Below are 55,692 nucleotides of genomic sequence, written 5' to 3'. Positions count from 1 at the left end.
CCAAAGATCTTAGCCCCCCCCCCCGCACAAACGAACTGAACACACCAACAATCAGGCCGGCCGGCAGGCCGCCTCGCTTTTGATTTGCCCGCCCCTTCGGGAGGCTGAGAGTAGGTATTCATCTGGGGACTGGCGCACAGCGCCGTTCGACGCAGTCGAACACGTCGCATGGAGGTGCAGCGAAGCAAACCGGAGGGCGATGCCCCCAGATGGATACCGGAGCGAAGGAACGCCGAGCCTTAGCGAGGGGCCGGACGCTCGGGGCGAGACTTTTTGGTTCCTTTTGTGGCGTTTGACAAAAGGGACTCGCCGTAAGGGCGAAACCACCAGCCGCCGTAACCGCAGCAACGGATATGTACACCAGCAAAACACAGGCCAGCTATCAGGCCACCTTCGCGAGCAAGCCCGCTCCCACAAAGACCCCAACCGAGCAGACAGCAAAAAGGCGCCAACAGGCGCCTTTCGCTTTACAGCAGGTCAATAACCATCAGGCCATTTCAGCCGTCGTCTCGAAGTCGAAGGTCATCTCGCCGTCCTTGATGTCGATGTGCACCACACCGCCATGGTCGGCCAGTTCGCCAAAAAGAATCTCCTCCGCCAGCGGACGCTTGATCTTGTCCTGGATCAAACGGGCCATGGGTCGAGCACCCATTGCCGTGTCGTAACCTCCCGCCGCCAGCCAACTGCGTGCGGCATCGGTCACTTCCAGTTGCACGCGCTTGTCTTCCAGCTGCGCCTGAAGCTCGGTAAGGAACTTGTCCACCACACTCTTGATAACTTCATGGCTGAGGCGACCAAACTGGATAATGGTGTCCAGGCGGTTGCGGAACTCCGGCGTGAAGCTCTTCTTGATCACTTCCATCGCATCGGACGAGTGATCCTGATAGGTGAAACCGATCGAGGCACGGGCCGCGGTTTCAGCGCCGGCGTTGGTCGTCATGATCACGATCACGTTACGGAAGTCCGCCTTGCGCCCGTTGTTATCGGTGAGCGTACCGTGGTCCATGACCTGCAGCAGCAGGTTGAAGACTTCCGGGTGCGCCTTCTCGATTTCATCGAGCAACAACACGCAATGGGGCTGCTTGGTGATGGCCTCGGTCAACAGGCCACCCTGGTCGAACCCGACATAACCTGGAGGCGCACCGATCAGACGCGATACGGTGTGACGCTCCATGTACTCGGACATGTCGAAGCGAACCAGTTCGATCCCCATCGCCTTGGCCAACTGCCGGGCCGCTTCGGTTTTACCGACGCCCGTAGGACCGGCGAACAGGAACGAACCGACCGGCTTGTCAGGCGACTTGAGGCCAGCACGGGACAGCTTGATCGCGGTAGACAGCGAGTCAATCGCCGCATCCTGACCAAACACCGTCAGCTTCAGATCACGCTCGAGGTTACGCAGCAGTTCTTTGTCGGAACTGGTCACGTGCTTAGGCGGAATTCGCGCGATTTTCGCGACGATGTCCTCGACCTGTGGCACTTCGATGCGTTTCACCCGCTTCTCGACCGGTTGCAAGCGCTGATACGCACCCGCCTCGTCGATCACGTCGATGGCCTTGTCCGGCATATGCCGGTCGTTGATGTAGCGCGAGGCCAGTTCAGCCGCGGCGCGCAGGGCTTCATCACTGTATTCGATATTGTGATGAAGCTCGAAACGCCCTTTCAGGCCGCGCAGGATGCCGATGGTGTCTTCGACCGAAGGCTCCGATACATCGACTTTCTGGAAGCGTCGGGCCAGGGCACGGTCTTTCTCGAAGATTCCGCGAAATTCCTGGAACGTGGTCGAACCGATGCAGCGGATATCGCCCGACGACAGCAGCGGCTTGAGCAGGTTGGACGCGTCCATGACCCCACCGGACGCAGCGCCGGCACCAATGATGGTGTGGATCTCGTCGATGAACAGGATGGCCTGCGGACGTTTTTTCAGCTCATTGAGCAGCGCCTTGAAGCGCTTCTCGAAATCGCCGCGGTACTTGGTACCCGCCAGCAAGGCACCCAGGTCAAGGGAATACACCACGCTATTGGCCAACAGGTCAGGCACCTGATTGTCGACAATGCGCTTGGCCAGGCCTTCGGCAATCGCGGTTTTACCCACGCCAGCCTCGCCCACCAGCAGCGGATTGTTCTTGCGCCGACGCGCCAGAATCTGCGCAACGCGCTCGACTTCCATTTCACGCCCGACCAGCGGGTCGATACGCCCCTGGCGCGCCAGCTCGTTGAGGTTGCTGGCATATGCATCCAGAGGATTGCTTGAAGAAGAAGACTCACCGCCCTCGTCGTCCTGCATATCTTGCTCACCCTCGGAGTGATCGCCATGCCCGGGCACTTTGGAGATGCCATGGGCGATGTAATTGACGACATCGATACGGGCAACGCTCTGCTGTTTAAGCAGGAACACGGCCTGACTCTCTTGCTCACTGAAGATCGCAACCAGCACGTTGGCGCCGGTCACTTCGCGTTTACCCGAGCTCTGTACATGGAAGACAGCACGTTGCAGTACACGCTGGAAGCCCAGGGTTGGCTGGGTTTCGCGATCCTCGTCGTGGACAGGAATCAAAGGCGTGGTGGAGTCGATGAACTCCTGCAGGTCATGCTTGAGTTTGTCGAGGTTTGCGCCGCAGGCACGCAAAACGGTGGCGGCTGCCTCATTATCCAATAGAGCCAACAGGAGGTGTTCGACGGTCATGAACTCATGACGTTTCGAACGCGCCTCCTTGAAGGCGAGATTGAGGGTGACTTCGAGCTCGCGGTTTAACATAGCTTCACCTCATACCCAAGTGGTCGGCGTTAACCGTCCTTCTCGATTTCACAGAGTAGCGGATGCTGGCTTTCCCTGGCGTACTGGTTGACCTGCATGGCCTTGGTCTCGGCGATGTCGCGGGTAAACAATCCACATACTGCCCGTCCTTCTGTATGGACGGCCAGCATTACCTTGGTCGCCAGCTCTCGATTCAGGTTAAAAAACACCTCGAGCACTTCGACGACGAAATCCATCGGTGTGTAGTCATCGTTGAACAAAACCACCTTGTACATCGGCGGTGCCTGCAACGCAGGTTTTGCCTCCTGCACAGCAATGCCTGCGGAATCGTCGTCGTGTAAATCCGGGCGATCCTGATTGAATGTTAGTCGAATCTGGCTGATTGCATGCATGGAAAGAAAGGTTCGTCAGTTGAGCTGAATACAGTGGTGGGGGCGGTGCTAGAGCTTTTCAACTCCGAACACCTGGACGCCTTGACTATCGGTAAAACAGTGTTACAACCAATAGAGCCCACAGTGGGTAAAAAAGGTCCTTGCCGTCGAATCCAATTATGGAGGATTTGACGAGGATTAACTGGATGATACTCCAGTGATGGAGTCTGTTGCAGAGGGATATGAGCATGGCAGTCGGCAAGGTGAAATGGTTCAACAATGCCAAGGGTTACGGTTTTATCAATGAAGAAGGCAAAACGGACGACCTGTTTGCCCACTACTCCGCCATCACGATGGAGGGCTACAAGACCCTGAAGGCAGGCCAACCGGTGATCTTCGAGATCATCCAGGGACCCAAGGGCTTGCATGCCATCAACATCAACACCGCCAAGGAAACTCAAGCCGTCACCCAGGTAGAGCAGACCCACACCGCCACGGCGTAATCCGACAAGCATCCGATCATAAAAAAACCGGCCGACTCAATCACTTGAGCCGGCCGGTTTTTTGTTGGCCGCCGATCCGCTTACATATGCGAGATCAGTGCATCACCAAACGCCGAAGAAGACAGCAAGGTGGCGCCTTCCATCAGACGTTCGAAGTCGTAGGTCACGGTCTTGGCCGAGATAGCGCCGTTGGTGCCCTTGATGATCAGGTCGGCCGCTTCGGTCCAGCCCATGTGGCGCAGCATCATTTCAGCGGACAGGATCAGCGAGCCCGGGTTCACCTGGTCTTTGCCGGCATATTTAGGCGCAGTACCGTGGGTCGCTTCAAACATGGCCACGGTGTCGGACAGGTTGGCACCTGGCGCAATACCGATACCACCGACTTCAGCCGCCAGGGCATCGGACAGGTAGTCGCCGTTCAGGTTCAAGGTGGCAATCACATCGTACTCGGCCGGGCGCAGCAGGATCTGCTGGAGCATGGCGTCGGCGATGGCGTCCTTGACGATGACATTCTTGCCGGTTTTCGGGTTCTTGAACTGCATCCACGGACCGCCGTCGAGCAGGGTGGCGCCGAACTCTTGCGCCGCCACTTCGTAGGCCCATTCCTTGAAGGCACCTTCGGTGAACTTCATGATGTTGCCCTTGTGGACGATGGTCAGCGAATCACGATCATTGTCGACCACATACTGCAGGGCCTTGCGAGCCAGACGCTTGGTACCTTCCAGGGAAACCGGCTTGACGCCGATGCCGCAGTTTTCGTCGAAACGGATCTTGGTGACGCCCATTTCTTCTTTAAGGAACTTGATGACCTTGGTCGCCTCCGGCGAGCCGGCCTTCCACTCGATACCGGCGTAGATGTCTTCCGAGTTCTCGCGGAAGATCGTCATGTCGACGTCGCCCGGCTTCTTGACCGGGCTAGGCACGCCTTCGAACCAGCGCACAGGGCGCAGGCACACATACAGGTCAAGCTGCTGGCGCAAGGCAACGTTGAGGGAGCGGATACCGCCACCGACCGGCGTGGTCAGCGGACCCTTGATGGAAACCACGTAATCCTTGACTGCGTCCAGAGTTTCCTGAGGCAGCCAGGTGTCCTGATCGTAAACCTGAGTCGCTTTTTCCCCGGCATACACTTCCATCCAGGAAATCTTGCGTTCGCCGCCGTAAGCCTTCTTAACAGCAGCATCGACAACCTTGATCATGACCGGGCTGATATCAACGCCAATACCATCCCCTTCAATGAACGGGATGATCGGGTTGTTAGGAACATTGAGAGAATGGTCTGCGTTGACGGTGATTTTGTCGCCGACTGCTGGAACCTGAATCTTCTTGTATCCCATGCTGAACTCCGTTGTGTGGATTGAACATCTGGCTGCGTCCGAGCGTACCCCAGTTGAATCTGGACGGGAACCTCATGTTCCACTCCCAGGTAGCGAAACCGGTGCAGTTCGCGGCCTACAAGCCTGAAAGCAAAGGGAAAAGCGCCAAATTCAAGCACACTGGCCGCCTCTACTCCCCGATGCGGGTGCGACCTTTAGACCAATGGACGAGACGAGTTGCGTATGAACCATCGGCGCTTTGCCAGCTACCTATGTATAATGCCGCCGCTGACCACAGAGTCACGACGGCCGACCGCTCTGCAACAGGAAATGTAGCCGAGACCCGAGGCCCGAAAAGCCGGACTGTTATCGCAGCCCACCCGCTTGACGCTCGACTGATGCACCCAACATCACCGCGAAGAAACCTCGACATTCGGCTCATGGATGACTTTGAACGAACGCGCTTACCCGGCGCCCCTCGAGTTTCTGCGCACGCTCTAGCAAAGAAGAGAGTTAATCCGAATATGCCCACCCGCTCGAAGATCATCTACACCTTCACCGACGAAGCTCCCGCCCTCGCCACCTATTCCCTGCTCCCGATCGTTGAAGCCTTCACCGCTTCAGCCGATATCGCTGTCGAAACCCGCGATATCTCGCTGGCAGGTCGTATTCTGGCCAGCTTCCCCGAGCAACTGGGCGACAAAGCCGTAGCCGACCACCTCGCCGAACTGGGCGCCCTGGCCGTTACGCCTGAAGCCAACATCATCAAGTTGCCAAACATCAGCGCTTCGGTTCCACAACTGCAAGCCGCGATCAAAGAGCTTCAAGCCCAGGGCTATGCCCTGCCGGACTACCCGGAAACCGTGACCAGCGATGCCGACAAGGACGCCAAGGCACGTTACGACAAGATCAAGGGCAGCGCGGTCAACCCGGTTCTGCGCGAAGGCAACTCCGACCGCCGCGCTCCGCTGTCGGTCAAGAACTACGCACGCAAGCACCCGCACAAAATGGGCGCCTGGGCCAAGGACTCCAAGTCCCACGTCGCGCACATGAGCACCGGCGATTTCTACGGCAGCGAAAAAGCCGCCCTGATCGACGCCGCTGACGCCGTCAAAATCGAACTGATCGCCCAGGACGGTACCTCCACCGTCCTGAAGGCAAAAACCACCGTACAAGCCGGTGAGATCCTCGATTGCGCGGTCATGAGCAAAAACGCGCTGCGCAGCTTCATCGCCGCCGAGATCGAAGACGCCAAGGCCAAGGGCGTGCTGCTGTCGGTTCACCTCAAAGCCACCATGATGAAGGTCTCCGACCCGATCATGTTCGGCCAGATCGTTGCCGAGTTCTATAAAGACGCACTGGCCAAGCACGCTGACGTGCTGGCTCAAATCGGCTTCAACCTGAACAACGGCATCGGCGACCTGTACGCTCGCATCAAGGCCTTGCCGGCCGAGCAACAAGCTGCGATCGAAGCCGACATCCAGGCGGTCTACGCCGCTCGTCCGTCGCTGGCCATGGTCAACTCCGACAAAGGCATCACCAACCTGCACGTGCCGAGCGACGTCATCGTCGACGCCTCGATGCCGGCCATGATCCGTGACTCCGGCAAAATGTGGGGCACCGACGGCCAGCTGCACGACACCAAGGCCGTGATCCCGGATCGCTGCTATGCCACCATCTACCAGGCGGTGATCGAAGACTGCAAGCAACACGGCACCTTCGATCCGACCACCATGGGCAGCGTGCCAAACGTTGGCCTGATGGCGAAAAAAGCCGAAGAGTACGGCTCCCACGACAAGACCTTCCAGATCAAGGCCGACGGCGTGGTTCGCGTTTCCGACAGCGCCGGTCGCACCCTGCTGGAGCAACCGGTTGAAGCCGGCGACATCTTCCGCATGTGCCAGACCAAAGACGCGCCGATCCAGGACTGGGTCAAGCTGGCCGTCAACCGTGCTCGCGCAAGCGCAACTCCGGCGATTTTCTGGCTGGACCCGATGCGCGCCCACGACGGCGTGGTAATCGAGAAAGTTCAGGCCTACCTGAAGGATCACGACACCGCCGGCCTGGACATCCGCATCATGTCGCCTGTCGACGCGATGAAGTTCACCCTGGACCGTACCCGCGAAGGCCTCGACACCATCTCGGTGACCGGCAACGTGCTGCGCGACTACCTGACCGACCTGTTCCCGATCATGGAACTGGGCACCAGTGCCAAGATGCTGTCGATCGTGCCGCTGATGAATGGTGGTGGCCTGTTCGAAACCGGCGCTGGCGGTTCGGCGCCGAAGCACGTTCAACAGCTGCTGGAAGAAAACTTCCTGCGCTGGGATTCGCTGGGCGAGTTCCTGGCCCTGGCCGCGTCGCTTGAGCACCTGGGCGTTACCTACAACAACCCCAAGGCGCTGGTTCTGGCCAAGACCCTGGACCAGGCCACCGGCCAGTTCCTGGACAACAACAAGTCGCCATCGCGTAAAGTCGGCAACATCGACAACCGCGGCAGCCACTTCTACCTGGCGCTGTACTGGGCCCAGGCCCTGGCCGCCCAGACCGAAGACGCTGCGCTGCAGGCCCAGTTCACCCAACTGGCCAAGACCCTGACCGAGAACGAGGCGACCATCGTTGCCGAGCTCAACGCCGTGCAGGGCAAGCCAGTGGACATCGGCGGCTACTACCACGCCAGCGCCGAGCTGATCAGCAAGGCCATGCGCCCGAGCAACACCTTCAACGCGGCGATTGCTGCGCTGGTGTAAGGCTGTAAGGATGCAAAGGAACCCCGGCCCAGCGCCGGGGTTTCTGTTTCTGGCCTTCACACACATTTATCTGTAGAGCCTGGACCAATGTGGGAGCGGGCTTGCTCGCGAAAGCGGTTTATCATTCAACACCTACATTGACTGACCCATTGCCTTCGCGAGCAAGCCCGCTCCCACATTGACTGCATTTCACTTTCAGAATTGAGGATGCCCCATGGACTGGAAACCCCACATCACCGTCGCCACCATTGTCGAGGACAACGGCCGCTTCCTGATGGTCGAAGAACTCAAGGCCGGACACACGGTGCTCAACCAGCCCGCCGGCCATCTGGATCCAGACGAAACCCTGATCGAAGCCGCCGTGCGTGAAACCCTTGAGGAAACCGGCTGGGACGTCGAACCCACGGGCGTCATCGGCATTTACCTCTACACCGCCCCCAGTAACGGCGTAACCTATCAACGGGTCTGCTTCAGCGCCAAACCACTGCAACACCATCCGGACTATCAACTGGACGACGGCATCGTCGGCGCCAAGTGGCTGACCCGCGACGAGCTCATGAATCAGCGCGACCACTGGCGCAGCGAGCTGATCATCCGCTGTATCGACGATTATCTGGACGGCCAGCACTTCGACCTCGAACTGATCCGCCCTTCTCTTTAGCCTTGTGGGCCCGGGCCTGCTAGAATCGCGTCCTTTTTCAAGACACTCATTAAACTCCTATGCGTGATCCAGCCCCTTCTGACACTCAAAAGAAGCGCGTCATTGTCGGCATGTCCGGCGGCGTGGACTCTTCCGTTTCTGCCTTACTGCTGATCGAGCAGGGTTATCAGGTGGAAGGCCTGTTCATGAAGAACTGGGAAGAGGACGACGGTACGGAGTACTGCACCGCCATGGATGACCTGGCAGACGCCCAGGCCGTGTGCGACAGGATTGGCATCAAGCTGCACACCGCCAACTTCGCCGCCGAGTACTGGGACAACGTGTTCGAACACTTCCTGGCCGAATACAAGGCCGGTCGCACGCCGAACCCGGACATCCTGTGCAACCGTGAAATCAAGTTCAAGGCGTTCCTCGACTACGCCATGATGCTCGGCGCGGACCTGATCGCCACCGGTCACTACGTGCGCCGTCGCGATATCGATGGCCGCACCGAACTGCTCAAGGGCCTGGACCCGAACAAGGACCAGAGCTACTTCCTGCACGCCGTGGGCGGTGAACAGATCGCCAAGACCCTGTTCCCGGTCGGCGAACTGGAAAAACCCGAAGTCCGCGCGATCGCCGAGAAACACGACCTGGCCACCGCCAAGAAGAAAGACTCCACCGGCATCTGCTTTATCGGTGAGCGACGCTTCAGCGACTTCCTCAAGCAATACCTGCCGGCCCAGCCAGGCGAAATCAAGACCACCGAAGGTGAAGTGATCGGCCGCCACCATGGCCTGATGTACCACACCATCGGCCAGCGCCAGGGCCTGGGCATCGGCGGCCTGAAAGACGCCAGCGACGAGCCGTGGTACGTGTTGATCAAGGACCTGGAGCACAACGAGCTGATCGTCGGCCAGGGCAACGACCACCCGTGGCTGTTCTCCCGCGCCCTGCTCGCCTCCGAGATCTATTGGGTCAACCCGGTCGACCTGAGCGAGCCACGCCGCCTGACGGCGAAAGTACGCTACCGCCAGGGCGACCAGCCCTGCACCCTGGAAAAAACCGCCAGCGGCTACCGCGCCATCTTCGACGACCCGCAACGCGCGGTCACCCCGGGCCAGTCGGTCGTCTTCTATGACGGTGAAATCTGCCTAGGTGGCGGCGTCATTGAAGTCGCCGAACCCTGGCGCAGCAAGGATGCGCGCCCATGAGCCCGACCCAGGAGCAACTGACGGCATTGGGCGGCGTGTTTCTGGCCGCCGTGCTGGTGGACAAGATCGCCAAGACCGGCCAGGTCAGCGAAGCGGGCCTGACCTGCATGCTCGGCAGCCTGCTGATCCGCGACCCCAAGGACACCCTGGAAGTCTACGGTGGCGACGACCTCAACTTGCGCGAAGGCTATCGCGCATTGATCGGCGCCCTCGAACGCGACCCCAACACCCTGCAACGCGAACCGCTGCGCTACGCCCTGTCGATGCTGGGCCTTGAGCGACAACTGGCCAAGCGCGAGGACATGCTCGACGTCATCGGCAAGCGTCTGCCCCAGATCCAGTCCCAGGTGGAACATTTCGGCCCGGCTCACGAAAACGTGATCGCCGCCTGCGGCGCGCTGTACCAGGACACGTTGAGCACCTTGCGCCAACGCATCCAGGTACACGGCGACATGCGCAACCTGCAGCAACCGAGCAACGCCTCGAAGATCCGCGCCCTGCTGTTGGCCGGCATCCGTTCGGCGCGCCTGTGGCGGCAACTGGGCGGCCATCGCTGGCAGCTGGTGATCAGCCGGCGCAAACTGCTCAAAGAGCTGTATCCGCTGATGCGCAACAGCTGAACCGCACCTGAAACATCGCTTTTGTAGTCTGTAACGCGTAATACGCTGGTCAGTTGGCAACGGACCGGCGGATTTTTTCATGTATGATACGCGCCCCATTTCGTTGCCCGACTGTCCGAGAACACCCCATGCAGCTCTCTTCGCTCACTGCGGTTTCCCCTGTTGACGGCCGCTACGCCGGCAAAACCCAGGCCCTGCGCCCAATTTTTAGCGAGTACGGCCTGATCCGCGCTCGCGTACTGGTTGAAGTGCGCTGGCTCCAGCGCCTGGCCGCTCACCCCGCCATCAGCGAAGTGCCGGCGTTTTCCGCCGAAGCCAACGCTGCACTGAACACCCTGGCGGAAAACTTCTCCCTGGAACACGCCGAGCGTGTCAAAGAGATCGAGCGCACCACCAACCACGACGTCAAAGCCATCGAGTACCTGCTCAAAGAGCAAGCGGCCAAGCTGCCGGAACTGGCCAAGGTCAGCGAGTTCATCCACTTTGCCTGCACCAGCGAGGACATCAACAACCTGTCCCACGCCCTGATGCTGCGCGAAGGCCGTGATGAAGTGATGCTGCCACTGATGCGCCAGACTGCCGAGGCCATCCGCGAACTGGCGATCCGTTTCGCCGACGTACCGATGCTGTCGCGCACCCACGGCCAGCCGGCTTCGCCGACCACCCTGGGCAAGGAACTGGCCAACGTGGTTTACCGCCTGGAGCGCCAGATCGCCCAGGTCGCCGCCGTTCCGCTGCTGGGCAAGATCAACGGCGCCGTAGGCAACTACAACGCCCACCTGTCGGCCTACCCGCAGATCGACTGGGAAGCCAACGCCCGCACCTTCATCGAAGAAGAGCTGGGCCTGGGCTTCAACCCGTACACCACGCAGATCGAGCCGCACGACTACATCGCCGAGCTGTTCGACGCCATCGCGCGCTTCAACACCATCCTGATCGACTTCGACCGCGACATCTGGGGCTACATCTCCCTGGGCTACTTCAAGCAGCGCACCATCGCTGGCGAAATCGGCTCCTCGACCATGCCGCACAAGGTCAACCCGATCGACTTCGAAAACTCCGAAGGCAACCTGGGGATCGCCAACGCCCTGTTCCAGCACCTGGCGAGCAAGCTGCCAATTTCCCGCTGGCAGCGCGACCTGACCGACTCCACCGTACTGCGCAACCTCGGCGTGGGCTTCGCCCATAGCGTGATCGCGTACGAAGCCAGCCTCAAAGGCATCAGCAAGCTGGAGCTCAACGCCCAGAAGATCGCCGCTGACCTGGACGCTTGCTGGGAAGTACTGGCCGAGCCGATCCAGACCGTGATGCGCCGCTACAACATCGAAAACCCGTACGAAAAGCTGAAAGAACTGACCCGCGGCAAGGGCATCAGCCCTGAAGCGCTGCAGACTTTCATCGATGCACTGGACATGCCTGCCGAGGCCAAGGCCGAGCTGAAACTGCTCACCCCGGCCAACTACATCGGCAACGCCGTGGCACAAGCCAAACGCATCTGACTGTCGCTTGACCTCTTGAGACGCCCGGCAGCGCCGGGCGTTTTTATTCCCGTCTGAAAAGTGCTTTTTTTCAATAGGTTACACATGAATCCTGATATTCCTCTTCAACTTCTGGGTGGCATCACGGCACGGGAATTCCTGCGCGACTACTGGCAGAAAAAACCCCTGCTGATCCGCCAGGCGATTCCTGACTTCGAAAGCCCGATCGACGCCGACGAACTGGCCGGCCTGGCGCTGGAAGAAGAAGTCGAATCGCGCCTGGTCATCGAACACGGCGAGCGCCCGTGGGAATTGCGCCGCGGCCCGTTCGCCGAAGACGAATTCAGCAAGCTGCCAGAGCGCGAGTGGACCCTGCTGGTACAGGCAGTGGATCAGTTCGTGCCGGAAGTCAGCGAGCTGCTGGAGCACTTCCGCTTCCTGCCGAGCTGGCGCATCGACGACGTGATGATCAGCTTCGCCGCACCAGGTGGTAGCGTCGGCCCGCACTTCGACAACTACGACGTGTTCCTGCTGCAAGGCCATGGCAAGCGCAACTGGAAAATCGGCCAGATGTGCGACTCCGAAAGCCCACTGCTGCAACACGCCGACCTGCGCATCCTCGCCGAGTTCGAAGAAACCGCAGAATGGGTACTGGAACCGGGCGACATGCTGTACCTGCCGCCACGCCTGGCCCACTGTGGCGTGGCGATCGATGACTGCATGACCTACTCGGTCGGCTTCCGCGCCCCGAGCGCAGCCGAAGTGCTGACCCACTTCACCGACTTCCTCAGCCAGTTCCTGCCTGACGAAGAGCGCTACACCGACGCCGACGCACAACCTGCCGTCGACCCGCACCAGATCCAGCACGACGCCCTCGACCGCCTGAAAAGCCTGCTGGCCGAGCACATGAGCGACGAACGCCTGCTGCTGACCTGGTTTGGCCAGTTCATGACCGAGCCGCGCTACCCGGAACTGGTGGTTGGCCCGGAACTGGCAGAAGACGACCTGCTGAGCAGCCTGGAACAAGGCGCCGTGCTGATCCGCAACCCGAGCGCACGCCTGGCGTGGTCGGAAGTGGACGACGATCTGCTGCTGTTCGCCAGCGGCCAGAGCCGTTACCTGCCGGGCAAACTGCGCGAACTGCTGAAAATGATCTGCGCCGCCGATGCCCTGCATATCGACAACCTCGGCCAGTGGCTGAGCGACGAAGACGGCCGCAGCCTGCTGTGTGAACTGGTCAAGCAAGGAAGCCTGGGGTTTGCCGATGAATAAGATTCACGTAAGTGTCGCAGACTGGCAAAAGGATAACGCCGAGATCCGGCGCATTCGTGAAGCGGTGTTCATCGCCGAGCAATCGGTTCCGCCTGAACTGGAGTGGGATGCCGACGACGCAAGCGCCGTGCATTTCCTCGCCCTTGAAGGCGACTTCCCCATTGGTACCGCCCGCCTGCTGCCCGATGGCCACATCGGCCGGGTATCGGTACTCAAGGACTGGCGCGGCCTGAAAGTCGGCGACGCCTTGATGCAAGCGGTGATCGGTGAAGCCGAGAAGCGCGGGCTCAAGCAGCAGATGCTCAGCGCCCAGGTGCAAGCCACGGCGTTCTATGAGCGCCTGGGCTTTCGCATCGTCAGCGAGGAATTCCTGGAAGCAGGGATTCCCCACGTAGACATGGTGCGCAATTCGGCCTGAGACCCTGTGGCGAGGGAGCTTGCTCCCGCTGGGTCGCGAAGCGGCCCCAAAATTATCAGGGCTGCTGCGCAGCCCAGCGGGAGCAAGCTCCCTCGCCACAATTACACGTCGACAACACCCCAAAACGCCCCGCCATCTTCGGATGCCGGGGCGTTTTGCTGTCTACGATTCAACTTGCCCCACCGCAGGCCGACAAACTGGCACTATCAAGCTATTTGAACGCGGAGATAACGGACATGTCCCTACGCACCCTGCTCACCACGTTGCTGCTGACCTGCAGCTTTTCGGCCATGGCCGCGACCGAGGTGGTGCCGCTCAACCATCGCACCAGCGCAGACCTGCTGCCGGTTGCACAGCGCTTCATCGGCAAGGACGGTACCGTCAGCGCCTACGGCAATCAACTGATCGTCAACGCCGAACCCGCCAAGATCGACGAACTCAAGACCCTGCTTGCGCAACTGGACACCGCCCCCAAACGCCTATTGATTACCGTCGACAGCAGCGAAAACAACCAGCAAGACAGCGGCGACCCGCAAACCCAGATCATCAGCTACAGCACCGCCAGCCGCGAGGGCGGCATCCAGCAGATTCAGGCCAGCGAAGGCGTTCCCGCGCTGATCCAGACCGGCCAGAGCGTACCGCTCACCAGCACCCGGACCGACACCGACGGCCGCCTGCTCAGCCAGACCGAATACCGCAACGTCACCCAGGGTTTCTACGTCACCGCCAGCGTCACCGGCGAAACCGTACACCTGGCCATCAGCACCAACCGTGACCACATGAGCCAGGAACGTCCCGATGTAGTGAACGTGCAAAGTACCGACACCAGCGTCAGCGGTCGCCTGGGCGAATGGATCACCCTGGCCGGAATCAACCGCCAGAACCAGGCCGGCAAACAAGGCATGACCCGCCACTACGGGACTCAAGGCCGGGATGACATGACCCTGCGGGTGAAAGTCGACACCTTGGACTGAGACACCGGAAACTGACTGATTAGTCGTATTAGACCAAAGATGTAGTGCCTGAAAAAAAGCACTACAAAACGTTTGACGAGGCAAAAAAGCGAAGGCATGATGGCCTCGCTCCCGCTAATCAGGGGCCCTGGCAAGGGCCTTCGGATCGCCGCTCTCACCTTACCGACCTGAGCCGATTCGTGTCTGTACCGCCCACAAGGTGTGTTTGACGAGGTTGCGACTGGAACGAAGTTGTCCCGAGGGACGGAAGCGTAATAGGTAGCCCGGCACCACACTGATGATCGTATGAAGGCCCACGACGCCCGAATGCGCCCGACAGCTCGCCCTTACCTGCTCAGCCTCCTCCTCGAGCCCACCGTTCATCCCGTCGCCTCCTGCGCCAAACCGACTTGAGTCCTCAAGCCTCTGGTCAGCGAGCAGCCATCTACGCCCCACTTTGAATGTGCGTACGTGGCGGAACAGGAATTTTCCACCCAAGACCTATGCGACGAGGTTTATCTCCATGGCACTGACACGCGAACAGCAAATTGCAGCCCTTGAAAAAGACTGGGCTGAAAACCCGCGCTGGAAAGGCGTGACACGCACTTACTCCGCTGCTGACGTCGTCCGTCTGCGTGGCTCGGTTCAACCTGAGCACACCTTTGCAAAAATGGGCGCTGAAAAGCTGTGGAACCTGGTCACCCAGGGTGCCAAGCCAGCCTTCCGTCCTGAGAAAGATTTCGTCAATTGCATGGGCGCCCTGACCGGCGGCCAGGCCGTACAACAGGTCAAGGCCGGTATCCAGGCCATCTACCTTTCGGGCTGGCAGGTTGCTGCAGACAACAACTCTGCAGAATCGATGTACCCAGACCAGTCCCTGTACCCGGTTGACTCGGTTCCGACCGTGGTCAAGCGCATCAACAACTCGTTCCGTCGCGCCGACCAGATCCAGTGGAAAGCCGGCAAGAACCCGGGCGACGCGGGCTACATCGACTACTTCGCGCCAATCGTGGCTGACGCCGAAGCCGGTTTCGGCGGCGTACTGAACGCTTACGAGCTGATGAAGAGCATGATCGAGGCAGGCGCCGCCGGCGTTCACTTCGAAGACCAGCTCGCGTCCGTGAAGAAATGCGGCCACATGGGCGGCAAGGTACTAGTTCCAACCCAGGAAGCCGTACAGAAGCTGACCGCTGCCCGTCTGGCGGCTGACGTTGCCGGCACGCCGACCATCATCCTGGCCCGTACCGACGCTAACGCAGCTGACCTGCTGACTTCCGACTGCGACCCGTACGACCAGCCGTTCGTGACTGGCGAGCGCACCCAGGAAGGTTTCTACAAAGTACGCGCTGGCCTGGACCAGGCGATCGCTCGCGGCCTGGCCTACGCACCGTACGCCGACCTGATCTGGTGCGAAACCGCCAAGCCGGACCTGGACGAGGCTCGTCGCTTCGCTGAAGCGATCAAGAAGGAATACCCGGACCAACTGCTGTCGTACAACTGCTCGCCTTCCTTCAACTGGAAGAAAAACCTGGACGACGCGACCATCGCCAAGTTCCAGCGCGAACTGTCCGCCATGGGCTACAAGCACCAGTTCATCACCCTGGCCGGCATTCACAACATGTGGCACAGCATGTTCAACCTGGCGCACGACTACGCCCGCAACGACATGACCGCCTACGTGAAGCTGCAGGAGCAGGAATTCGCTGACGCCGCCAAGGGTTACACCTTCGTGGCTCACCAGCAGGAAGTGGGCACCGGCTACTTCGACGACATGACCACCGTCATCCAGGGTGGTTCGTCCTCGGTAACCGCACTGACCGGCTCGACCGAAGAAGAACAGTTCCACTGATCTGCTTCTGAGTAAACGGCCGTTGCGGACCGAGTAGAAAGCTAATCGCAGCGCTGCACATCTGACGCCCCGACTGGTTCGGGGCGTTTTTTTGCCTGCCATTCTCCAATCACCGCAAAACCCGCTCCCACAGGGGACGGTGGTGCCCGTGTGAAAACATTGATCCAGCGCGGTATCGGTGTCAGAAAAATCCGCTAAAACGGTCGCCTTCACTACTTGCTGTAACGCACATAAAAGACAACTTCCCGGCCGCAACCCCGATAACCAGTTTAAAAACCACCACAAACAATATTGATTATCATTTAGCAGTGGCAATGTTCGTTACATTCCCTACAAAACAATATTGATGAAAACCCGGCTAATGCCCGCAACGCAAGGGCTGCGGGGGTTTGGAGCAGCGCTATGTCCTTATTCTTATAAATAATTTCGCCACAGAAAATTTACTTGCCCGGTGTTTAGCCATAAAATCAGCGGGATTGATTGCGCTGCGACATATCGTCACTGCTTTATTTCTTTATCAAGCTCAGAGACCTTTGCTCTCTGTTAAGGATTACCAGCATGCCCGAAGCGACAGGACTCATGGCCCACAACTGGGGCTTTGCCATTTTCCTTCTGGGTGTCGGCGGCCTTTGTGCCTTCATGCTCGGCGTCTCCAGCCTCCTTGGGTCAAAAGCCTGGGGCCGCAGCAAAAACGAACCGTTCGAGTCCGGCATGCTACCTACAGGTGGCGCCCGCTTGCGGCTCTCAGCCAAATTCTATCTGGTCGCGATGCTGTTCGTGATCTTCGATATCGAAGCCCTCTTTCTCTTTGCATGGTCTGTGTCCGTCCGCGAAAGCGGCTGGACCGGATTCGTCGAAGCTCTCGTTTTCATAGCAATTCTGTTGGCAGGCCTTGTCTACCTATTCCGAGTGGGCGCCCTTGACTGGGCTCCGGAAGCTCGTCGTAAGCGGCAAGCGAAGCTGAAACAATGAGGCTTTGGCAATGCAATACAATCTCACCAGGATCGACCCGGATGCTCCTAACGAGCAGTACCCGATCGGCGAACGGGAAACCGTTTCCGATCCGTTAGAAGATCAAGTCCACAAAAACATCTTCATGGGCAAGCTGGAAGACGTGCTGAACGGCACGATCAACTGGGGACGCAAGAACTCCCTGTGGCCGTACAACTTCGGTCTTTCGTGCTGCTACGTGGAAATGACCACCGCCTTCACGGCGCCCCACGACATCGCACGCTTCGGCGCCGAGGTTATCCGGGCATCGCCGCGTCAGGCGGATTTCATGGTTATCGCCGGTACCTGCTTCATCAAGATGGCGCCGATCATTCAGCGTCTCTACGAGCAAATGCTCGAACCTAAATGGGTCATCTCCATGGGTTCGTGCGCCAACTCCGGTGGCATGTACGACATCTACTCCGTCGTTCAAGGGGTGGACAAGTTCCTGCCCGTGGACGTCTACGTGCCTGGCTGCCCGCCCCGCCCTGAAGCTTTTCTGCAAGGCTTGATGCTCTTGCAGGAGTCGATTGGCCAGGAGCGTCGCCCACTTTCCTGGGTCGTTGGTGATCAAGGCGTCTATCGCGCCGAGATGCCTTCGCAAAAGGATGCGCGCCGCGAACAGCGTATTCAGGTCACCAACCTGCGCAGCCCCGACGAAGTCTGATCCAGATCTGTTCTTACCAAGAAACGAGAAGCTGGCTTCATTCTTTACGTTGACCGAAAGCGATAAATAACCATGACTACAGGCAGTGCTCTGTACATCCCGCCTTACAAGGCAGACGACCAGGATGTGGTCGTCGAACTGAACAACCGTTTTGGCCCAGAGGCGTTCACCGCCCAGCCTACCCGCACCGGCATGCCGGTGCTTTGGGTTGCCCGTGCCAAACTCGTCGAAGTCCTGACCTTCCTGCGCAGCCTGCCCAAGCCGTACGTCATGCTCTATGACCTGCATGGCGTGGACGAGCGCCTGCGCACCAAGCGTCAAGGGCTGCCGAACGGCGTCGACTTCACCGTGTTCTACCACTTGATGTCGATCGAACGTAATAGTGACGTCATGATCAAGGTCGCCTTGTCCGAGAGCGACCTTAGCGTGCCGACCGTCACCGGTATCTGGCCGAACGCCAACTGGTACGAGCGTGAAGTGTGGGACATGTACGGCATCAACTTTGCCGGTCACCCGCACCTGACCCGCATCATGATGCCGCCGACCTGGGAAGGTCACCCGCTGCGCAAGGACTTCCCGGCCCGTGCCACCGAGTTCGACCCGTTCAGCCTGACCCTGGCCAAGCAACAGCTCGAAGAAGAAGCCGCGCGCTTCAAACCTGAAGACTGGGGCATGAAGCGTTCCGGCGCGAACGAGGACTACATGTTCCTCAACCTGGGTCCGAACCACCCTTCGGCCCACGGTGCGTTCCGTATCATCCTGCAACTGGACGGCGAAGAAATCGTCGACTGCGTACCGGACATCGGCTACCACCACCGTGGTGCCGAGAAGATGGCCGAGCGTCAGTCCTGGCACAGCTTCATCCCGTACACCGACCGTATCGACTACCTCGGCGGCGTGATGAACAACCTGCCGTACGTGCTCTCGGTCGAGAAGCTGGCGGGGATCAAGGTGCCCGAGAAGGTCGACGTCATCCGCATCATGATGGCCGAGTTCTTCCGGATCACCAGCCACCTGCTGTTCCTGGGTACCTACATCCAGGACGTCGGCGCCATGACCCCGGTGTTCTTCACCTTCACCGACCGTCAGAAGGCGTACACGGTGATCGAAGCCATTACCGGTTTCCGTCTGCACCCGGCCTGGTACCGCATCGGTGGCGTCGCCCACGACCTGCCGCGCGGCTGGGAAAAACTGGTCAAGGATTTCGTCGAGTGGATGCCAAAGCGCCTGGACGAATACCAGAAAGCCGCCCTGGACAACAGCATCCTGCGTGGCCGGACCATCGGCGTCGCGGCCTACAACACCAAAGAAGCCCTGGAATGGGGCGTCACCGGTTCCGGCCTGCGTTCGACCGGTTGCGACTTCGACCTGCGTAAGGCTCGCCCGTACTCCGGTTACGAGAACTTCGAATTCGAAGTGCCGCTGGCCGCCAATGGCGATGCCTACGACCGCTGCATCGTGCGCGTCGAAGAAATGCGCCAGAGCCTGAAGATCATCGAACAATGCATGCGCAACATGCCGGAAGGCCCGTACAAGGCGGATCACCCGCTGACCACGCCGCCGCCCAAAGAGCGCACGCTGCAGCACATCGAGACCCTGATCACGCACTTCCTGCAAGTTTCGTGGGGCCCGGTCATGCCGGCCAACGAATCCTTCCAGATGATCGAAGCGACCAAGGGCATCAACAGTTATTACCTGACGAGCGATGGCGGCACCATGAGCTACCGCACCCGGATTCGCACCCCAAGCTTCCCGCACCTGCAGCAGATCCCTTCGGTGATCCAAGGCAGCATGGTCGCGGACTTGATCGCGTACCTGGGTAGTATCGATTTCGTTATGGCCGACGTGGACCGCTAAGCATGAACAGCACGCTTATCCAGACAGACCGTTTCGCCCTGAGCGAAACCGAGCGCTCGGCCATCGAGCACGAGCTGCATCACTACGAAGACCCGCGCGCGGCGTCGATCGAAGCCCTGAAGATCGTCCAGAAGGAACGTGGCTGGGTGCCGGACGGCGCCCTGTACGCCATTGGCGAGATCCTCGGCATCCCGGCCAGCGACGTTGAAGGCGTGGCGACGTTCTACAGCCAGATCTTCCGCCAGCCGGTTGGCCGCCACATCATTCGCGTCTGCGACAGCATGGTCTGCTACATCGGTGGCCACGAGTCCGTGGTCAGCGAAATCCAGAGCAAGCTGGGCATCGGCCTGGGCCAGACCACCGCCGACGGCCGCTTCACCCTGCTGCCGGTCTGCTGCCTGGGCAACTGCGACAAGGCCCCGGCACTGATGATCGACGACGACACCTTCGGTGACGTACAGCCAGCTGGCGTTGCCAAGCTGTTGGAGGGCTACGTATGACCCTGACTTCCTTCGGCCCGGCCAACCGCATCAAGCGCTCGCCAGAGACCCATCCCCTGACCTGGCGTCTGCGTGACGACGGCGAGGCTGTGTGGCTCGACGAGTACCAGGCCAAGAACGGTTACGCGGCAGCACGCAAGGCCTTCGCCGACATGGCCCAGGACGACATCGTCCAGACCGTGAAAGACGCCGGCTTGAAAGGTCGCGGCGGTGCAGGCTTTCCCACGGGCGTCAAGTGGGGCCTGATGCCCAAGGACGAATCCATCAACATCCGCTACCTGCTGTGCAACGCGGACGAGATGGAGCCCAACACCTGGAAAGACCGCATGCTGATGGAGCAACTGCCCCATCTGCTGATCGAAGGCATGCTGATCAGCGCTCGCGCGCTGAAAACCTACCGTGGCTACATCTTCCTGCGTGGCGAGTACACCACCGCCGCCAAGCACCTCAACCGTGCCGTGGAAGAAGCCAAGGCTGCGGGCCTGCTGGGTAAAAACATCCTGGGTTCGGGTTTTGATTTCGAGCTGTTCGTCCACACCGGCGCCGGGCGTTACATCTGCGGTGAAGAAACCGCACTGATCAACTCCCTCGAAGGCCGTCGCGCCAACCCGCGCTCCAAGCCGCCCTTCCCGGCCGCCGTTGGCGTGTGGGGCAAGCCGACGTGCGTGAACAACGTCGAGACCCTGTGCAACGTGCCGGCGATCATCGGCGACGGCGTGGAGTGGTACAAATCGTTGGCCCGCGAAGGCAGTGACGACATGGGCACCAAGCTCATGGGCTTCTCCGGCAAGGTCAAGAACCCGGGCCTGTGGGAACTGCCATTCGGCGTCACTGGCCGTGAGCTGTTCGAAGACTACGCCGGCGGTATGCGCGATGGCTTCAAGCTCAAGTGCTGGCAGCCAGGCGGCGCCGGTACCGGCTTCCTGCTGCCGGAGCACCTGGACGCACAAATGTACGCCGGCGGCATCGCCAAAGTAGGCACCCGCATGGGTACCGGCCTGGCCATGGCGGTGGACGACAGCGTCAACATGGTGTCCCTGCTGCGCAACATGGAGCAGTTCTTCGCGCGTGAATCCTGTGGTTTCTGCACCCCGTGCCGCGATGGTTTGCCATGGAGCGTCAAGCTCCTGATGGCCATTGAGAACGGCGAAGGTCAGCCCGGCGACATCGAGACCCTGCTGGGTCTGGTCGGCTTCCTCGGCCCAGGCAAGACCTTCTGTGCTCACGCACCGGGCGCCGTGGAGCCGTTGGGCAGCGCAATCAAATACTTCCGCCCAGAGTTCGAAGCCGGCATCGCGCCTACCAGCGCCGCCGTCCCGCCTCTGGCAAGGCCGATCGTAGTCGGCGCGTAACGCTTAAAAAGGCGAAGGGTCCGTGCCCTTCGCTTTCTCGTGTGATGACGCCGCAAGCGGCTGTTCTGATTCACGCGGATAACAAGATTCCATTAGCCACGCCCGCTGACACCGGGCCAACGAAGAACTTTGAACCATGGCCACTATCCACGTAGACGGCAAAGCGCTCGAAGTCGATGGGGCAGACAACCTGTTACAGGCATGTCTGTCGCTAGGCCTCGATATTCCGTATTTCTGCTGGCACCCTGCCCTAGGCAGCGTTGGCGCTTGCCGCCAGTGCGCGGTCAAGCAGTACACCGACGAAAACGACACCCGTGGCCGCATCGTCATGTCCTGCATGACGCCTGCCACCGATGGCACCTGGATCTCCATCGACGATGAAGAATCCAAGGCCTTTCGCGCCAGCGTTGTTGAATGGCTGATGACCAACCACCCGCACGACTGCCCGGTCTGTGAGGAAGGCGGTCACTGCCACCTGCAAGACATGACGGTCATGACCGGCCACAACGAGCGCCGTTACCGCTTCACCAAGCGTACCCACCAGAACCAGCAACTGGGCCCGTTCATTTCCCACGAAATGAACCGCTGCATCGCCTGCTATCGCTGCGTACGCTTCTATAAGGACTACGCCGGCGGCACCGACCTCGGCGTATTCGGCGCCCACGACAACGTGTACTTCGGTCGCGTTGAAGACGGCGTCCTGGAAAGCGAGTTCTCCGGCAACCTCACCGAGGTCTGCCCGACCGGTGTGTTCACCGACAAGACTCACTCCGAGCGCTACAACCGCAAGTGGGACATGCAGTTCTCGCCGAGCATCTGCCATGGCTGCTCCAGCGGTTGCAACATCTCCCCGGGTGAGCGCTACGGCGAACTGCGTCGCATCGAAAACCGTTTCAACGGTTCGGTGAACCAGTACTTCCTGTGCGACCGCGGCCGTTTCGGCTATGGCTACGTCAACCGCGAAGACCGCCCGCGCCAGCCGTTGCTGGCCAACGGCGCCAAGCTGGGACTGGACGAAGCGCTGGATAAAGCCGCCGAGCTGCTGCGCGGTCGCAACATCGTCGGTATCGGCTCTCCGCGCGCCAGCCTTGAAAGCAACTACGCGCTGCGCGAACTGGTCGGCGCCGAGCACTTCTACTCCGGTATCGAAGCTGCCGAGCTGGAACGCATTCGCCTGGTCATGCAGGTGTTGAAAGACAGCCCGCTGCCGATCCCGAACATGCGCGACATCGAAGACCACGACGCTGTGTTCGTCCTCGGTGAAGACCTGACCCAAACTGCTGCGCGCATGGCATTGGCCCTGCGTCAGTCGGTCAAAGGCAAGGCCGAAGACATGGCCGACGCCATGCGCGTTCAGCCTTGGCTCGACGCCGCCGTGAAGAACATCGGCCAGCACGCGCTGAACCCGCTGTTTATCGCCAGCCTGGCTGAAACCAAGCTCGACGACGTTGCCGAAGAGTGCGTTCACGCCGCTCCCGACGACCTGGCTCGCATCGGTTTCGCCGTGGCTCACGCCCTTGATGCCAGTGCTCCAGCCGTTGACGGCCTGGACGCTGAGGCCCTCGAGCTGGCCAAGCGCATTGCCGACGCCCTGCTCGCAGCCAAGCGTCCGCTGATCATCGCCGGTACTTCCTTGGGCTCCAAAGCCTTGATCGAAGCCGCCGCGAACATCGCCAAAGCGTTGAAGCTGCGCGAGAAGAACGGCTCCATCAGCCTGATCGTGCCAGAGGCCAACAGCCTCGGCCTGGCCATGCTCGGTGGCGAATCGGTCGACGCTGCACTGCAAGCAGTGATCGACGGTAACGCCGACGCCATCGTCGTGCTGGAAAACGATCTGTACACCCGCACCGACAAAGCTAAGGTCGATGCTGCCCTGACCGCCGCGAAAGTGCTGATCGTGGCGGACCATCAGAAGACCGCCACCAGCGATCGCGCGCACCTGGTTCTGCCAGCCGCCAGCTTCGCTGAAGGCGACGGTACGCTGGTCAGCCAGGAAGGCCGCGCCCAGCGTTTCTTCCAGGTCTTCGACCCGACTTACCTCGACGCAAGCATTCTGGTTCATGAAGGCTGGCGCTGGCTGCATGCCCTGCGTTCGACCCTGCTGAACCAGCCGATCGACTGGACCCAACTGGACCACGTCACCGCTGCCGTTGCTGCGAGCAAACCGCAACTAGCCGGCATTGTCAGCGCCGCACCGTCCGCCGCGTTCCGCATCAAAGGCCTGAAACTGGCTCGCGAACCGCTGCGTTACAGCGGCCGGACCGCCATGCGCGCCGACATCAGCGTGCACGAACCGCGTACTTCTCAGGATAACGACACCGCGTTCTCGTTCTCCATGGAAGGTTACTCGGGCTCGGTCGAACCGCGTCAGCAAGTGCCATTCGCCTGGTCGCCGGGCTGGAACTCGCCGCAAGCCTGGAACAAGTTCCAGGACGAAGTCGGTGGTCACATCCGCGCTGGCGACCCGGGCACCCGCCTGATCGAAAGCACCGGTGATTCGCTGAACTGGTTCGCCAATGTTCCGCGCGCGTTCAACCCGGCCCAAGGCACCTGGCAGGTCGTGCCGTTCTTCCACCTGTTCGGCAGCGAAGAGAACTCTTCGAAAGCCGCTCCGGTCCAGGAACGCATCCCGGCCGCCTACGTCGCACTGGCCAAATCCGAAGCTGACCGCCTGGGTGTCAACGACGGTGCCCTGCTGAGCTTGAACGTCGCTGGCCAGACGCTGCGTCTGCCACTGCGCATCAACGAAGAGCTGGGTGCTGGTCTGGTGGCATTGCCTGCGGGCATCGCCGGCATTCCGCCAGCGATCTTTGGCAAATCCGTTGACGGTCTGCAGGAGGCAGCTCAATGACCTGGTTTACGCCTGAAGTGATCGACGTGATCATCGCGGTGCTCAAGGCCATCGTGATTCTGCTCGCCGTGGTGGTCTGCGGCGCTCTGCTGAGCTGGGTCGAGCGTCGTCTGCTCGCCCTCTGGCAGGACCGTTACGGTCCGAACCGGGTGGGCCCGTTCGGCGCGTTCCAGATCGCCGCCGACATGATCAAGATGTTCTTCAAGGAAGACTGGACCCCGCCGTTCGCCGACAAAGTGATCTTCACGTTGGCGCCGGTCGTGGCCATGAGCGCCTTGCTGATGGCCTTCGCGATCATCCCGATCACCCCGACCTGGGGTGTGGCGGATATCAACATCGGCATCCTGTTCTTCTTCGCCATGGCCGGCCTGTCGGTCTACGCGGTGCTGTTCGCCGGCTGGTCGAGTAACAACAAGTTCGCCCTGCTGGGCAGCTTGCGGGCCTCGGCACAGACCGTGTCGTACGAAGTGTTCATGGGCCTGTCGCTGATGGGCATCGTGATCCAGGTTGGCTCGTTCAACATGCGCGACATCGTCGAATACCAGGCGCAGAACCTGTGGTTCGTCATTCCGCAGATCTTCGGTTTCCTGACCTTCTTCATTGCCGGCGTCGCCGTGACTCACCGTCACCCGTTCGACCAGCCGGAAGCGGAGCAGGAACTGGCCGACGGTTACCACATTGAATACGCCGGCATGAAATGGGGCATGTTCTTTGTCGGCGAGTACATCGGCATCGTGTTGATTTCGGCGCTGCTGGTGACCTTGTTCTTCGGTGGCTGGCACGGTCCGTTCGGCATTCTGCCGCAGATCCCGTTCATCTGGTTCGCTCTGAAAACCGCGTTTTTCATCATGTTCTTCATCCTGCTGCGCGCCTCGATTCCGCGCCCACGGTATGACCAAGTGATGGATTTCAGCTGGAAGTTCTGCCTGCCGCTGACCCTCATCAACATGCTGGTGACCGCTGCGATCGTGTTGCTCAACACGCCCGCCGTCGCGGCTCAGTGAGGATAGAGAATCATGAAGTATATTTTTGACATCGTGCATGGCTTCTTCACCCAGCTTCGCAGCCTGGTGATGATCTTCGGCCATGCCTTCCGCAAGCGCGACACGCTGCAGTACCCGGAAGAAGCCGTGTACCTGCCGCCGCGCTTTCGTGGCCGTATCGTCCTGACCCGCGACCCCGACGGTGAAGAGCGTTGTGTAGCCTGCAACCTGTGCGCCGTGGCGTGCCCGGTAGGCTGCATCTCGCTGCAGAAAGCTGAAACCGAAGACGGTCGCTGGTACCCGGAGTTCTTCCGTATCAACTTCTCGCGCTGCATCTTTTGCGGCCTCTGCGAGGAAGCCTGCCCGACCACCGCGATCCAGCTGACACCGGATTTCGAAATGGCCGAGTTCAAGCGTCAGGACCTGGTTTACGAGAAAGAAGATCTGCTGATCTCCGGCCCCGGCAAAAACCCTGATTACAACTTCTATCGTGTTGCAGGTATGGCCATTGCCGGTAAGCCGAAAGGCGCCGCGCAGAATGAAGCCGAACCGATCAACGTGAAGAGCTTGCTGCCTTAAGGAAGAAAGATGGAATTCGCTTTCTATTTCGCATCGGGTATCGCGGTGGTGTCCACGCTTCGTGTGATCACCAACACCAACCCTGTGCACGCCCTGCTCTACCTGATCATTTCGCTGATTGCCGTGGCGATGACCTTTTTCAGCCTCGGCGCTCCATTTGCCGGTGTACTGGAAGTGATCGCCTACGCCGGCGCCATCATGGTGCTGTTCGTGTTCGTGGTGATGATGCTGAACCTGGGGCCTGCCTCAGTCCAGCAAGAACGCGTCTGGCTCAAGCCCGGTATCTGGCTGGGCCCGGTCGCGCTCGCGGCACTGCTGCTGGCTGAACTGCTGTATGTACTGTTCAGCCACTCCAGCGGCACCGCCATCGGTCTTACCACCGTAGACGCCAAGGCCGTGGGCATCAGCCTGTTCGGTCCTTACCTGCTGGTGGTCGAACTCGCCTCGATGCTGCTGCTCGCCGCAGCCGTCACGGCGTTCCATTTGGGCCGCACCGAGGCGAAGGAGTAACTCATGCCTGCTATCCCTCTCGAGCATGGTCTTGCCGTTGCCGGCATCCTGTTCTGCCTCGGCCTGGTCGGGCTGATGGTCCGCCGCAACATTCTTTTCGTGTTGATGAGCCTGGAAGTGATGATGAACGCCTCTGCACTGGCGTTCATCGTTGCCGGTGCACGTTGGGCTCAGCCGGATGGACAGATCATGTTCATCCTGGTGATCAGCCTGGCAGCCGCCGAGGCCAGTATTGGCCTGGCGATCCTGCTGCAACTGTATCGCCGCTTCCACACGCTCGATATCGACGCTGCCAGTGAGATGCGCGGATGAACCTTCTCTATCTGACTTTCCTGTTCCCTCTGATCGGTTTTGTGCTGCTGGCGTTCTCACGGGGACGCCTCTCGGAAAACCTCTCGGCGCTGATCGGCGTCGGCTCCATCGGTCTCTCGGCAATCGTCGCGACCTATGTGATCTGGCAGTTCAACGTTGCACCGCCTGAAGGCGGCCACTACACCCAGGTGTTGTGGCAGTGGATGGCGGTGGGCGAGTTCAAGCCGAACTTCGCGCTGTACCTGGATGGCCTGTCGGTCACCATGCTGGGCGTGGTGGTCGGCGTGGGTTTCCTGATCCACCTGTTCGCGTCCTGGTACATGCGCGGTGAAGACGGCTACTCGCGCTTCTTCGCCTACACCAACCTGTTTATCGCCAGCATGCTGTTCCTGGTCCTGGGCGATAACCTGTTGTTCCTGTACTTCGGCTGGGAAGGCGTGGGCCTGTGCTCGTACCTGTTGATCGGTTTCTACTACAGCAACCGCAACAACGGTAACGCCGCACTCAAGGCCTTCATCGTCACCCGTATCGGCGACGTGTTCATGGCCATCGGCCTGTTCATCCTGTTTGCCCAACTGGGCACGCTGAACATCCAGGAACTGCTGGTGCTGGCACCACAGAAATTCCAGGCAGGCGACTTCTGGATGGTCCTGGCCACCCTGATGCTGCTGGGCGGTGCTGTCGGTAAATCCGCACAACTGCCACTGCAAACCTGGTTGGCGGATGCAATGGCCGGCCCTACCCCGGTTTCGGCACTGATCCACGCCGCAACCATGGTAACCGCCGGTGTCTACCTGATCGCCCGGACCCACGGCCTGTTCGCCCTGGCGCCGGACATCCTGCAACTGGTGGGCCTGGTTGGCGGTGTGACCCTGGTGCTGGCCGGTTTCGCCGCCCTGGTACAAACCGACATCAAGCGTATCCTCGCCTACTCGACCATGAGCCAGATCGGCTACATGTTCCTGGCCCTGGGCGTTGGTGCCTGGGATGGCGCGATCTTCCACCTGATGACCCACGCCTTCTTCAAGGCCCTGCTGTTCCTTGCGTCCGGTTCGGTGATCGTTGCCTGCCACCACGAGCAGAACATCTTCAAGATGGGCGGCTTGTGGAAGAAACTGCCACTGGCCTACGCCAGCTTCATCGTTGGCGGCGCGGCCCTGGCGGCCCTGCCACTGGTGACCGCCGGTTTCTACTCCAAGGACGAAATCCTCTGGGAAGCCTTCGCCAGCGGTAACCACGGCCTGCTGTACGCCGGGCTGGTAGGCGCCTTCATGACGTCGCTGTACACCTTCCGCCTGATCTTCATCGCGTTCCACGGTGAAGCGAAGACCGAAGCCCATGCCGGCCACGGTGTTGCCCACTGGCTGCCACTGTCGGTACTGATCGTACTGTCGACCGCCATTGGCGCGATGATCGTGCCGCCGCTGCACGGCGTACTGCCACAAAGCGTCGGCCACGCCGGCGGCGATGCCAAGCACAGCCTGGAAATCGCCTCGGGTGCCATCGCCCTGTCCGGTATCCTGCTGGCTGCCCTGCTGTTCCTGGGCAAGCGCCGCTTCGTGACCGCCATTGCCAACAGCGGTATCGGTCGTCTGCTCAGCGCCTGGTGGTTCGCCGCCTGGGGCTTCGACTGGATCTACGACAAACTGTTCGTCAAACCGTACCTGGCAATCGTCCACATGTTGCGCAACGACCCGTGCGACCAAACCATCGGTTTGATCCCGCGTCTGGCCAAAGGGGGTCACAACTCCCTCAGCCGTACCGAAACAGGTCAATTGCGTTGGTATGCCGCCTCGATGGCTGCTGGTGCCGTGCTGGTTATCGGCGCTGTCGTGCTGGTAGCGGTCTGACTATGAACCTTGCGAACTTGCGAAAGGAAACGAGCCCGTCATGATTCTGCCTTGGCTAATCCTGATTCCCTTCATCGGCGGCCTGCTGTGCTGGATGGGTGAGCGCTTCGGCGCCACCCTCCCCCGCTGGATTGCGCTGATCACCATGTCCCTGCTGCTCTCCCTCGGCCTCTGGCTGTGGGCCAACGGTGACTATTCATATGCCCCGGCGCCTGGCACCGATCCGACCTGGGCGCTTGAGTTCAAGCACGTCTGGATCGAGCGCTTCGGCATCAACGTGCACCTGGCCCTCGACGGCTTGTCGCTGCTGATGATCCTGCTCACCGGCTTGCTGGGTGTGCTCTCGGTACTGTGTTCGTGGAAAGAGATCCAGCGTCACGTTGGCTTCTTTCACCTGAACCTGATGTGGATCCTGGGCGGTGTCGTCGGCGTGTTCCTGGCCCTCGACCTGTTCATGTTCTTCTTCTTCTGGGAAATGATGCTGGTGCCGATGTATTTCCTCATCGCGCTCTGGGGTCACAGTTCCTCGGACGGCAAGAAGACCCGGATCTACGCGGCCACCAAGTTCTTCATCTTCACTCAGGCTTCCGGCCTGATCATGCTGGTGGCGATCCTGGGCCTGGTACTGGTCAACTACAACAGCACGGGCGTGATCACGTTCAACTACGCCGACCTGTTGAAAACCAAGATGTCGATGACCACCGAGTACATCCTGATGCTCGGTTTCTTCATCGCCTTCGCGGTCAAGCTGCCGGTGGTGCCGTTCCACTCCTGGCTGCCGGATGCCCACGCACAGGCACCGACCGCCGGTTCCGTCGACCTGGCCGGTATTCTGCTCAAGACTGCTGCCTATGGTCTGCTGCGCTTCGCCCTGCCGCTGTTCCCGAACGCATCGGCCGAGTTCGCACCGGTCGCCATGGCCCTGGGCCTGGTCGGGATCTTCTACGGTGCGTTCCTCGCGTTTGCCCAGACCGACATCAAGCGCCTGATCGCGTTCTCCAGCGTTTCCCACATGGGCTTCGTGCTGATCGGTATCTACTCCGGCAGCCAGCAAGCCCTGCAGGGCGCGGTGATCCAGATGCTGGCCCACGGCCTGTCGGCGGCGGCACTCTTTATCCTCAGCGGCCAGCTCTACGAGCGCACCCACACCCGCGACATGCGTGAAATGGGTGGCCTGTGGTCGAAGATTGCGTACCTGCCCGCCATCAGCCTGTTCTTCGCAGCCGCCTCCCTGGGTCTGCCGGGTACCGGTAACTTCGTCGGTGAATTCCTGATTCTGATCGGCACCTTCGCCAGTGCGCCATGGATCACCGCGATTGCCACCTCGGGCCTGGTGTTCGGTTCGGTCTACTCGCTGATCATGATTCACCGTGCCTACTTCGGCCCGTCCAAGTCGGACGCGGTGCTGCACGGCATGGATGCTCGCGAACTGATCATGGTGCTCGGCCTTGCGTGCCTGCTGATTTACCTCGGCGTCTACCCGCAACCGTTCCTCGATACCTCTGCCGCCACCATGCATGGCGTGCAGCAATGGCTCGGCACCGCCTTCACTCAACTCGCTTCGGCCCGGTAAGAGCGCTATGGAATTCACGATTCAACACTTTATCGCGCTAGCGCCGTTGTTGATCACCAGCGCCACGATCATCGTGGTGATGCTGGCTATCGCATGGCGCCGCAACCACTCACAGACCTTCCTGCTGTCGGTGGCGGGTCTTAACCTGGCGCTGTTGTCGATCCTGCCAGCCTTGAAAGTCGCGCCCCTGGCCGTGACCCCACTGCTGCAAATCGACAGTTTTGCCTGCCTGTACATGGCGCTGATCCTGGTCGCCACCCTCGCCTGCGTCACCCTCGCCCACGCCTACCTCGGCGATGGCGGTACCGGTTACCCGGGCAACCGTGAAGAACTGTACCTGCTGATCCTGATGGCCGCCGCCGGTGGCCTGGTCCTGGTCAGCGCGCAGCACCTGGCCGGCTTGTTCATCGGCCTGGAACTGCTCTCGGTGCCGGTCTACGGTCTGGTGGCCTATGCCTTCTTCAACAAGCGCTCCCTGGAAGCCGGCATCAAGTACATGGTGCTGTCGGCGGCCGGTTCCGCGTTCCTGTTGTTCGGCATGGCCCTGCTCTACGCCGAAGCCGGCACCCTGAGCTTCAGCGGCATCGGCATGGCGCTGGAAGCCACCGGCCTGCCTAGCCCGCTGGCCCAACTGGGCCTGGGCATGATGCTGATCGGCCTGGCGTTCAAGCTGTCGCTGGTACCGTTCCACCTCTGGACTCCGGACGTGTACGAAGGTGCTCCGGCACCGGTAGCCGCGTTCCTGGCCACCGCTTCCAAAGTCGCCGTGTTCGCGGTGATGGTGCGCCTGTTCCAGATGTCGCCAGTGGCCAACAGCGGTGTGTTGAGCACCGTGCTGACCGTGATCGCGATTGCCTCGATCCTGTTCGGTAACCTGCTGGCGCTGACCCAGAGCAACCTCAAGCGTCTGCTGGGTTACTCCTCCATTGCCCACTTCGGCTACCTGCTGATCGCCCTGGTGGCGAGCAAGGGCCTGGCACTGGAAGCCATCGGCGTGTACCTGGTCACCTACGTGATCACCAGCCTCGGCGCCTTCGGCGTGATCACCCTGATGTCCTCGCCGTACAAAGGCCGTGACGCAGACGCCCTGTACGAGTACCGCGGCCTGTTCTGGCGTCGTCCGTACCTGACCGCCGTACTGACCGTGATGATGTTGTCCCTGGCCGGTATCCCGCTGACCGCAGGCTTCATCGGCAAGTTCTACATCATTGCCACCGGTGTCGAATCGCACCAGTGGTGGCTGGTCGGCTCGCTGGTACTGGGTAGCGCCATTGGCGTCTTCTACTACCTGCGCGTGATGGTCACCCTGTTCCTGATCGAACCCAACCTGCGTCGCGTTGACGCTCAGTTGCACTGGGAGCAAAAGGCAGGTGGCGTCATGCTGCTGGCCATCGCCGTCCTGGCGTTCTTCCTGGGCGTCTACCCACAACCGTTGCTGAACCTGGTTCAGCAAACCGGCCTGGTGGGCTGATCGCTCCAGCGACAGACAGCAGCAACAGAAACGGCACCTTCGGGTGCCGTTTTTGCATTCAGGGGATCTGCCTTGAGGTCAGGCGATGGCGTGCAACGCCGGGCCATAACCCTCGATGAACTCGGCCGGCATGCGCTTGGGCTTTCCGCTCGACAGCTCGATACAGACAAAGGTGGTCTGGGCCCGCAGCAGCGTGGCGTTGTCACGGGGACGGATCAGCTGGAAATGGCGCGTCATTTTCAGGCGCTGATCCCAGTCGACGATCCAGGTCGCCAACTGCAACTCATCACCCTCATAGGCCGCCGCCAGGTAATCGATCTCGTGGCGCACCACGGCCATCGCCCGGTCCAGCCGCCGATACTCGACGAGGTCCAGCCCGAGGCGCTGTGAGTGGCGCCAGGCGCATCGCTCCAGCCAGGTGACATACACCGCATTGTTGGCATGCCCCAGCCCGTCGATGTCCTCAGCGGCCACCTCAAGGTCAATGATAAACGGCGTTGCCCGATCCCAGCCCATGCCTCACTCCCGGTCAGATTATTCGACCGGGAGGAGTGTAACGGATGATCAGGCCGATTGGCGCGCCTGCAAGCTACGACCGGAGAGCAGCGACAACACGCCCTCGATCAGTCGAGGATCGGCCAGCACCCGCTGATGCCCGCCCTCCTCCAGGCGCAACAGGCGACTGTCGAACCAGGCGTCGTGAATCAGCTGCGACTCGTTGACCGGGACAAAGGTGTCATCTTCGGCATGCACGATCAGCCCGGGCATATCCAGCTGGTAGTGCGCGACGTCCAGCCGCGAGGCCTGGATACCGACATCCTGTTCGACCTGGCGGATGAACGCCGAGCGCGCCTTGGGCGGCAAGCCAACGTACCGCGCGAAACCGCGCAACACGCCGAGGATCCGCGCCGGCGCGGCGATGCTGACCAGGGTCTCGGTGCGCAGGCCCAACTGCACCGCGAGCATGGCGCTGGCCCCGCCCATGGAGTGGCCGATAACCGCCTGCAAGGGAGGCAACTCGGCCGCCGCTTCCAGCATGGCCCGGGCGAACAGCACGACGTTGGCCTCGCGCCCTGGTGAACGGCCATGGGCCGGACCGTCCAGCGCGACGACGGTGTAACCGCTGTCCACCAATGCGCTGATCAGGCTGGCAAACTGGGTGGGCCGTCCTTCCCAGCCATGCATCAGCAGCACCGTCGGCCCCTGCCCCCAGCGCAAGGCCGAGAGACCGAAGCGCAGGGTGATCCGCTCGGCCTTTGCCAGCAGCGGCATTTCCCAGTCCCGGGGAGGCAGCTCACGGGGCGTCATGAACGCCTGGCGCATCCTGCTCGCGACCCGCTGTGGTGCAATCCAGCCCAAGGTGCCATTAACGCCACGAACCCAACTTAACGTGCTCATCGCTCATCTCCAAAGGCTTGTGCTTCAGGTCATAACACCGCCGACTTGGCGGCACGCAGCAATCGATCAGACAACTCTCCGCCGCCCAGCGCCCGCGCCAGCGCCAGGCCACCCACCATCAACGCCAGGTCAGCCAGCACCTTGTCGATGTCTTCCGGGCTGTTGGCCAACTGCGCGACCATCAGCTCGACGTGCTCATTGAGTGCCATACGGAAATCATCCGGCAGGCGCCCCATCTCCCCGATCGACGCCGGAATCGGGCAGGCGTGCTCGGTGGAATCTCGGTGTTTGCGCGACAGATAAAACGCAGCGACCAACGCCCGGCGCTCCTCCCCTGTCAACTCGGCGTCCATCTCGGCGATCAACGCCCGACGCTGGCCGAGCAATTGAGTGAAGGCCTCCAGCATCATCGCGTCCTTGCTGTCGAAGTGCGCATAGAAGCCACCCACCGTCAGGCCGGCCGCCCCCATCACTTCGCCCACGCTTGGCTCGGCCGGACCCCGCTGGATCAGCGCGGAACTGGCGGCCTGGAGAATGCGTTCACGGGTTTGAGCTTTCTTGTCGTTCATCGTTGCCTCCGAATATTACGATAGAAATATTATTCTCATAATAAATTTACGCAAGTCGTTGATGTGACCGTTGGTCAGAAGGACTGTCGGGAAGAATAGAGGGAAGGGGGAATTGGCCAAACGCCAGACAAACAAAAGGGCCATTCAATAATTGAATGACCCTTATAAAATCCCGCAGAGCGGGTAATCGTGGCGTCCCCTAGGGGACTCGAACCCCTGTTACCGCCGTGAAAGGGCGGTGTCCTAGGCCACTAGACGAAGGGGACACAAACCCTTCTATACACTGATCAGCGCTGAGTACTGATCGATTCAAGGCCGGTGTGGCCAGACCTTGAACTGTAAAATTGGTGGAGCTAGACGGGATCGAACCGTCGACCTCTTGCATGCCATGCAAGCGCTCTCCCAGCTGAGCTATAGCCCCAGATTTTTCGCCTCGCGGCGGAGCGATGTCTTGCAACATCACTTCTGTAAAACTGGCGTCCCCTAGGGGACTCGAACCCCTGTTACCGCCGTGAAAGGGCGGTGTCCTAGGCCACTAGACGAAGGGGACGCAAACCCTTCTATACAACTGATCAACGCTGAGTGTTGATCGCTTCAAGACCGGTGTGGCCAGGCCTTGAAGTGTAAATTGGTGGAGCTAGACGGGATCGAACCGTCGACCTCTTGCATGCCATGCAAGCGCTCTCCCAGCTGAGCTATAGCCCCTCATCGGTGAGGACGGGGCGAATCTTAAGGGCGTATCGAAAGTCTGTCAAACTTATTTTTCAAAAAAATTAAAATTTTTTGCCGACATAACAATCACTTACCGCCCTCCCCCCGTAAATTCGGGGGTCTGGCGACCACTGCGCGCCCGACAACAGGCGCGCGCAATGGCCATCACTCCTGCAGGACGCGTCTCAGGCAATCGCGCCCAGCAGCTTTTCCCACTCTTTGTTTTCTTTCTTCGACACGCCACCGAGCAGGTCGATGGCCTGGCGCAGGCGGAAACGGGTCAGGTCCGGGCCGAGGATTTCCATGGCATCGAGCACTGACACCGAGCTGGCTTGCCCGGTGATCGCGGCGAACATCAGCGGCATGGCATCACGCAGCTTCAGCTCCAGGGATTCGACCACCGCCTGAATCGTTGCGGTAATGCTGTCCTTCTCCCACTGACGCAGGCTTTCGAGCTTCCACAGGATCAATTGCATCAGTTGGCGAACCTGATCACCCGAGAGCTTCTTGGACTCGAACAGCCTGGCCTCCGGGTTCACGCCACCGGCGAAGAAGAACCCGGCCAGTGGAGCAACCTGGCTGAAGGTTTCGACACGGCCTTGTACGTGCGGCGCGATCTTCATCATGTACTCGGGGTTCAGCGCCCAGGTTTGCAGGCGGGAGGCGAACTCCTCCACCGGCAACTCACGCAGCCACTGGCCGTTGAGCCACGAGAGTTTCTCGATGTCGAAAATCGGCCCGCCGAGGGATACGCGCTTGAGGTCGAAGTTATCGACCATTTCCTGCAGGGAGAACTTCTCGCGCTCGTCCGGCATCGACCAGCCCATGCGGCCCAGGTAGTTGAGCATCGCTTCGGGCATGAAGCCCATGCGCTCGTAGAAGGTCACCGAGGTCGGGTTCTTGCGCTTGGACAGCTTGCTCTTGTCCGGGTTACGCAGCAGCGGCATGTAGCACAGCTCCGGCTGTTCCCAACCGAAGTACTCGTACAACAGGATCAGTTTCGGCGCCGAGGGCAGCCATTCTTCACCGCGCAGGACGTGGGTGATGCCCATCAGGTGGTCGTCGACCACGTTGGCCAGGAAGTACGTCGGCAGGCCGTCGGTCTTCATCAGCACTTGCATGTCCATGCGATCCCACGGGATCTCGACGTCGCCACGCAGCATGTCCGGCACCACGCACACGCCTTCGCTCGGCACCTTCATGCGGATCACGTGCGGTTCGCCAGCCGCCAGGCGACGGTCGACTTCTTCCTTGGACAACAACAGGGCACGGCCGTCGTAACGCGGGGTTTCGCCACGAGCCATTTGCTCAGCGCGCATCTGGTCCAGCTCTTCCGCGGTGCAGAAGCACGGGAACGCGTGGCCCATCTCCACCAGCTGCTGGCAGTACTTCTGGTAGATATCGCCCCGCTCGCTCTGGCGATACGGGCCGTGGGGGCCACCGACGTCCGGGCCTTCGCTCCAGTCGATGCCCAGCCAGCGCAAGGCGTCGAAAATCTGCTGTTCGGACTCGCGGGTCGAACGCAACTGGTCGGTGTCTTCAATGCGCAGGATGAACTCACCGCCATGCTGCTTGGCAAAGCAGTAGTTGAACAAAGCGATGTAAGCGGTGCCGACATGGGGATCGCCGGTAGGCGATGGCGCGATGCGAGTGCGGACGGTGGTCATGGCGTGTCTCGAAATAATATGAAAAGCGGAGATGAAACAAAGGGCGAATGGTAACAGGCGACAGCCGCCCCGCTCCAGTGAGCAGGGCATTTAAGCCAAGATTGGGGCTACAAAAGGCGCTAACGCCACTGAGTGCCGGATTATCAATAGGTGGCATTTACCACTTATCGGCTATGTGCCAGATTCACCTCCTGTTAAATTCACTTACACTTTATTTCGACTACAAGCCTGCCCATGCCAGCCCAACTCAAGCGTCGCCTGTCCATTTTCCTGTTTATCGCCCTGCTGATTGCCGGCGGCTTCTTTGCCGAATGGTTCTTCAAGGGGCGGTTTTACGAAAGCACCGATAACGCCTATGTCCAGGGCGAAATCACCCGTGTCTCCAGCCAGCTGAGCGCACGCATCGACGAGGTGCTGGTGCAGGACAACCAGCACGTGGAAAAAGGCCAGTTGCTGGTCAAGCTCGAAGGTGACGACTTCCGCCTCGCCGTGGATCGCGCCAATGCCGCCCTCGCCACCCGCGAAGCCGAGCGCCTGCAAGCCCAGAGCAAGCTGACCCAGCAAGCCAGCCTGATTGCCGCCAGTGAAGCTCAGGTGGCCTCCAGCCAGGTCAGCCTGGGTCGCTCGCAAATGGACCTGTCCCGCGCCGAAACCCTGCGCAAGCCCGGCTACGTTTCGGAAGAACGGGTCACGACCTTGTCCGCCGAAAACCACATCGCCCGCTCGCAAGTGACCAAGGCCCAGGCCGATGCCCAGGCGCAGCGCCAGCAGGTCAACGCCCTCAGTGCCGAGATCAAGCGCCTCGACGCGCAAATCGCCAACGCCAGGGCCGACCTGGCCCAGGCACAACTGAACCTGACCCGCAGCGAGATCTACGCCCCCATCAGCGGCCTGATCGGCCAGCGCGCCGCCCGCAACGGTCAAGTGGTGCAGGCCGGCGCCTACCTGCTGTCGGTCGTCCCGGACCAGGACATCTGGATTCAGGCCAACTTCAAGGAAACCCAGATCGGCCACATGCAGCCCGGGCAAAAGGCCGAGCTGACGTTCGATGCCTACAGCGACACGCCCATCGAAGCCCGCGTCGATAGCCTGTTCGCGGCCTCCGGCGCACAGTTCAGCCTGCTGCCACCGGACAACGCCACCGGCAACTTCACCAAGGTCGTGCAACGAATCCCGGTGAAACTGACCTTTGCCGCCAACAATCCGCTGCACGGCAAGATCCGTCCGGGCATGTCGGTCACCGCCAAAGTGAACATCCAAGCCCCAGCCGATGGCCGGTGATCAACTGATCCGCCCGGTCGGCGAACCGACCCGGCGGGACTGGATTGCGGTGATGAGCGTGATGCTCGGTGCCTTCATGGCGGTGCTCGACATCCAGATCACCAACTCCTCGCTCAAGGACATTCAAGGCGCGCTGTCGGCGACCCTGGAAGAAGGCTCGTGGATCTCCACCTCGTACCTGGTGGCGGAGATCATCATGATCCCGCTCACCGCCTGGCTGGTGCAGTTGCTCTCGGCACGGCGCCTTGCGGTGTGGGTATCCGTGGGCTTTCTGTTCGCCTCCCTGCTCTGCTCCATGGCCTGGAGCCTGGAGAGCATGATCGTGTTTCGTGCCCTGCAAGGGTTCACCGGCGGCGCGCTGATCCCGCTGGCGTTCACCCTGACCCTGATCAAGCTGCCCGAGCACCACCGCGCCAAAGGCATGGCCATGTTCGCCATGACCGCCACCTTCGCGCCCTCCATTGGCCCGACCCTGGGGGGCTGGCTGACGGAAAACTGGGGCTGGGAGTACATCTTCTACATCAACATCCCGCCCGGCCTGCTCATGATCGCCGGCCTGATGTACGGCCTGGAGAAGAAGAGCGCGCACTGGGAACTGCTGAAAAGCACCGACTACGCCGGCATCCTCACCCTGGGTGTTGGCCTGGGTTGCCTGCAGGTATTCCTCGAGGAAGGCCATCGCAAGGACTGGCTGGAATCGAGCCTGATCGTGACCCTGGGCAGCATCGCCCTGATGAGCCTGATCACCTTCGTCATCGTCCAGGTGTCCAAACCCAATCCGCTGATCAACCTCGGCATCCTGCGCAACCGCAACTTCGGCTTGTCGAGCATCTCCAGCCTGGGCATGGGCGTGGGGTTGTATGGCTCGATCTATCTGTTGCCGCTGTACCTGGCGCAGATCCAGAACTACAACGCCCTGCAGATCGGCGAGGTGATCATGTGGATGGGGGTGCCGCAGCTGTTCCTGATTCCCCTGGTGCCGAAACTGATGAAGTTCGTCTCGCCGAAGTGGTTATGCACCCTGGGCTTTGGCCTGTTCGGCCTGGCGAGTTTTTACTCCGGCGTGCTCAACCCGGATTTCGCCGGGCCGCAGTTCAATCAGATCCAGCTCGTCCGGGCGCTGGGCCAGCCGCTGATCATGGTCACCATCTCATTGATCGCCACGGCCTACATCCTGCCCCAGGATGCCGGCTCGGCCTCGAGCCTGTTCAACATCCTGCGCAACCTCGGCGGCGCGATCGGCATCGCCCTCCTCGCCACCTTGCTGGACGCACGAACCAAGACCTACTTCGATTACCTGCGTGAGTCGATCGTCCCGACCAACCCGCAAGTGGCCGAGCGCATCGCCAGCCTGACCGATCGCTTCGGCAGCGAAACCGCCGCCCTGGGCAAAATCAGCGAAATCGCCCACCAGCAGGCGTCGATCATGGCCTACAACGATGCGTTCCACTTTGTCGGGATCGCGTTGGCGGTGAGCATGCTGGCGATCCTGTTGACCAGGGCGTTGCCGGCGGGGTTGAAGGCAGGCGAAGCGCACTAGTCACCACTGATCGCTCCCACGCTCCGCGTGGTAACGCACCCAGTGACGCTCTGCGTCACAGCGGACGCAGAGCGTCCGGAGCGGCATTCCCACGCAGAGCGTCACTAGTGTCCGGTAAACATGTGTCATAGCTGAAGGCTGCCTTGGGCAGCCTTCAGCTTTTCTCGTTCCTGCCTTCGTCGGTATATGAATTCTTGGGTAGCAGGCCGTTCATGCAGGACATGAGCGATGCGAACCGTCAGTTCAAATAACGAGCCGGGAAAACCCAGCACCTACACCATCCCCCCGCAAACAAAACCAGACTCAATCATTGGTCAACTTGCCCACCCGAATCACCTCCCGCCCCGCCACCTTTGCCTGCCAGATCCCCGGCTCCGTATAGCGCCCGCGATCCAGCGCAAACAACACCCCGCTGGTCCCGGCACACACCACAGACACCCGGTCACTCAACGGATCAACCACCTCGAACAGCGCATCCCCCCGCTCGACCCACTCCCCGGCCTCGCGCAGAAAACTCACCACCCCATGATGGGGTGCAAACAGATACTCGGTACCGGCAAACGGCATCCCCTCACAGCAGGCTTGCGGTGCCGCCGGCCACTGCCCGGCAATGAACCCCTGCTCGGCCAGGAACCCCAGAATCGCCTCGCAATTGGCCTGTGCCTGATCAATCCGGGTATCGCCCATGCTGCCCAACTCCAGGGTCGTCGCCAGGTTGGCCGGAGGAATGGCCGCCTCAGGAAACGCCCGGGCCAACCGCAACCAGGGCGACGAACAGGACTCATCGAACGAACTGCCGCCAGAGTCTTCACACAGCAACGCAACGCCCGCCTTCAAGCGCGCCGCCAGCGACTGCCATTGCGGCCAGTGCTGCGGCAAGGCATAGAGATGAATGGCGGCTTCAAAATCGCAGTGCAGGTCCAGGGTGATGTCGGCGTCACAGGCATGACGCAGCAGCAACCGGTGCATGGCCTCCAGCTGTGAAGCCGGCGCTGGCAAGCGGTCGAGTACCTGGCCCATGGTCTGCCGGATCAACGCCACGTTTACCTCGGCGTCGCGACCCAATTGAGCGCCGATCAATTCACCGACCGGGCCGCTGAGCTCATGAAAAGCACGGTTGAAATTCTTGCCGCTGCCCAGTTCGAAACGCCCCATGTGAGCGCTTTGCAGGTGCTGGTCCAGGCCAATCGGGTTGGCCACCGGCACCAGTTCGATCACACCCTTGAGCTGGCCCTGGGCTTCGAGTTCGCCAAGGCGTTTTTTCAGCTCCCAGGCCGTGCGCATGCCCGGCAACTCATCGGCGTGCAGGCTGGCCTGGATGTAGACCTTGCGCTCGCCTGCGCCGAAACGAAACACGCTCAGGGTGCGCTCGGTGCCGAGGTGGCTCCAGGGCAGTGAATGGTCAATACGTTGCATGGTGGGCTCCCAGGGAAAACAGGTCGGGCAGGGTCATTCAAGTGGGCATAAAAAAAGTGGCCACCGCGTCAACGGTAGCCACCTTTTTGAACGGAGAAATTACTCGCCGTACACGTCAAACTTGAAGTACTTGTCCTGCACTTGCTTGTACTTGCCATTGGCGCGGATTTCGGTGATGGCAGTGTTGAACTTGTCGGCCAGCGCCTGATCGCCTTTGCGCACGGCAATACCCGCGCCGCCGCCGAAATACTTGGCGTCTTCATAGGTCGGGCCTACGAAGGCGAATCCTTTGCCGGCGTCGGTTTTCAGGAAACCGTCGTCCAGGTTGACCGAGTCTGCCAGCATCGCGTCGAGGCGACCGGCAACCATGTCCAGGTTGGCTTCCTGTTGCGAGCCGTAGCGCACCAGGACGATACCGGCCGGTTGCAGCACTTCGGTGGCGAAGCGGTCATGGGTACTGGCGCGCAGCACACCGACTTTCTTGCCCTTGAGTTCGGTCAGCGGGTCTTTGACCGCGGTGCCTTCCTTCATCACGAAGCGGGCCGGGGTGTGGTAGTACTTGATAGTGAAATCGACGTTCTTCTTGCGATCGTCGGTGATGGTCATGGACGACAGGATCGCGTCGATTTTCTTGACCTTCAACGCCGGGATCAGGCCATCGAACTCTTGCTCGACCCAAGTACATTTGACTTTCATCTGCTCACACAGCGCATCGCCGATGTCCACGTCAAAGCCGGAGAGTTTGCCCTCAGGCGTCTTGAACGAGAACGGCGGGTAACCGGCTTCAATCCCCAGACGGATCGGCTTGGCATCGTCGGCCACGGCGGTCAGGGACAACATCGACAGTGCCAGGGCACCGAGCATCACTCGCTTTTTCATTTATAACTCCTGTGTGCGGAGACTCTTATTGGCAGCATTCGATGGATAGCTTGTGGCTAGTATTTATCGAAGTGGCCGGCAGTCTAGAGCTGCGCCCGGCAAGCGAATTATGTTGAAGCGACAAATTGTTATAAAAATAAGCAGAAGGTATGACAAGCCATAGTCCACTGCACCCGCATGCTGCAACGCCCTACAGAAACGCCACGCTTTCGGTCAAGATGACGCACCTGCCGACAGAACACTCCACCCGCCAACCGAGCGCCGCATCATGCCCGAGCACTTGACCTCGCTGAACCTGATCCAGCACCACCCCGCCGAAGGCCCGGGCGCGATTGACGACTGGGCCGAATCCCGAGGACTGACCCTCAAGGTGTTTCGTGCCGACCTCGGTCAACTACCGTCGGAGAGTGCAGCACCGGTGATCATCCTGGGCGGGCCATACGAATCCAATGCCGGCCCCGAATGGCTGGCCGCAGAGCGCCAATGGCTGGCAGCCAGTATCGAGGCCGGAGCGCCGGTATTCGCCATTTGCCTGGGTGCGCAATTGCTGGCCCTGAGCCTGGGTGGCAGCGTGCGGCGAATGGCGGAACCGGAAACCGGCTGGACCCGCATCTCGTTCGCCAATGGGCAACCCCTGACGGTCCTGGAATGGCATGAGGATGCGATCGATCTGCCGCCCAACGCCCACTTGCTGGCCAGCAGCGTCCGATGCGCGCAGCAAATGTACGCTGTCGGCCCGACCCGTGTGGGCGTGCAGTTTCATCCGGAATGGAACGCCGAGTCCGTCGCCTTGCTCAATACCCATTTCGCGGACGACTCACCGCTGCCCCGGGACCAGGACGACAGTGCGGCCTACCGCCAGGTGTCCGACTGGCTGCACGTGACGCTGGATCAGTGGCACGCGGCTACCAAGGCTTGACCGATTGCCCTGTGGCGAGAGCACTTGCTCCCGCTCAAGCACCTGGCGGTCGCAACCAGCGCTCACCCAACACCCAGCAGTGATCAGCATTCACAACCGATCGCTGCACTGACTGACCGTTCGATCCCACCGCTCAACTCGAAGCCTTCATCCAGCCACCCAGTCACCCCGCCGATCATTTCCTTGACCGGATACTCCAGCGCCGCGAGTTTCACCGCGGCCTTGTTGGCGCCATTGCAATGGGGGCCTGCGCAATACACCACGAACAAGGTGCTTTTCGGGTACGCCGCCAGAACGTCCGCCGTGATCAAACGCCCCGGAATATTCAGGGCTCCCGGCACATGACCGCGCTCATAGGCGTGCGGGCCGCGCACATCCAGCAGGACGAAGTCCAGATCACCGGCCTGCTGGCTGGCAAACACGTCGGAGCAGTCGGTTTCAAAGGTCAGGCGATTGCTGAAATGCATCAAGGCAACGACTGAAGCAGCGGCAGGGACAGCGCTTACCAGACTGGTCATGGGAGTTCTCCGAAGCGGATATGGGGGTGTGAGGACTGTATCCAGATTGTCGTTGGCGCTACAGTGGCGCACACGACACTCACTGGGAACTTTCCGCCAAATGCACAACGACCCCGGATTAGTCGCGATTCTGGCCTACGACGGGCTCTGCACCTTCGAATTTGGAATCGCCGTGGAGATCTTCGGCCTGGCGCGACCGGAGTTCGATTTCGCCTGGTACGAGCACTGCATCGTAGGCGTTGACCCGGGACCGATGCGCGCCGCCGGTGGCATTCAGGTGCTGGCCGATGGTGGCATGGAACGGCTGGAAACGGCCCGGACCATCATCATCCCCGGCTGGCGCAGCCGCAGTGAGCAGGTGCCGCAAGCCCTGCTGCAAGCGCTTCGCCAAGCCCATGCCCGGGGCGCACGGCTGCTGTCGATCTGCTCCGGGGTGTTTGTCCTCGCAGCCACCGGCCTGCTCGATGGGCGCAGCGCAACGACGCACTGGCGATATACCGAGGAATTGGCCGAGCGCTTCCCGAACATTCTGGTGGACCCCGACGTGTTGTACGTGGACAGCGGCCAATTGATCACCTCGGCCGGTAGCGCCGCGGGGATTGATGCCTGCCTGCATCTGGTGGCCAGGGACTTCGGTACTCAGGTCGCCAATTCGGTGGCCCGGCGGCTGGTGATGTCGCCGCAACGCACCGGCGGTCAGGCGCAATTCATTCCCGCCCCTGTCAGCCGTACGCCCCGCAGTGATCTGTCGCGGGTCATGCACTGGGCACGGGAGCGCCTGCATGAGCCCTTGGGAGTGCGTGAGCTGGCAAGCCAGGCGGCCATGAGCGAGCGCACTTTTCTGCGGCGCTTCAGCGAGGCGACCGGCGAGTCCCCCAAGTCCTGGTTGCAACAACAACGCCTGGCCCGGGCCCGGGAGCTGCTGGAAAGCAGTGCCCACCACACGGAATCGATCGCCCGGCAATGCGGCTACCGTTCCGTGGAAAGTTTTCGGGTGGCATTTCGCAAGGTGGTGGGACTGCCGCCCTCGGTGTATCGGGAGCGGTTTGGTCGCGAGATGAACGCGCGGTCGGTTTGATCGCGTTCGATTGAAAAACCGCACAGGCAATCACCCGCAACCACGCCAGGCGGGTGGTTGCGGGTGACCCTGCCGCGCCGGGGCTTACTGCCCGCTGCGCAGCATGTCCTTGGGCACGTACTTGCCGATTTCAAACTTGCCGATCGCGGCGCGGTGCACTTCGTCCGGGCCATCGGCCAGGCGCAGGGTCCGTTGCATGGCGTACATGTAGGCCAACGGGAAATCGTTGGAAACTCCCGCGCCACCATGGATCTGGATCGCCCGGTCGATGACCTTCAAGGCAACGTTCGGTGCAACCACCTTGATCTGGGCAATTTCGCTTTTCGCCACTTTGTTGCCCACGGTGTCCATCATGTAGGCGGCCTTGAGGGTCAACAGCCGCGCCATGTCGATTTCCATCCGCGAGTCGGCGATCTTGTCGATGTTACCGCCCAGGCGCGCCAACGGCTTGCCGAAGGCGGTGCGATTGACCGAGCGCTTGCACATCAGTTCCAGCGCCCGCTCGGCCATGCCGATCGAACGCATACAGTGGTGAATCCGGCCCGGGCCAAGGCGCCCCTGGGCAATTTCGAATCCACGGCCCTCGCCCAGCAATACGCTCTCGTACGGCACTCGCACATTGTCGAACAGCACTTCAGCGTGACCGTGGGGGGCATCGTCGTAACCGAACACCGGCAACGGACGCAGGATTTTCACCCCTGGGGCGTCCACCGGCACCAGGATCATCGAATGCTGTTGGTGCCGTGGCGCGTCAGGGTTGCTCAGGCCCATGAAGATCAGGATCTTGCAGCGCGGGTCGCAGGCACCCGACGTCCACCACTTCTTGCCGTTGATCACCCACTCGTCGCCATCGCGCTCGGCACGCGCGGCCATGTTGGTGGCATCGGAGGACGCTACGTCCGGCTCGGTCATGGCGAACGCCGAGCGAATCTCGCCGCGCAACAGCGGCTCGAGCCAGCGCTGCTTTTGCTCTTCGTTGGCATAACGCACCAGCACTTCCATGTTGCCGGTGTCCGGTGCCGAGCAGTTGAACGGCTCGGGACCGAGCAACGAGCGGCCCATGATTTCCGCCAGTGGTGCGTATTCCAGGTTGGTCAGGCCGGCGCCGAGTTCCGACTCCGGTAAAAACAGGTTCCACAGGCCTTCGGCCTTGGCCTTGTTTTTCAGCTCCTCCATGATCGCGGTCGGCTGCCAGCGATCGCCCTCGGCGACCTGGCGTTCAAACACCGCTTCGGCTGGATAAACGTAAGCATCCATGAACGCAGTCACGCGTTCACGCAATTCCTGAACCTTGGGCGAATAGGCGAAATCCATGGGCAGCTACCTTTTTTGACGAGGTGGTGGAGGCGTTGTTGAGGTTATGAATCGATGCTAGATCAGCGTTGATAATTTATCTAACCTATTCTCGGCGTGTATTAACATTCATCACCGATATATGATCGACTGATCGAGCCACCTGCTCCCATAACAAAAGCCAAGAGCCAAACGCTATGAATCTAAGCAAGGTCGACCTCAACCTGTTCATCGTCTTCGACGCGATCTACACCGAAGCCAACCTGACCCGTGCCGGGCAGATTGTCGGCATTACCCAGCCGGCGGTGTCAAACGCTCTGGCCCGCCTGCGCGAGACCTTCAACGACCCGCTTTTCGTGCGCACCGCCCAAGGCATGGTGCCCACGCCCATGGCGCAAAACATCATCGGCCCGGTGCGCAACGCCCTGTCGTTGCTGCGCGTCTCGGTCCAGGAAAGCCGGATTTTCAACCCGCTGCAGGCGGTCAAGACGTACCGCATCAGCATGACCGACCTCACGGAAGCGGTAATCCTGCCACCGCTGTTCCAGCGCCTGCGCCGCCTGGCACCGACCGTGATCATCGAGAGTTTCCTGTCCAAGCGCCGCGAGACCACCAAGGAACTGGCGGCCGGGCGCCTGGACTTTGCCGTCGACGCCCCGCTCAACACCGACCCGCAAGTGCGTCATGTCAAGCTGATGGAAGACCGTTACGTCTGCGCCATGCGCAAGGGCCACCCCATGGCGGGGAAAGAGAAGTTCAGCCTCGATGACTACCTGTCATTGACCCACATTCATATTTCCAGCCGTCGCAGCGGCCTGGGCTACGTTGACCTGGCCCTGGGCAAGATGGGCATCCAGCGCAAGATTGCCCTGCGTTCCCAGCATTACCTGATGGCCTCCCAGGTGCTACAGCAAACCGACATGGTAATGACCGTGCCGGAACGTTTCGCCCGTCGTCATGACCTGCAGTCCTTCCTGCTCCCGGTCAATGACGTGCCGCCAGTGGAAACCCACCTTTACTGGCACGAAAGCACCGACCAGGACCCGGCTAACCGCTGGATGCGCGAACAGATGATCGAGTTGTGCCAGCAGGTGACGGCCAATGACAAGAAACTGGACAAGGTCTAATCGCGAGGGGGCAGCCTGACAGATCCTGTCATCGTTCATCGCAGGCGAGCGGTACGCCGCCCGGCCCTCTTCCACAGGCTCAGTGTGATACCTTCAGGCGTGGGCTGGCCCCCGAAAACGCTGCTTGACGTTTACGTCAACCTGACATTAGTTTAGAGCCAAGTCCCTTTCTTGAGCGCGCCCATGAGCAGCCAGACCTACAGCATTTCCGACCTCGCCCGCGAGCTCGACATCACCACCCGCGCCATTCGCTTTTACGAAGAACAAGGCTTGCTGAGCCCTGAGCGACGCGGTCAGGAACGCATCTATTCGCCGCGGGACAAGGTCAGCCTGAAGCTGATCCTGCGGGGCAAGCGCATCGGTTTTTCCCTGGCCGAATGCCGCGAACTGATCGAACTCTACGACCCCACCAGCGGTAACACCAAGCAATTGCACAGCATGCTGGCGAAAATCAGCGAACGCCGCGAACAGCTTGAACAGCAACTGCTGGACATCGAACAGATGAAGCTGGAGCTCGACACCGCCGAAGAGCGCTGTGTCCATGCGCTGGAGCAGACGATCAAGAACCAGCAGGCCGTCCAGTAGAAACACTACGCCCAATGGGAGCCGGGCTTGCTCACTTCCCACAGGGATCTCCGAACACTCAGACAATGACAACAGGTCAACGCCCATGTCCCTCCCCTCCCATGTACGCCTGATCGAAGTCGGCCCGCGCGATGGCCTGCAGAATGAAGCCCAGCCCATCAGCGTCGCCGACAAGGTGCAATTGGTCGATGCGCTGAGCGCTGCCGGCCTTGGCTATATAGAAGTCGGCAGTTTCGTGTCACCCAAGTGGGTGCCCCAAATGGCCGGTTCCGCCGAGGTGTTCGCACGGATCCAGCGCAAGCCCGGCGTGACCTACGGCGCCCTGGCCCCCAACCTGCGCGGATTCGAGGACGCGATGGCCGCCGGGGTCAAGGAAGTCGCGGTGTTCGCCGCCGCGTCCGAGGCATTCTCGCAGCGCAACATCAATTGCTCGATCAGTGAAAGCCTGGAGCGTTTCGCGCCGATCATGGACGCCGCCAGGCAGCATGGCGTCAGCGTGCGCGGCTACGTGTCCTGCGTACTCGGCTGCCCTTACGAAGGTGAAGTCGCGCCGGAGCAGGTGGCGATGGTTGCCCGCGAACTGTATGCCATGGGCTGCTACGAAGTATCCCTGGGCGACACCATTGGCACCGGCACCGCTGGCGCCACCCGCAAGATGTTTGAAGTGGTGTCCGCCGACGTGCCACGGGACAAGCTCGCCGGGCACTTCCACGACACCTATGGCCAGGCCATGGCGAACATCTACGCCAGCCTGCTGGAAGGGATCGCAGTATTTGACAGCTCCGTCGCCGGCCTGGGGGGCTGCCCCTACGCCAAGGGCGCCAGCGGTAACGTCGCCACGGAAGATGTGCTGTACCTGCTCAATGGCCTGGGCATCGAGACTGGCGTCGACATGGAGCAATTGCTGCTGGCCGGCCAGCAGATTTGCACCGTGCTGGGCCGCCCCACGGGTTCACGCGTGGCCAAGGCCCGTAGCGCGCAATAATGTGTCGGGGGTGTGTTACCGCCCCGCAACAAAACGAGTAACACGGAAACAAACTGACCGAAAAAAATCTAGCGAATGAACTCGTGAAATTGTAAATCATTGATTTTAAAGGATTTTCAAAAGTTGGCACGGGTTCTGCTATCTCTATTGCATAACAAGAACAAAAAAAGCGGCAAACCTAATAAAAATAAGACGTAACGACTCTGACATAACAAAAACAACACGGCAGAGACGCAGCTAACAGATTTTTTTGGAGAAGGTGTGCTTTCAGGGTGCTGCACGCAGTCACCCGCAACCGGGCAGAGAACAATAAAACTACCTTCAGGTAGCTCCCGAACTGGTTGGATCGCTTAGCGAAAAAGCAGATCAGCGCTCAAAAAAATACGTTTGCTCTTGACCCCGCATGGGGGTCGCACAAAACAGCGGTAAAGGGTCACGGTTGCCAAAAACAACAACAGACCGCCCCTTAATAATAAAAAAAGAGCATGCAGCAATAAATTAAAGGGGAGCTTCGGCTCCCCTTTGTGCTGTCTGGTGTTTGTGTTTCTTACTGCCCTTCTCCTGTGGGGGCGGGCTTACCCACCCCCACAGAGGGGTTGTGTCAGGCTTTATTGATGCGCAACTCCTCGATACTGACCTCGCGCATCTTGAATTTCTGGATCTTGCCGGTCACGGTCATCGGGAACTCGTCGACGAACTTGAAGTAACGCGGCGTCTTGAAGTGCGCGATGCGCTCCTTGCACCAGGCTTGCAGTTCCTGCTCGCTGGCGATATGGCCAGGGTGGAGCTTGATCCAGGCCACAATCTCCTCGCCATACTTCTCGCACGGAATACCGATCACCTGCACATCCGCCACCGCCGGATGGGTGAAGAAAAACTCTTCAAGCTCACGCGGGTAAATGTTTTCACCGCCGCGAATGATCATGTCCTTGTTACGCCCGGCGATGCACACGTAGCCCTCTTCGTTCATGGTCGCCAGGTCGCCGGTGTGCATCCAGCCGGCCTGGTCGATGGCATCAGCCGTGCCCTGCGGGTTGTTCCAGTAACCGAGCATCACGCTGTAGCCACGGGTGCAGAGTTCACCGATGGTGCCGCGCGGGACCAGGTTGCCCGCCTCATCGATGATTTTGCTTTCCAGTTGCGGCTGCGTGCGGCCGACGGTGGTCACCCGCAGTTCCAGCTCGTCTGAAGGACCGGTCTGCAATGACACCGGACTGGTTTCAGTCATGCCGTAGGCAATCTGCACTTCACTCATGTGCATTTCGTTGATGACCCGCCGCATCACTTCGATCGGGCAGGTCGCACCAGCCATGATCCCGGTGCGCAGCGTCGACAGGTCGAACTCTGCGCGACATGGCTGATCGAGCATGGCGATGAACATGGTGGGCACGCCGTACAACCCGGTCGCGCGCTCCTGGGCCACGGTCTCGAGCGTCAGCAATGGATCAAAGGCGTCATTGGGGTAAATCATGGTGGTGCCGTGGGTAATGCAACCCAGGTTGCCCATGACCATGCCGAAGCAGTGATACAACGGCACCGGAATCACCAGGCGGTCGTGCTCGGTCAGCCCCAGGCTTTCACCGACCATGTAACCGTTATTGAGAATATTGTAGTGACTGAGGGTCGCGCCCTTGGGGAACCCGGTGGTGCCGGAGGTGTACTGAATGTTCACCGCCTGGTCGAAATGCAGGCTGCTCTGCCGCGCCTTGAGTTGCTCCACCGGGACGCCGGCGCCGAGATCCGCCAGTTGCGACCATGGCAGGAAACCGGACGGTGGCTGCGGATCGAGGCTGATCACGCCGCGCAGATCCGGCAGGCGTTCAGACTGCAACTGACCGATGGCGTGCTCGGCCAACTCCGGCGCCAGCCCCTGCAGCATCGCGTGGTAATCGGAGGTCTTGAACGAACCGGCACACACCAGCCACTGACAGCCGGACTGCTTGAGCACATACTCAAGTTCCGAGCTGCGGTAGGCCGGGTTGATGTTGACCAGAATCACCCCGATTTTCGCGCTGGCAAATTGGCTGATGCACCACTGCGCGCAGTTCGGCGCCCAAATGCCCAGGCGGTCCCCCGCCTGCAGGCCCAGCGCCAGCATCGCCCTGGCGTGCAGCTCGACGGCCTGCGCCAATTGCGTCCAGGTGTAGCGCAATTGCTGATGACGCACGACCAGCGCTTCGCCCCGTGGGTACTTGGCGACTGTGTTGTCGAACGCTTGGCCAATGGTCATCGCCAGCAAGGCTTTGTCCTGCGAACCGCGGCTGTAGCTGTGCTGTGGGTGAGCACTGTGTTGATCCATGACGACCCCTATATTGTCTTTTTTGTAGGAGCGAAGCCTGTCGGTGAATGAGCGTGTTTTCTCACCCCCCAAGGCGACGCTGGTCTTTCAGAACTGCCCTTACTCTCGCTCAAGTTGACGTTAACGTAAAGGGCGATTGACAGTCATTCGTCACAGGTTTACGTTAACGTAAAGGTGACAGTCGACTCGGCACGATTCACAGGCCGATTCTCCATTGATAAAAACAAATGTGAAGGTGCCCCCCCATGAGCTATCCGACCCTGAACTTTGCCCTCGGCGAAACCATCGACATGCTGCGTGACCAGGTCCGCGCTTTCGTCGCCAAAGAGATCGCGCCGCGTGCCGCACAGATCGATATCGATAACCTGTTCCCGGCCGACCTGTGGCGCAAGTTCGGCGACATGGGCCTGTTGGGGATCACCGTGCCGGAAGAATACGGCGGTGCCGGCCTGGGTTACCTGGCCCACGTCGTGGCCATGGAAGAAATCAGCCGCGGTTCGGCCTCTGTCGCCCTGTCCTACGGCGCCCACTCCAACCTCTGCGTCAACCAGATCAACCGCAACGGCACCCACGAGCAGAAGGCCAAGTACCTGCCCAAGCTGATCAGTGGCGAGCACATCGGTGCCCTGGCCATGAGCGAACCCAATGCCGGTTCCGATGTGGTCTCGATGAAGCTGCGCGCCGACAAGCGTGGCGACCACTACGTGCTCAACGGCAGCAAGACCTGGATCACCAACGGTCCGGACGCCAACACCTATGTGATCTACGCCAAGACCGACCTGGAAAAGGGCCCCCACGGCATCACCGCGTTCATCGTCGAGCGCGACTGGAAAGGTTTCAGCCGCAGCAACAAGTTCGACAAGCTCGGCATGCGGGGCTCCAATACCTGCGAACTGTTCTTCGACGACGTTGAAGTCCCGGAAGAAAACATCCTGGGCCTGCTCAACGGCGGCGTGAAAGTACTGATGAGCGGCCTCGACTATGAGCGCGTGGTGCTCTCCGGCGGCCCGACCGGGATCATGCAAGCCTGCATGGACCTGATTGTTCCGTACATCCACGACCGCAAGCAGTTCGGCCAAAGCATCGGTGAGTTCCAGCTGATCCAGGGCAAAGTCGCCGACATGTACACCCAGCTCAACGCCAGCCGCGCCTATCTGTATGCCGTGGCCCAGGCCTGCGAACGTGGCGAAACCACCCGCAAGGACGCTGCCGGCGTGATCCTCTACAGCGCCGAACGCGCCACACAAATGGCCCTCGACGCAATCCAGATCCTGGGGGGTAACGGTTACATCAACGAATTCCCCGCTGGCCGTCTGCTGCGTGACGCCAAGCTGTATGAAATCGGCGCGGGCACCAGTGAGATCCGTCGCATGCTCATCGGCCGCGAACTGTTTAACGAAACGAAATAAATTTCGTCAGCGGCAAGCGTCAAGCTGCAAGAGGACTGCACTCTTGCTTCTGACTTGTAGCTTGTAGCTTGAAACTTGAAGCTGCTACGGAGTAGCCCATGATTTTGCACACCCAGCTCAATCCCCGTTCGGCGGAGTTCGCCAGCAACAGCGCGGCAATGCTTGCCCAGGTCGATGCACTGCACACCCTGCTCGCCCAGGTCCAGCAAGGCGGTGGCGCCAAGGCCCAGGAACGGCACACCTCGCGGGGCAAACTGCTGCCCCGCGAGCGGATCAACCGTTTGCTCGACCCGGGTTCGCCCTTCCTGGAAATCAGCCAACTGGCCGCTTATGAAGTCTATGGCGAAGAGGTTCCAGCCGCCGGAGTGATCGCCGGCATCGGCCGGGTCGAGGGCGTCGAGTGCATGATCGTCGCCAACGATGCCACGGTCAAAGGCGGCTCGTACTACCCGCTGACGGTGAAAAAACACCTGCGCGCCCAGACCATTGCCCAGCAGAATCGCTTGCCGTGCATCTATCTGGTGGACTCCGGCGGCGCCAACCTGCCCCGTCAGGATGAAGTCTTTCCGGACCGCGAACACTTCGGGCGGATCTTCTTCAACCAGGCCAACATGAGCGCCATGGGCATCCCGCAGATCGCGGTGGTCATGGGCTCGTGCACCGCGGGCGGCGCCTATGTGCCGGCCATGGCCGACGAAGCGATCATGGTGCGCGAGCAGGCGACTATTTTCCTCGCCGGCCCACCGCTGGTGAAGGCCGCCACCGGCGAAGTGGTCAGTGCCGAAGACCTGGGCGGTGCCGATGTGCACTGCAAGATTTCCGGAGTGGCCGACCACTACGCCGACAGCGATGAACACGCCCTGGCACTGGCCCGACGCAGCGTAGCCAACCTCAACTGGCGCAAACTCGGTGAGCTGCAGCAGCGCACGCCGATTGCCCCGCTGTTCGCCAGCGACGAGCTGTACGGCGTGGTCCCGGCCGATGCCAAGCAACCCTTCGATGTGCGCGAAGTGATCGCACGCCTGGTGGACGGTTCGGTGTTCGACGAGTTCAAGGCGCTGTTTGGCACCACACTGGTCTGTGGCTTCGCCCATCTGCACGGCTATCCCATCGCGATACTCGCCAACAACGGCATCCTCTTCGCCGAGGCCGCGCAAAAAGGCGCGCACTTCATCGAACTGGCCTGCCAGCGCGGGATTCCCCTGCTGTTCCTGCAAAACATCACCGGATTCATGGTCGGCCAGAAATACGAGGCCGGCGGCATCGCCAAGCACGGCGCCAAACTGGTGACCGCCGTGGCGTGCGCCAAGGTGCCAAAATTCACCGTGATCATCGGTGGCAGCTTCGGTGCCGGTAACTACGGGATGTGCGGCCGGGCCTACGACCCGCGCTTCCTGTGGATGTGGCCGAACGCACGTATTGGCGTGATGGGCGCCGAACAGGCCGCCGGCGTGCTGGTGCAGGTCAAGCGTGAACAGGCCGAGCGCGGCGGACACCCTTTCAGTGCCGCGCAGGAAGCCGAGATCAAGCAACCGATCCTCGACCAGTATGAAGAACAGGGCCACCCCTACTACTCCAGTGCTCGCTTGTGGGATGACGGCGTCATCGACCCGGCGCAAACCCGCGACGTGCTGGCGCTGGCGTTGTCCGCCTCGCTGAACGCCCCTATCGAACCGAGCCGCTTCGGCGTGTTCCGGATGTGATCTGGAGAAAACCATGAGCGACTTCAATACCCTGGAACTGCTGACCGACCCCCGTGGTTTCGCCACGCTGTGGCTCAGTCGTGAAGCGAAGAACAACGCCTTCAATGCCGAAATGATTCGCGAGCTGATCCTGGCCCTGGACAAGGTTCAGGGCGACCCGAACCTGCGTTTTCTGCTGGTGCGCGGACGTGGCAAGCATTTCAGCGCCGGTGCGGACCTGTCTTGGATGCAGCAGTCGGCCGAGCTCGACTACCACACCAACCTGGATGACGCCCGCGAGCTCGCCGAGTTGATGTACAACCTGGCCAAGCTGAAGATCCCGACCCTGGCGGTGGTGCAAGGTGCGGCCTACGGTGGCGCACTGGGCCTGATCAGTTGCTGCGACATGGCCATCGGTGCCGATGACGCGCAGTTCTGCCTGTCGGAAGTGCGCATCGGCCTGGCACCCGCGGTAATCAGCCCCTTCGTCGTACAAGCCATCGGCGAGCGTGCAGCCCGTCGTTATGCCCTGACGGCAGAACGCTTCAGCGGCGTACGCGCCCAGGAAATCGGCCTACTCAGCGAAAGCTATCCGGCGGATGAACTGGAGCCACAGCTCGAACACTGGATCAGCAACCTGTTGCTCAACAGCCCGCAGGCCATGCGCTCGAGCAAGGAATTGCTGCGTGAAGTCGGCAACGGCGCACTCAACCCCGCGCTGCGCCGTTATTGCGAAAACGCCATCGCGCGGATCCGGGTCAGCCCCGAGGGACAGGAAGGCTTGCGGGCCTTTCTGCAAAAACGGCCGCCGAGCTGGCAGGTCGAATCCACCACCAAGGAGCCGCGTTGATGAGCGCACCTGTACTCACCACCCTGCTGGTGGCCAACCGTGGCGAAATCGCCTGCCGTGTGATGCGCACCGCCAAAGCGCTGGGCCTGACCACCGTGGCCGTGCACAGTGCCACCGACCGGGACGCACGGCACAGCCGCGAAGCGGATATCCGCGTGGACCTGGGCGGCAGCAAGGCGGCTGACAGCTACCTGCAAATCGACAAACTGCTGGCCGCCGCCAAAGCCAGCGGCGCCCAGGCGATTCACCCGGGCTACGGTTTCCTCTCGGAAAACGCCGGCTTTGCCCGCGCCATTGAAGCGGCCGGCCTGATTTTCCTCGGCCCACCTGCGTCGGCCATCGACGCCATGGGCAGCAAATCCGCCGCCAAGGCCTTGATGGAAACCGCCGGCGTACCGCTGGTACCGGGTTACCACGGCGAAGCCCAGGACCTGGAAACCTTCCGCGATGCCGCGCAGCGCATCGGCTACCCGGTCCTGCTCAAGGCAACGGCCGGCGGTGGTGGCAAAGGCATGAAAGTGGTCGAGGACGTCAGCCAGCTGGCCGAAGCCCTGGCCTCGGCCCAGCGTGAAGCCCTGTCGTCGTTCGGCGACTCGCGGATGCTGGTGGAGAAGTACCTGCTCAAGCCGCGCCACGTGGAAATCCAGGTGTTCGCCGATCAACACGGCAACTGCCTGTACCTCAATGAACGTGACTGCTCGATCCAGCGCCGTCACCAGAAAGTCGTCGAAGAGGCCCCTGCCCCCGGCCTGAGCGCGGAACTGCGCAAAGCCATGGGCGAGGCGGCGGTCCGTGCCGCGCAAGCCATTGGCTATGTCGGCGCCGGTACCGTGGAGTTCCTGCTCGATTCGCGGGGTGAGTTCTTCTTCATGGAGATGAACACCCGTCTGCAAGTCGAACACCCAGTCACGGAGGCCATCACCGGCCTCGACCTGGTCGCCTGGCAAATCCGCGTCGCCCAGGGCGAGCCGCTGCCGATGACCCAGGCGCAGGTGCCATTGATCGGCCATGCGATTGAAGTGCGGTTGTACGCTGAAGACCCGGGCAATGACTTCCTCCCGGCCACCGGCCATCTGGCGCTGTACCGTGAGTCCGCCGCCGGTCCTGGCCGTCGTGTGGACAGCGGCGTCGAGGAAGGCGACACCGTTTCGCCGTTCTACGACCCGATGCTCGGCAAGCTCATTGCCTGGGGCGAGGATCGCGAACAGGCACGCTTGCGCCTGCTGAGCATGCTCGACGAGTTCGCCATTGGCGGCCTGAAGACCAACATCAGCTTTCTGCGCCGAATCGTCGCTCATCCGGCATTCGCCGCCGCTGAACTGGACACCGGATTTATCCCGCGCTACCAGGAGCAATTGCTGCCCGCCCCCCGCGAACTCAGCGATGAGTTCTGGCAGGCCGCCGCTCAAGCGTTTGCGCAAAGCCAGGCACACAGCGTACGCAGCGATGACCCGGCTTCACCCTGGGCCATCGGCAACGGGTTTCGCGCCGGTTTACCCGCCGAAACCACACTGCACCTGAGCTGTGAGGGCCAGGACCGGGCCGTCACCCTGGCCCCGGCTGACAGGCGTCATGCCGAACTGGTCGGTGAACAGTTGCAGGTGGAGCATCACGGCCTGCGCCACCAGCACCGCGCGATCCGCCACGGCGACAGTCTGTACCTGCAATGGGAAGGCGAACTGCACAGCGTCAAGCAGTACGACCCGATTGCCGCTGTCGAAGCCAGCCATAGCCACCACGGCGGGCTGACCGCACCGATGAACGGCAGCATCGTGCGCGTCCTGGTGGAGCCGGGACAGACCGTCGAAGCCGGGGCACAATTGGTGGTACTCGAAGCCATGAAGATGGA

At 60.9% G+C, this 55,692-nt stretch carries 46 protein-coding genes and 4 tRNA genes (1 of these 50 only partly in view); 34 read left to right on the top strand and 16 right to left on the bottom strand.

From position 1 onward, the window contains the following. Positions 1 to 487: 487 nt before the first annotated feature. Together clpA and clpS are read right to left on the bottom strand one after the other, a co-directional pair. The gene (gene clpA / locus AC3WQN_RS01090) at positions 488 to 2,758 is read right to left on the bottom strand and encodes an ATP-dependent Clp protease ATP-binding subunit ClpA (RefSeq protein ID WP_103401411.1); all 2,271 of its coding nucleotides are present in this window, start codon (positions 2,756 to 2,758) and stop codon (positions 488 to 490) included. Between the two features lie 29 nt (positions 2,759 to 2,787). Continuing rightward, the gene (gene clpS / locus AC3WQN_RS01085) at positions 2,788 to 3,150 is read right to left on the bottom strand and encodes an ATP-dependent Clp protease adapter ClpS (protein ID WP_095079293.1); all 363 of its coding nucleotides are present in this window, start codon (positions 3,148 to 3,150) and stop codon (positions 2,788 to 2,790) included. A gap of 227 nt (positions 3,151 to 3,377) precedes the next feature. Between clpS and cspD the strand changes: the two genes are divergently transcribed. Further along, entirely contained in the window at positions 3,378 to 3,632 is a 255-nt protein-coding gene (cspD, locus tag AC3WQN_RS01080) for a cold shock domain-containing protein CspD (RefSeq protein ID WP_103401414.1), read from the top strand. Positions 3,633 to 3,712: 80 nt separating this feature from the next. Here cspD and icd read toward each other — a convergent pair whose 3' ends face one another. Then, complete coding sequence (icd, locus tag AC3WQN_RS01075) at positions 3,713 to 4,969, bottom strand: NADP-dependent isocitrate dehydrogenase (RefSeq protein WP_095143212.1); 1,257 nt, start codon at positions 4,967 to 4,969, stop codon at positions 3,713 to 3,715. A gap of 503 nt (positions 4,970 to 5,472) precedes the next feature. On the opposite strand from icd, the gene AC3WQN_RS01070 reads away from it, so the two are divergent. The 22 genes from AC3WQN_RS01070 to nuoN all read left to right on the top strand — a co-directional run bounded on the left by AC3WQN_RS01070 (position 5,473) and on the right by nuoN (position 31,637). Further along, positions 5,473 to 7,698, top strand: coding sequence for an NADP-dependent isocitrate dehydrogenase (locus AC3WQN_RS01070; RefSeq protein WP_103401413.1), 2,226 nt, complete (start codon positions 5,473 to 5,475; stop codon positions 7,696 to 7,698). A gap of 214 nt (positions 7,699 to 7,912) precedes the next feature. Beyond that, positions 7,913 to 8,359, top strand: a complete 447-nt coding sequence (locus AC3WQN_RS01065) for an NUDIX hydrolase (protein ID WP_103401410.1) — start codon at positions 7,913 to 7,915, stop codon at positions 8,357 to 8,359. A gap of 59 nt (positions 8,360 to 8,418) precedes the next feature. Then, positions 8,419 to 9,552, top strand: a complete 1,134-nt coding sequence (mnmA, locus tag AC3WQN_RS01060; RefSeq protein ID WP_103401409.1) for a tRNA 2-thiouridine(34) synthase MnmA — start codon at positions 8,419 to 8,421, stop codon at positions 9,550 to 9,552. Further along, a complete protein-coding gene (hflD, locus tag AC3WQN_RS01055; RefSeq protein WP_103401408.1) occupies positions 9,549 to 10,172 on the top strand; it encodes a high frequency lysogenization protein HflD in 624 nt (207 codons plus the stop codon). Before mnmA ends, hflD begins: the two co-directional genes overlap by 4 nt. A 128-nt stretch (positions 10,173 to 10,300) precedes the next feature. Beyond that, positions 10,301 to 11,671: an adenylosuccinate lyase gene (gene purB, locus AC3WQN_RS01050; RefSeq protein ID WP_103401407.1), complete on the top strand. Its 1,371-nt coding sequence runs from the start codon at positions 10,301 to 10,303 to the stop codon at positions 11,669 to 11,671. A gap of 84 nt (positions 11,672 to 11,755) precedes the next feature. Beyond that, positions 11,756 to 12,922: a ribosomal protein uL16 3-hydroxylase gene (locus AC3WQN_RS01045; protein ID WP_103401406.1), complete on the top strand. Its 1,167-nt coding sequence runs from the start codon at positions 11,756 to 11,758 to the stop codon at positions 12,920 to 12,922. Continuing rightward, a complete protein-coding gene (locus tag AC3WQN_RS01040; RefSeq protein WP_103401405.1) occupies positions 12,915 to 13,340 on the top strand; it encodes a GNAT family N-acetyltransferase in 426 nt (141 codons plus the stop codon). Before AC3WQN_RS01045 ends, AC3WQN_RS01040 begins: the two co-directional genes overlap by 8 nt. 236 nt (positions 13,341 to 13,576) lie before the next feature. After that, positions 13,577 to 14,314, top strand: a complete 738-nt coding sequence (locus tag AC3WQN_RS01035) for a secretin N-terminal domain-containing protein (protein ID WP_103401403.1) — start codon at positions 13,577 to 13,579, stop codon at positions 14,312 to 14,314. A gap of 502 nt (positions 14,315 to 14,816) precedes the next feature. Then, entirely contained in the window at positions 14,817 to 16,142 is a 1,326-nt protein-coding gene (gene aceA, locus AC3WQN_RS01030; protein WP_007970439.1) for an isocitrate lyase, read from the top strand. 558 nt (positions 16,143 to 16,700) lie between these two features. Then, positions 16,701 to 17,114 (top strand): NADH-quinone oxidoreductase subunit A, encoded by a 414-nt coding sequence (locus AC3WQN_RS01025; protein ID WP_007905050.1) that lies wholly within the window; start codon positions 16,701 to 16,703, stop codon positions 17,112 to 17,114. Between the two features lie 10 nt (positions 17,115 to 17,124). Then, complete coding sequence (locus tag AC3WQN_RS01020) at positions 17,125 to 17,799, top strand: NuoB/complex I 20 kDa subunit family protein (protein ID WP_095079281.1); 675 nt, start codon at positions 17,125 to 17,127, stop codon at positions 17,797 to 17,799. A 72-nt stretch (positions 17,800 to 17,871) separates the two neighbouring features. Continuing rightward, positions 17,872 to 19,656 (top strand): NADH-quinone oxidoreductase subunit C/D, encoded by a 1,785-nt coding sequence (gene nuoC, locus AC3WQN_RS01015; protein WP_103401401.1) that lies wholly within the window; start codon positions 17,872 to 17,874, stop codon positions 19,654 to 19,656. Between the two features lie 2 nt (positions 19,657 to 19,658). Then, on the top strand, positions 19,659 to 20,156 hold the full coding sequence (gene nuoE, locus AC3WQN_RS01010) for an NADH-quinone oxidoreductase subunit NuoE (protein ID WP_007970445.1): 498 nt from the start codon (positions 19,659 to 19,661) through the stop codon (positions 20,154 to 20,156). Continuing rightward, a complete protein-coding gene (gene nuoF, locus AC3WQN_RS01005; protein ID WP_103401400.1) occupies positions 20,153 to 21,508 on the top strand; it encodes an NADH-quinone oxidoreductase subunit NuoF in 1,356 nt (451 codons plus the stop codon). The genes nuoE and nuoF overlap by 4 nt, the downstream gene beginning before the upstream one ends. 136 nt (positions 21,509 to 21,644) lie before the next feature. Next, on the top strand, positions 21,645 to 24,359 hold the full coding sequence (gene nuoG / locus AC3WQN_RS01000; protein WP_103401399.1) for an NADH-quinone oxidoreductase subunit NuoG: 2,715 nt from the start codon (positions 21,645 to 21,647) through the stop codon (positions 24,357 to 24,359). Continuing rightward, positions 24,356 to 25,363, top strand: a complete 1,008-nt coding sequence (gene nuoH, locus AC3WQN_RS00995; RefSeq protein ID WP_095079277.1) for an NADH-quinone oxidoreductase subunit NuoH — start codon at positions 24,356 to 24,358, stop codon at positions 25,361 to 25,363. The genes nuoG and nuoH overlap by 4 nt, the downstream gene beginning before the upstream one ends. A 12-nt stretch (positions 25,364 to 25,375) precedes the next feature. Continuing rightward, a complete protein-coding gene (gene nuoI / locus AC3WQN_RS00990; protein ID WP_218192018.1) occupies positions 25,376 to 25,921 on the top strand; it encodes an NADH-quinone oxidoreductase subunit NuoI in 546 nt (181 codons plus the stop codon). 9 nt (positions 25,922 to 25,930) lie between these two features. Next, entirely contained in the window at positions 25,931 to 26,431 is a 501-nt protein-coding gene (nuoJ, locus tag AC3WQN_RS00985; RefSeq protein ID WP_103401398.1) for an NADH-quinone oxidoreductase subunit J, read from the top strand. 3 nt (positions 26,432 to 26,434) lie between these two features. Continuing rightward, positions 26,435 to 26,743, top strand: a complete 309-nt coding sequence (gene nuoK, locus AC3WQN_RS00980) for an NADH-quinone oxidoreductase subunit NuoK (RefSeq protein WP_003180046.1) — start codon at positions 26,435 to 26,437, stop codon at positions 26,741 to 26,743. Beyond that, positions 26,740 to 28,593 carry an NADH-quinone oxidoreductase subunit L gene (gene nuoL, locus AC3WQN_RS00975; protein WP_103401397.1) on the top strand — a complete coding sequence of 618 codons (1,854 nt, stop codon included), beginning with the start codon at positions 26,740 to 26,742 and terminating at the stop codon, positions 28,591 to 28,593. Before nuoK ends, nuoL begins: the two co-directional genes overlap by 4 nt. 40 nt (positions 28,594 to 28,633) lie before the next feature. After that, positions 28,634 to 30,166, top strand: coding sequence for an NADH-quinone oxidoreductase subunit M (gene nuoM / locus AC3WQN_RS00970; protein ID WP_103401396.1), 1,533 nt, complete (start codon positions 28,634 to 28,636; stop codon positions 30,164 to 30,166). Between the two features lie 7 nt (positions 30,167 to 30,173). Continuing rightward, entirely contained in the window at positions 30,174 to 31,637 is a 1,464-nt protein-coding gene (nuoN, locus tag AC3WQN_RS00965) for an NADH-quinone oxidoreductase subunit NuoN (protein ID WP_103401395.1), read from the top strand. 78 nt (positions 31,638 to 31,715) lie between these two features. Here nuoN and AC3WQN_RS00960 read toward each other — a convergent pair whose 3' ends face one another. From AC3WQN_RS00960 to gltX, 8 genes are all read right to left on the bottom strand, one after another. Continuing rightward, positions 31,716 to 32,153 carry an acyl-CoA thioesterase gene (locus tag AC3WQN_RS00960; protein ID WP_095079271.1) on the bottom strand — a complete coding sequence of 146 codons (438 nt, stop codon included), beginning with the start codon at positions 32,151 to 32,153 and terminating at the stop codon, positions 31,716 to 31,718. A gap of 48 nt (positions 32,154 to 32,201) precedes the next feature. Continuing rightward, complete coding sequence (locus tag AC3WQN_RS00955; protein WP_103401394.1) at positions 32,202 to 33,035, bottom strand: alpha/beta fold hydrolase; 834 nt, start codon at positions 33,033 to 33,035, stop codon at positions 32,202 to 32,204. A gap of 29 nt (positions 33,036 to 33,064) precedes the next feature. Beyond that, positions 33,065 to 33,604: a TetR/AcrR family transcriptional regulator gene (locus AC3WQN_RS00950; RefSeq protein ID WP_103401393.1), complete on the bottom strand. Its 540-nt coding sequence runs from the start codon at positions 33,602 to 33,604 to the stop codon at positions 33,065 to 33,067. Positions 33,605 to 33,794: 190 nt separating this feature from the next. After that, positions 33,795 to 33,870: transfer RNA gene (locus AC3WQN_RS00945), tRNA-Glu, on the bottom strand. Positions 33,871 to 33,949: 79 nt separating this feature from the next. Next, positions 33,950 to 34,025, bottom strand: a tRNA-Ala gene (locus AC3WQN_RS00940). A 53-nt stretch (positions 34,026 to 34,078) separates the two neighbouring features. Next, a tRNA-Glu gene (locus AC3WQN_RS00935) sits at positions 34,079 to 34,154 on the bottom strand. A 79-nt stretch (positions 34,155 to 34,233) separates the two neighbouring features. Further along, positions 34,234 to 34,309: transfer RNA gene (locus AC3WQN_RS00930), tRNA-Ala, on the bottom strand. A gap of 191 nt (positions 34,310 to 34,500) precedes the next feature. Continuing rightward, positions 34,501 to 35,982 (bottom strand): glutamate--tRNA ligase, encoded by a 1,482-nt coding sequence (gltX, locus tag AC3WQN_RS00925; RefSeq protein WP_103401392.1) that lies wholly within the window; start codon positions 35,980 to 35,982, stop codon positions 34,501 to 34,503. A 234-nt stretch (positions 35,983 to 36,216) separates the two neighbouring features. On the opposite strand from gltX, the gene AC3WQN_RS00920 reads away from it, so the two are divergent. Both AC3WQN_RS00920 and AC3WQN_RS00915 read left to right on the top strand, forming a co-directional pair. Further along, the gene (locus AC3WQN_RS00920; protein WP_103401391.1) at positions 36,217 to 37,263 is read left to right on the top strand and encodes an HlyD family secretion protein; all 1,047 of its coding nucleotides are present in this window, start codon (positions 36,217 to 36,219) and stop codon (positions 37,261 to 37,263) included. Further along, positions 37,253 to 38,803, top strand: a complete 1,551-nt coding sequence (locus AC3WQN_RS00915) for an MDR family MFS transporter (RefSeq protein WP_095143193.1) — start codon at positions 37,253 to 37,255, stop codon at positions 38,801 to 38,803. The genes AC3WQN_RS00920 and AC3WQN_RS00915 overlap by 11 nt, the downstream gene beginning before the upstream one ends. Positions 38,804 to 39,106: 303 nt before the next feature. On the opposite strand, the gene AC3WQN_RS00910 is transcribed toward AC3WQN_RS00915, so the two are convergent. Together AC3WQN_RS00910 and AC3WQN_RS00905 are read right to left on the bottom strand one after the other, a co-directional pair. Then, a complete protein-coding gene (locus AC3WQN_RS00910; RefSeq protein ID WP_492589361.1) occupies positions 39,107 to 40,219 on the bottom strand; it encodes a succinylglutamate desuccinylase/aspartoacylase family protein in 1,113 nt (370 codons plus the stop codon). A gap of 99 nt (positions 40,220 to 40,318) precedes the next feature. Next, positions 40,319 to 41,098 carry an ABC transporter substrate-binding protein gene (locus AC3WQN_RS00905; RefSeq protein WP_103401289.1) on the bottom strand — a complete coding sequence of 260 codons (780 nt, stop codon included), beginning with the start codon at positions 41,096 to 41,098 and terminating at the stop codon, positions 40,319 to 40,321. A gap of 268 nt (positions 41,099 to 41,366) precedes the next feature. Here AC3WQN_RS00905 and AC3WQN_RS00900 point away from each other — a divergent pair, with 268 nt between their 5' ends. Then, complete coding sequence (locus tag AC3WQN_RS00900; protein WP_178081926.1) at positions 41,367 to 42,017, top strand: type 1 glutamine amidotransferase; 651 nt, start codon at positions 41,367 to 41,369, stop codon at positions 42,015 to 42,017. Between the two features lie 83 nt (positions 42,018 to 42,100). Here the strand turns inward: AC3WQN_RS00900 and AC3WQN_RS00895 are convergent, their stop codons facing one another. Further along, positions 42,101 to 42,535, bottom strand: coding sequence for a rhodanese-like domain-containing protein (locus tag AC3WQN_RS00895; RefSeq protein ID WP_103401288.1), 435 nt, complete (start codon positions 42,533 to 42,535; stop codon positions 42,101 to 42,103). 100 nt (positions 42,536 to 42,635) lie between these two features. On the opposite strand from AC3WQN_RS00895, the gene ftrA reads away from it, so the two are divergent. Beyond that, complete coding sequence (gene ftrA, locus AC3WQN_RS00890) at positions 42,636 to 43,613, top strand: transcriptional regulator FtrA (RefSeq protein WP_103401287.1); 978 nt, start codon at positions 42,636 to 42,638, stop codon at positions 43,611 to 43,613. Between the two features lie 84 nt (positions 43,614 to 43,697). On the opposite strand, the gene AC3WQN_RS00885 is transcribed toward ftrA, so the two are convergent. After that, on the bottom strand, positions 43,698 to 44,927 hold the full coding sequence (locus AC3WQN_RS00885) for an acyl-CoA dehydrogenase (RefSeq protein WP_103401286.1): 1,230 nt from the start codon (positions 44,925 to 44,927) through the stop codon (positions 43,698 to 43,700). A gap of 176 nt (positions 44,928 to 45,103) precedes the next feature. Between AC3WQN_RS00885 and AC3WQN_RS00880 the strand changes: the two genes are divergently transcribed. The 3 genes from AC3WQN_RS00880 (at position 45,104) to AC3WQN_RS00870 (ending at position 47,603) form a co-directional block, all read left to right on the top strand. Next, a complete protein-coding gene (locus AC3WQN_RS00880; RefSeq protein WP_103401285.1) occupies positions 45,104 to 46,033 on the top strand; it encodes a LysR family transcriptional regulator in 930 nt (309 codons plus the stop codon). Between the two features lie 183 nt (positions 46,034 to 46,216). Continuing rightward, positions 46,217 to 46,618: a MerR family transcriptional regulator gene (locus AC3WQN_RS00875; protein WP_095078921.1), complete on the top strand. Its 402-nt coding sequence runs from the start codon at positions 46,217 to 46,219 to the stop codon at positions 46,616 to 46,618. Between the two features lie 85 nt (positions 46,619 to 46,703). Continuing rightward, positions 46,704 to 47,603 (top strand): hydroxymethylglutaryl-CoA lyase, encoded by a 900-nt coding sequence (locus AC3WQN_RS00870; protein ID WP_103401284.1) that lies wholly within the window; start codon positions 46,704 to 46,706, stop codon positions 47,601 to 47,603. A gap of 601 nt (positions 47,604 to 48,204) precedes the next feature. Here AC3WQN_RS00870 and AC3WQN_RS00865 read toward each other — a convergent pair. Continuing rightward, the gene (locus AC3WQN_RS00865) at positions 48,205 to 49,902 is read right to left on the bottom strand and encodes an AMP-binding protein (protein WP_103401283.1); all 1,698 of its coding nucleotides are present in this window, start codon (positions 49,900 to 49,902) and stop codon (positions 48,205 to 48,207) included. 245 nt (positions 49,903 to 50,147) lie between these two features. Between AC3WQN_RS00865 and AC3WQN_RS00860 the strand changes: the two genes are divergently transcribed. From AC3WQN_RS00860 to AC3WQN_RS00845, 4 genes are all read left to right on the top strand, one after another. Beyond that, positions 50,148 to 51,311 (top strand): isovaleryl-CoA dehydrogenase, encoded by a 1,164-nt coding sequence (locus AC3WQN_RS00860; RefSeq protein WP_103401282.1) that lies wholly within the window; start codon positions 50,148 to 50,150, stop codon positions 51,309 to 51,311. Between the two features lie 98 nt (positions 51,312 to 51,409). Beyond that, complete coding sequence (locus tag AC3WQN_RS00855; protein WP_103401281.1) at positions 51,410 to 53,014, top strand: carboxyl transferase domain-containing protein; 1,605 nt, start codon at positions 51,410 to 51,412, stop codon at positions 53,012 to 53,014. 13 nt (positions 53,015 to 53,027) lie between these two features. Further along, positions 53,028 to 53,843: a gamma-carboxygeranoyl-CoA hydratase gene (locus AC3WQN_RS00850; protein ID WP_103401280.1), complete on the top strand. Its 816-nt coding sequence runs from the start codon at positions 53,028 to 53,030 to the stop codon at positions 53,841 to 53,843. Next, positions 53,843 to 55,692, top strand: partial view of an acetyl/propionyl/methylcrotonyl-CoA carboxylase subunit alpha gene (locus AC3WQN_RS00845; protein WP_103401279.1) — the 5' portion only. It continues 100 nt past the right edge of the window; the window shows 1,850 of its 1,950 coding nt (coding positions 1–1,850); its start codon is at positions 53,843 to 53,845; its stop codon lies off the right edge, out of view. The genes AC3WQN_RS00850 and AC3WQN_RS00845 overlap by 1 nt, the downstream gene beginning before the upstream one ends.

It is taken from the genome of Pseudomonas sp. FW300-N1A1, from assembly GCF_058789115.1.
Note: the sequence above shows the minus strand (reverse complement) of the source record. Positions and strands in the feature narration are given on the sequence as shown.

Bases quoted from the DNA above. Each gene is read 5' to 3' on its own strand.
- AC3WQN_RS00885 (WP_103401286.1), bottom strand. From the start codon at position 44,927: ATGGATTTCGCCTATTCGCCCAAGGTTCAGGAATTGCGTGAACGCGTG.
- AC3WQN_RS00955 (WP_103401394.1), bottom strand. From the start codon at position 33,035: ATGAGCACGTTAAGTTGGGTTCGTGGCGTTAATGGCACCTTGGGCTGG.
- nuoC (WP_103401401.1), top strand. From the start codon at position 17,872: ATGACTACAGGCAGTGCTCTGTACATCCCGCCTTACAAGGCAGACGAC.
- purB (WP_103401407.1), top strand. From the start codon at position 10,301: ATGCAGCTCTCTTCGCTCACTGCGGTTTCCCCTGTTGACGGCCGCTAC.
- AC3WQN_RS01065 (WP_103401410.1), top strand. From the start codon at position 7,913: ATGGACTGGAAACCCCACATCACCGTCGCCACCATTGTCGAGGACAAC.
- clpA (WP_103401411.1), bottom strand. From the start codon at position 2,758: ATGTTAAACCGCGAGCTCGAAGTCACCCTCAATCTCGCCTTCAAGGAG.
- aceA (WP_007970439.1), top strand. From the start codon at position 14,817: ATGGCACTGACACGCGAACAGCAAATTGCAGCCCTTGAAAAAGACTGG.
- AC3WQN_RS00960 (WP_095079271.1), bottom strand. From the start codon at position 32,153: ATGGGCTGGGATCGGGCAACGCCGTTTATCATTGACCTTGAGGTGGCC.
- AC3WQN_RS00920 (WP_103401391.1), top strand. From the start codon at position 36,217: ATGCCAGCCCAACTCAAGCGTCGCCTGTCCATTTTCCTGTTTATCGCC.
- nuoL (WP_103401397.1), top strand. From the start codon at position 26,740: ATGAACCTTCTCTATCTGACTTTCCTGTTCCCTCTGATCGGTTTTGTG.
- ftrA (WP_103401287.1), top strand. From the start codon at position 42,636: ATGCACAACGACCCCGGATTAGTCGCGATTCTGGCCTACGACGGGCTC.
- gltX (WP_103401392.1), bottom strand. From the start codon at position 35,982: ATGACCACCGTCCGCACTCGCATCGCGCCATCGCCTACCGGCGATCCC.
- nuoE (WP_007970445.1), top strand. From the start codon at position 19,659: ATGAACAGCACGCTTATCCAGACAGACCGTTTCGCCCTGAGCGAAACC.
- hflD (WP_103401408.1), top strand. From the start codon at position 9,549: ATGAGCCCGACCCAGGAGCAACTGACGGCATTGGGCGGCGTGTTTCTG.
- AC3WQN_RS00880 (WP_103401285.1), top strand. From the start codon at position 45,104: ATGAATCTAAGCAAGGTCGACCTCAACCTGTTCATCGTCTTCGACGCG.
- clpS (WP_095079293.1), bottom strand. From the start codon at position 3,150: ATGCATGCAATCAGCCAGATTCGACTAACATTCAATCAGGATCGCCCG.
- AC3WQN_RS00915 (WP_095143193.1), top strand. From the start codon at position 37,253: ATGGCCGGTGATCAACTGATCCGCCCGGTCGGCGAACCGACCCGGCGG.
- nuoG (WP_103401399.1), top strand. From the start codon at position 21,645: ATGGCCACTATCCACGTAGACGGCAAAGCGCTCGAAGTCGATGGGGCA.
- AC3WQN_RS00870 (WP_103401284.1), top strand. From the start codon at position 46,704: ATGTCCCTCCCCTCCCATGTACGCCTGATCGAAGTCGGCCCGCGCGAT.
- AC3WQN_RS00910 (WP_492589361.1), bottom strand. From the start codon at position 40,219: ATGCAACGTATTGACCATTCACTGCCCTGGAGCCACCTCGGCACCGAG.
- nuoI (WP_218192018.1), top strand. From the start codon at position 25,376: ATGAAGTATATTTTTGACATCGTGCATGGCTTCTTCACCCAGCTTCGC.
- cspD (WP_103401414.1), top strand. From the start codon at position 3,378: ATGGCAGTCGGCAAGGTGAAATGGTTCAACAATGCCAAGGGTTACGGT.
- AC3WQN_RS01025 (WP_007905050.1), top strand. From the start codon at position 16,701: ATGCCCGAAGCGACAGGACTCATGGCCCACAACTGGGGCTTTGCCATT.
- AC3WQN_RS00900 (WP_178081926.1), top strand. From the start codon at position 41,367: ATGCCCGAGCACTTGACCTCGCTGAACCTGATCCAGCACCACCCCGCC.
- AC3WQN_RS00865 (WP_103401283.1), bottom strand. From the start codon at position 49,902: ATGGATCAACACAGTGCTCACCCACAGCACAGCTACAGCCGCGGTTCG.
- mnmA (WP_103401409.1), top strand. From the start codon at position 8,419: ATGCGTGATCCAGCCCCTTCTGACACTCAAAAGAAGCGCGTCATTGTC.
- AC3WQN_RS00850 (WP_103401280.1), top strand. From the start codon at position 53,028: ATGAGCGACTTCAATACCCTGGAACTGCTGACCGACCCCCGTGGTTTC.
- AC3WQN_RS01020 (WP_095079281.1), top strand. From the start codon at position 17,125: ATGCAATACAATCTCACCAGGATCGACCCGGATGCTCCTAACGAGCAG.
- AC3WQN_RS00950 (WP_103401393.1), bottom strand. From the start codon at position 33,604: ATGAACGACAAGAAAGCTCAAACCCGTGAACGCATTCTCCAGGCCGCC.
- AC3WQN_RS01035 (WP_103401403.1), top strand. From the start codon at position 13,577: ATGTCCCTACGCACCCTGCTCACCACGTTGCTGCTGACCTGCAGCTTT.
- AC3WQN_RS00905 (WP_103401289.1), bottom strand. From the start codon at position 41,098: ATGAAAAAGCGAGTGATGCTCGGTGCCCTGGCACTGTCGATGTTGTCC.
- AC3WQN_RS01070 (WP_103401413.1), top strand. From the start codon at position 5,473: ATGCCCACCCGCTCGAAGATCATCTACACCTTCACCGACGAAGCTCCC.
- AC3WQN_RS00860 (WP_103401282.1), top strand. From the start codon at position 50,148: ATGAGCTATCCGACCCTGAACTTTGCCCTCGGCGAAACCATCGACATG.
- nuoF (WP_103401400.1), top strand. From the start codon at position 20,153: ATGACCCTGACTTCCTTCGGCCCGGCCAACCGCATCAAGCGCTCGCCA.
- AC3WQN_RS00895 (WP_103401288.1), bottom strand. From the start codon at position 42,535: ATGACCAGTCTGGTAAGCGCTGTCCCTGCCGCTGCTTCAGTCGTTGCC.
- nuoK (WP_003180046.1), top strand. From the start codon at position 26,435: ATGCCTGCTATCCCTCTCGAGCATGGTCTTGCCGTTGCCGGCATCCTG.
- AC3WQN_RS01040 (WP_103401405.1), top strand. From the start codon at position 12,915: ATGAATAAGATTCACGTAAGTGTCGCAGACTGGCAAAAGGATAACGCC.
- nuoN (WP_103401395.1), top strand. From the start codon at position 30,174: ATGGAATTCACGATTCAACACTTTATCGCGCTAGCGCCGTTGTTGATC.
- nuoH (WP_095079277.1), top strand. From the start codon at position 24,356: ATGACCTGGTTTACGCCTGAAGTGATCGACGTGATCATCGCGGTGCTC.
- nuoM (WP_103401396.1), top strand. From the start codon at position 28,634: ATGATTCTGCCTTGGCTAATCCTGATTCCCTTCATCGGCGGCCTGCTG.
- AC3WQN_RS00855 (WP_103401281.1), top strand. From the start codon at position 51,410: ATGATTTTGCACACCCAGCTCAATCCCCGTTCGGCGGAGTTCGCCAGC.
- AC3WQN_RS01045 (WP_103401406.1), top strand. From the start codon at position 11,756: ATGAATCCTGATATTCCTCTTCAACTTCTGGGTGGCATCACGGCACGG.
- AC3WQN_RS00875 (WP_095078921.1), top strand. From the start codon at position 46,217: ATGAGCAGCCAGACCTACAGCATTTCCGACCTCGCCCGCGAGCTCGAC.
- icd (WP_095143212.1), bottom strand. From the start codon at position 4,969: ATGGGATACAAGAAGATTCAGGTTCCAGCAGTCGGCGACAAAATCACC.
- nuoJ (WP_103401398.1), top strand. From the start codon at position 25,931: ATGGAATTCGCTTTCTATTTCGCATCGGGTATCGCGGTGGTGTCCACG.